53 protein-coding genes (2 of these 53 cut by a window edge) are annotated in these 55,714 nt (G+C 60.9%); 22 read left to right on the forward strand and 31 right to left on the reverse strand.

Annotated elements, in window-relative coordinates; translation table 11 throughout:
• The 4 genes in view from ACSBQQ_RS23130 to rfaD are tightly spaced (at most 22 nt apart) and all read right to left on the reverse strand, a layout consistent with a single transcriptional unit that may run on beyond the window.
• Positions 1-450, reverse strand: partial view of a glycosyltransferase gene (locus ACSBQQ_RS23130; protein ID WP_033654528.1) — the start only. The gene continues 717 nt to the left of window position 1, outside the view; the window shows 450 of its 1,167 coding nt (coding positions 1-450); the start codon lies at positions 448-450; the stop codon falls past the left edge of the window.
• Positions 447-1,412, reverse strand: coding sequence for a lipopolysaccharide heptosyltransferase RfaC (gene rfaC, locus ACSBQQ_RS23135; protein ID WP_060429412.1), 966 nt, complete (start codon positions 1,410-1,412; stop codon positions 447-449). The genes ACSBQQ_RS23130 and rfaC overlap by 4 nt, the downstream gene beginning before the upstream one ends.
• A gap of 2 nt (positions 1,413-1,414) precedes the next feature.
• Positions 1,415-2,461, reverse strand: coding sequence for an ADP-heptose--LPS heptosyltransferase RfaF (gene rfaF / locus ACSBQQ_RS23140; protein ID WP_033649730.1), 1,047 nt, complete (start codon positions 2,459-2,461; stop codon positions 1,415-1,417).
• Between the two features lie 22 nt (positions 2,462-2,483).
• Positions 2,484-3,413: an ADP-glyceromanno-heptose 6-epimerase gene (gene rfaD / locus ACSBQQ_RS23145; protein ID WP_016929696.1), complete on the reverse strand. Its 930-nt coding sequence runs from the start codon at positions 3,411-3,413 to the stop codon at positions 2,484-2,486.
• A 240-nt stretch (positions 3,414-3,653) separates the two neighbouring features.
• Here rfaD and kbl point away from each other — a divergent pair, with 240 nt between their 5' ends.
• Both kbl and tdh read left to right on the forward strand, forming a co-directional pair.
• Positions 3,654-4,850 carry a glycine C-acetyltransferase gene (gene kbl, locus ACSBQQ_RS23150; RefSeq protein WP_033636462.1) on the forward strand — a complete coding sequence of 399 codons (1,197 nt, stop codon included), beginning with the start codon at positions 3,654-3,656 and terminating at the stop codon, positions 4,848-4,850.
• Positions 4,851-4,859: 9 nt separating this feature from the next.
• Positions 4,860-5,885 carry an L-threonine 3-dehydrogenase gene (tdh, locus tag ACSBQQ_RS23155; protein WP_016929697.1) on the forward strand — a complete coding sequence of 342 codons (1,026 nt, stop codon included), beginning with the start codon at positions 4,860-4,862 and terminating at the stop codon, positions 5,883-5,885.
• Between the two features lie 41 nt (positions 5,886-5,926).
• On the opposite strand, the gene ACSBQQ_RS23160 is transcribed toward tdh, so the two are convergent.
• From ACSBQQ_RS23160 to gpmM, 3 genes are read right to left on the reverse strand one after another with little or no spacing between them, the layout of a single operon-like run.
• Positions 5,927-6,877 carry a divergent polysaccharide deacetylase family protein gene (locus ACSBQQ_RS23160; RefSeq protein ID WP_047570032.1) on the reverse strand — a complete coding sequence of 317 codons (951 nt, stop codon included), beginning with the start codon at positions 6,875-6,877 and terminating at the stop codon, positions 5,927-5,929.
• A 2-nt stretch (positions 6,878-6,879) separates the two neighbouring features.
• Positions 6,880-8,214: a murein hydrolase activator EnvC gene (gene envC, locus ACSBQQ_RS23165; protein WP_033649727.1), complete on the reverse strand. Its 1,335-nt coding sequence runs from the start codon at positions 8,212-8,214 to the stop codon at positions 6,880-6,882.
• Between the two features lie 9 nt (positions 8,215-8,223).
• Positions 8,224-9,768, reverse strand: coding sequence for a 2,3-bisphosphoglycerate-independent phosphoglycerate mutase (gpmM, locus tag ACSBQQ_RS23170; RefSeq protein ID WP_060429411.1), 1,545 nt, complete (start codon positions 9,766-9,768; stop codon positions 8,224-8,226).
• A 297-nt stretch (positions 9,769-10,065) separates the two neighbouring features.
• Here gpmM and ACSBQQ_RS23175 point away from each other — a divergent pair, with 297 nt between their 5' ends.
• The 5 genes from ACSBQQ_RS23175 to cysE all read left to right on the forward strand — a co-directional run bounded on the left by ACSBQQ_RS23175 (position 10,066) and on the right by cysE (position 13,249).
• A complete protein-coding gene (locus ACSBQQ_RS23175) occupies positions 10,066-10,500 on the forward strand; it encodes a rhodanese-like domain-containing protein (RefSeq protein WP_033649725.1) in 435 nt (144 codons plus the stop codon).
• 28 nt (positions 10,501-10,528) lie between these two features.
• Positions 10,529-10,777, forward strand: coding sequence for a glutaredoxin 3 (gene grxC, locus ACSBQQ_RS23180; RefSeq protein WP_004931142.1), 249 nt, complete (start codon positions 10,529-10,531; stop codon positions 10,775-10,777).
• Between the two features lie 57 nt (positions 10,778-10,834).
• Positions 10,835-11,305: a protein-export chaperone SecB gene (gene secB / locus ACSBQQ_RS23185; protein WP_004931139.1), complete on the forward strand. Its 471-nt coding sequence runs from the start codon at positions 10,835-10,837 to the stop codon at positions 11,303-11,305.
• Positions 11,305-12,324 (forward strand): NAD(P)H-dependent glycerol-3-phosphate dehydrogenase, encoded by a 1,020-nt coding sequence (gpsA, locus tag ACSBQQ_RS23190; RefSeq protein WP_033636456.1) that lies wholly within the window; start codon positions 11,305-11,307, stop codon positions 12,322-12,324. The genes secB and gpsA overlap by 1 nt, the downstream gene beginning before the upstream one ends.
• Positions 12,325-12,427: 103 nt before the next feature.
• Positions 12,428-13,249, forward strand: coding sequence for a serine O-acetyltransferase (gene cysE, locus ACSBQQ_RS23195; RefSeq protein ID WP_004931135.1), 822 nt, complete (start codon positions 12,428-12,430; stop codon positions 13,247-13,249).
• Between the two features lie 61 nt (positions 13,250-13,310).
• Here cysE and ACSBQQ_RS23200 read toward each other — a convergent pair whose 3' ends face one another.
• The 5 genes from ACSBQQ_RS23200 to cpxR all read right to left on the reverse strand — a co-directional run bounded on the left by ACSBQQ_RS23200 (position 13,311) and on the right by cpxR (position 17,518).
• On the reverse strand, positions 13,311-13,982 hold the full coding sequence (locus tag ACSBQQ_RS23200; RefSeq protein WP_033649724.1) for a DUF3313 domain-containing protein: 672 nt from the start codon (positions 13,980-13,982) through the stop codon (positions 13,311-13,313).
• A 104-nt stretch (positions 13,983-14,086) separates the two neighbouring features.
• A complete protein-coding gene (locus ACSBQQ_RS23205; protein WP_049212135.1) occupies positions 14,087-14,860 on the reverse strand; it encodes a CHAD domain-containing protein in 774 nt (257 codons plus the stop codon).
• Between the two features lie 51 nt (positions 14,861-14,911).
• Complete coding sequence (trmL, locus tag ACSBQQ_RS23210) at positions 14,912-15,385, reverse strand: tRNA (uridine(34)/cytosine(34)/5-carboxymethylaminomethyluridine(34)-2'-O)-methyltransferase TrmL (protein ID WP_033636451.1); 474 nt, start codon at positions 15,383-15,385, stop codon at positions 14,912-14,914.
• Between the two features lie 43 nt (positions 15,386-15,428).
• On the reverse strand, positions 15,429-16,823 hold the full coding sequence (cpxA, locus tag ACSBQQ_RS23215; protein ID WP_033636450.1) for an envelope stress sensor histidine kinase CpxA: 1,395 nt from the start codon (positions 16,821-16,823) through the stop codon (positions 15,429-15,431).
• Positions 16,820-17,518 (reverse strand): envelope stress response regulator transcription factor CpxR, encoded by a 699-nt coding sequence (gene cpxR, locus ACSBQQ_RS23220; RefSeq protein WP_004931124.1) that lies wholly within the window; start codon positions 17,516-17,518, stop codon positions 16,820-16,822. Before cpxR ends, cpxA begins: the two co-directional genes overlap by 4 nt.
• A 148-nt stretch (positions 17,519-17,666) precedes the next feature.
• Here cpxR and cpxP point away from each other — a divergent pair, with 148 nt between their 5' ends.
• From cpxP to ACSBQQ_RS23240, 4 genes are all read left to right on the forward strand, one after another.
• Positions 17,667-18,146 (forward strand): cell-envelope stress modulator CpxP, encoded by a 480-nt coding sequence (gene cpxP, locus ACSBQQ_RS23225; RefSeq protein ID WP_004931122.1) that lies wholly within the window; start codon positions 17,667-17,669, stop codon positions 18,144-18,146.
• 132 nt (positions 18,147-18,278) lie between these two features.
• Complete coding sequence (gene fieF, locus ACSBQQ_RS23230; RefSeq protein ID WP_033649885.1) at positions 18,279-19,181, forward strand: CDF family cation-efflux transporter FieF; 903 nt, start codon at positions 18,279-18,281, stop codon at positions 19,179-19,181.
• Between the two features lie 231 nt (positions 19,182-19,412).
• Positions 19,413-20,375 carry a 6-phosphofructokinase gene (pfkA, locus tag ACSBQQ_RS23235; RefSeq protein ID WP_004931116.1) on the forward strand — a complete coding sequence of 321 codons (963 nt, stop codon included), beginning with the start codon at positions 19,413-19,415 and terminating at the stop codon, positions 20,373-20,375.
• A 186-nt stretch (positions 20,376-20,561) separates the two neighbouring features.
• Positions 20,562-21,551, forward strand: a complete 990-nt coding sequence (locus ACSBQQ_RS23240) for a sulfate ABC transporter substrate-binding protein (protein WP_033636447.1) — start codon at positions 20,562-20,564, stop codon at positions 21,549-21,551.
• A 65-nt stretch (positions 21,552-21,616) separates the two neighbouring features.
• On the opposite strand, the gene tpiA is transcribed toward ACSBQQ_RS23240, so the two are convergent.
• Complete coding sequence (gene tpiA / locus ACSBQQ_RS23245; RefSeq protein WP_033649886.1) at positions 21,617-22,384, reverse strand: triose-phosphate isomerase; 768 nt, start codon at positions 22,382-22,384, stop codon at positions 21,617-21,619.
• A gap of 127 nt (positions 22,385-22,511) precedes the next feature.
• Positions 22,512-23,096, reverse strand: a complete 585-nt coding sequence (locus ACSBQQ_RS23250) for a DUF1454 family protein (RefSeq protein ID WP_033636444.1) — start codon at positions 23,094-23,096, stop codon at positions 22,512-22,514.
• A gap of 199 nt (positions 23,097-23,295) precedes the next feature.
• Here ACSBQQ_RS23250 and ACSBQQ_RS23255 point away from each other — a divergent pair, with 199 nt between their 5' ends.
• Complete coding sequence (locus ACSBQQ_RS23255) at positions 23,296-23,715, forward strand: DUF805 domain-containing protein (protein WP_033639143.1); 420 nt, start codon at positions 23,296-23,298, stop codon at positions 23,713-23,715.
• Positions 23,716-23,726: 11 nt separating this feature from the next.
• Here the strand turns inward: ACSBQQ_RS23255 and fpr are convergent, their stop codons facing one another.
• On the reverse strand, positions 23,727-24,473 hold the full coding sequence (gene fpr, locus ACSBQQ_RS23260) for a ferredoxin--NADP(+) reductase (RefSeq protein WP_033636442.1): 747 nt from the start codon (positions 24,471-24,473) through the stop codon (positions 23,727-23,729).
• A 3-nt stretch (positions 24,474-24,476) separates the two neighbouring features.
• A complete protein-coding gene (locus tag ACSBQQ_RS23265) occupies positions 24,477-25,088 on the reverse strand; it encodes a helix-turn-helix transcriptional regulator (RefSeq protein WP_039569507.1) in 612 nt (203 codons plus the stop codon).
• 297 nt (positions 25,089-25,385) lie between these two features.
• On the opposite strand from ACSBQQ_RS23265, the gene emrD reads away from it, so the two are divergent.
• The gene (gene emrD / locus ACSBQQ_RS23270) at positions 25,386-26,570 is read left to right on the forward strand and encodes a multidrug efflux MFS transporter EmrD (protein ID WP_033649888.1); all 1,185 of its coding nucleotides are present in this window, start codon (positions 25,386-25,388) and stop codon (positions 26,568-26,570) included.
• 192 nt (positions 26,571-26,762) lie between these two features.
• On the opposite strand, the gene glpX is transcribed toward emrD, so the two are convergent.
• The 3 genes from glpX to ACSBQQ_RS23285 form a co-directional block, all read right to left on the reverse strand.
• Positions 26,763-27,773 (reverse strand): class II fructose-bisphosphatase, encoded by a 1,011-nt coding sequence (gene glpX / locus ACSBQQ_RS23275; protein WP_033649889.1) that lies wholly within the window; start codon positions 27,771-27,773, stop codon positions 26,763-26,765.
• Positions 27,774-27,903: 130 nt separating this feature from the next.
• Positions 27,904-29,412 carry a glycerol kinase GlpK gene (gene glpK, locus ACSBQQ_RS23280; RefSeq protein WP_033654537.1) on the reverse strand — a complete coding sequence of 503 codons (1,509 nt, stop codon included), beginning with the start codon at positions 29,410-29,412 and terminating at the stop codon, positions 27,904-27,906.
• 42 nt (positions 29,413-29,454) lie between these two features.
• Positions 29,455-30,300 carry an MIP/aquaporin family protein gene (locus ACSBQQ_RS23285; RefSeq protein WP_004931095.1) on the reverse strand — a complete coding sequence of 282 codons (846 nt, stop codon included), beginning with the start codon at positions 30,298-30,300 and terminating at the stop codon, positions 29,455-29,457.
• Between the two features lie 524 nt (positions 30,301-30,824).
• On the opposite strand from ACSBQQ_RS23285, the gene zapB reads away from it, so the two are divergent.
• A complete protein-coding gene (gene zapB, locus ACSBQQ_RS23290) occupies positions 30,825-31,064 on the forward strand; it encodes a septal ring assembly protein ZapB (RefSeq protein WP_004931092.1) in 240 nt (79 codons plus the stop codon).
• 60 nt (positions 31,065-31,124) lie between these two features.
• On the opposite strand, the gene rraA is transcribed toward zapB, so the two are convergent.
• The 7 genes from rraA to priA form a co-directional block, all read right to left on the reverse strand.
• Positions 31,125-31,610 (reverse strand): ribonuclease E activity regulator RraA, encoded by a 486-nt coding sequence (gene rraA, locus ACSBQQ_RS23295; RefSeq protein ID WP_004931090.1) that lies wholly within the window; start codon positions 31,608-31,610, stop codon positions 31,125-31,127.
• A 75-nt stretch (positions 31,611-31,685) separates the two neighbouring features.
• Complete coding sequence (locus ACSBQQ_RS23300) at positions 31,686-32,603, reverse strand: 1,4-dihydroxy-2-naphthoate polyprenyltransferase (RefSeq protein ID WP_033636436.1); 918 nt, start codon at positions 32,601-32,603, stop codon at positions 31,686-31,688.
• Between the two features lie 96 nt (positions 32,604-32,699).
• Positions 32,700-34,034 carry an HslU--HslV peptidase ATPase subunit gene (hslU, locus tag ACSBQQ_RS23305; protein WP_033636435.1) on the reverse strand — a complete coding sequence of 445 codons (1,335 nt, stop codon included), beginning with the start codon at positions 34,032-34,034 and terminating at the stop codon, positions 32,700-32,702.
• 12 nt (positions 34,035-34,046) lie between these two features.
• Positions 34,047-34,577 (reverse strand): ATP-dependent protease subunit HslV, encoded by a 531-nt coding sequence (gene hslV, locus ACSBQQ_RS23310; RefSeq protein WP_033649891.1) that lies wholly within the window; start codon positions 34,575-34,577, stop codon positions 34,047-34,049.
• A gap of 102 nt (positions 34,578-34,679) precedes the next feature.
• Positions 34,680-35,594, reverse strand: coding sequence for a cell division protein FtsN (gene ftsN / locus ACSBQQ_RS23315; protein ID WP_060429409.1), 915 nt, complete (start codon positions 35,592-35,594; stop codon positions 34,680-34,682).
• Between the two features lie 65 nt (positions 35,595-35,659).
• A complete protein-coding gene (gene cytR, locus ACSBQQ_RS23320) occupies positions 35,660-36,688 on the reverse strand; it encodes a DNA-binding transcriptional regulator CytR (RefSeq protein WP_060429408.1) in 1,029 nt (342 codons plus the stop codon).
• 291 nt (positions 36,689-36,979) lie between these two features.
• Positions 36,980-39,175, reverse strand: coding sequence for a primosomal protein N' (priA, locus tag ACSBQQ_RS23325; protein ID WP_043148438.1), 2,196 nt, complete (start codon positions 39,173-39,175; stop codon positions 36,980-36,982).
• A gap of 199 nt (positions 39,176-39,374) precedes the next feature.
• Between priA and rpmE the strand changes: the two genes are divergently transcribed.
• A complete protein-coding gene (gene rpmE / locus ACSBQQ_RS23330) occupies positions 39,375-39,590 on the forward strand; it encodes a 50S ribosomal protein L31 (RefSeq protein ID WP_004931078.1) in 216 nt (71 codons plus the stop codon).
• 77 nt (positions 39,591-39,667) lie between these two features.
• On the opposite strand, the gene metJ is transcribed toward rpmE, so the two are convergent.
• Positions 39,668-39,985: a met regulon transcriptional regulator MetJ gene (metJ, locus tag ACSBQQ_RS23335; RefSeq protein ID WP_006317756.1), complete on the reverse strand. Its 318-nt coding sequence runs from the start codon at positions 39,983-39,985 to the stop codon at positions 39,668-39,670.
• Between the two features lie 304 nt (positions 39,986-40,289).
• Here metJ and metB point away from each other — a divergent pair, with 304 nt between their 5' ends.
• The 3 genes from metB to metF all read left to right on the forward strand — a co-directional run bounded on the left by metB (position 40,290) and on the right by metF (position 45,011).
• The gene (metB, locus tag ACSBQQ_RS23340; RefSeq protein ID WP_033649893.1) at positions 40,290-41,450 is read left to right on the forward strand and encodes a cystathionine gamma-synthase; all 1,161 of its coding nucleotides are present in this window, start codon (positions 40,290-40,292) and stop codon (positions 41,448-41,450) included.
• Between the two features lie 2 nt (positions 41,451-41,452).
• Positions 41,453-43,888 (forward strand): bifunctional aspartate kinase/homoserine dehydrogenase II, encoded by a 2,436-nt coding sequence (locus ACSBQQ_RS23345; protein WP_033649894.1) that lies wholly within the window; start codon positions 41,453-41,455, stop codon positions 43,886-43,888.
• 226 nt (positions 43,889-44,114) lie between these two features.
• Positions 44,115-45,011, forward strand: coding sequence for a methylenetetrahydrofolate reductase (gene metF, locus ACSBQQ_RS23350; RefSeq protein ID WP_060429407.1), 897 nt, complete (start codon positions 44,115-44,117; stop codon positions 45,009-45,011).
• A gap of 105 nt (positions 45,012-45,116) precedes the next feature.
• Here metF and ppc read toward each other — a convergent pair whose 3' ends face one another.
• Entirely contained in the window at positions 45,117-47,753 is a 2,637-nt protein-coding gene (gene ppc, locus ACSBQQ_RS23355) for a phosphoenolpyruvate carboxylase (RefSeq protein ID WP_033638623.1), read from the reverse strand.
• 257 nt (positions 47,754-48,010) lie between these two features.
• Complete coding sequence (argE, locus tag ACSBQQ_RS23360) at positions 48,011-49,156, reverse strand: acetylornithine deacetylase (protein WP_033649896.1); 1,146 nt, start codon at positions 49,154-49,156, stop codon at positions 48,011-48,013.
• A gap of 216 nt (positions 49,157-49,372) precedes the next feature.
• Between argE and argC the strand changes: the two genes are divergently transcribed.
• The 4 genes from argC (at position 49,373) to argH (ending at position 53,859) form a co-directional block, all read left to right on the forward strand.
• On the forward strand, positions 49,373-50,377 hold the full coding sequence (gene argC, locus ACSBQQ_RS23365) for an N-acetyl-gamma-glutamyl-phosphate reductase (RefSeq protein WP_049195674.1): 1,005 nt from the start codon (positions 49,373-49,375) through the stop codon (positions 50,375-50,377).
• 20 nt (positions 50,378-50,397) lie between these two features.
• Positions 50,398-51,171: an acetylglutamate kinase gene (gene argB, locus ACSBQQ_RS23370; protein WP_033636427.1), complete on the forward strand. Its 774-nt coding sequence runs from the start codon at positions 50,398-50,400 to the stop codon at positions 51,169-51,171.
• A 25-nt stretch (positions 51,172-51,196) separates the two neighbouring features.
• Positions 51,197-52,417, forward strand: coding sequence for an argininosuccinate synthase (locus ACSBQQ_RS23375; protein ID WP_033649897.1), 1,221 nt, complete (start codon positions 51,197-51,199; stop codon positions 52,415-52,417).
• Positions 52,418-52,485: 68 nt separating this feature from the next.
• Positions 52,486-53,859, forward strand: coding sequence for an argininosuccinate lyase (argH, locus tag ACSBQQ_RS23380; protein ID WP_060429406.1), 1,374 nt, complete (start codon positions 52,486-52,488; stop codon positions 53,857-53,859).
• A 36-nt stretch (positions 53,860-53,895) separates the two neighbouring features.
• Here argH and ACSBQQ_RS23385 read toward each other — a convergent pair whose 3' ends face one another.
• Both ACSBQQ_RS23385 and ACSBQQ_RS23390 read right to left on the reverse strand, forming a co-directional pair.
• Entirely contained in the window at positions 53,896-54,222 is a 327-nt protein-coding gene (locus ACSBQQ_RS23385) for a type II toxin-antitoxin system HicB family antitoxin (protein ID WP_033649898.1), read from the reverse strand.
• Positions 54,223-54,404: 182 nt separating this feature from the next.
• Positions 54,405-55,714: the 3' portion of a dihydrolipoyl dehydrogenase gene (locus tag ACSBQQ_RS23390; protein ID WP_060429405.1), read on the reverse strand. Its footprint extends 139 nt past the window's final position; 1,310 of the gene's 1,449 nt are visible here — the last part of the coding sequence; the start codon falls outside the window, past its right edge; it ends in the stop codon at positions 54,405-54,407.

Raw genomic sequence — 55,714 nt, forward strand, 5'->3', positions numbered from 1 at the left:
ATTAAAGCGCAGCTCCATCACCCGCTTCGACGCGTGTGAGGCGGAAATGACGCCGTCCAGCATGGCGAAGAAACGCAGCGTCTTTTTATTCTTGGGGTAACGCCAGGAGCAGCCGTGATCGTAGTAAACCAGCTTGCCGCGCTTGGGTTTGGCCGCCAGCCCCGGCACCAGGTCCCAGACGATCACCACGTCGGCGTTCGCCCGCTCGATTTTCCACTTCAGCAAAAATTTGCGCAGGAACTGCGGGCAGCGCAACGGCAGCGCATTGATCAGGCGGTTGGCGAAGGTGACGGGCTGATGCGCAGGCAACTGGCGGCGGATTTCTTCGCCAATGTCGCCGCTGATGCACAAGACCTGGTTGCTGCCGTCGGTGGTATCGTTGATGTACTGCAGGAACAGGCGTTCGACGCCGCCCATTTTACCCAGGTTGATAATGTGCAGTTTTTTCATGCTATAACCTTTTGCAACGCCTGCCATGCCGTATCGGCGTCGATTGTCGCCATGCTTTTTTCCGGCGAAATCAACGAGTGCTGATTTTGCCCGTAGCCGCCGATCAGGCCGGGATCGGTCGGCCCGAACAGCGTGATGTTCGGTTTGTCGAGCGCGGCGGTCAAATGGCTGAGCCCGGTGTCGACCGAGACCACGCCCTTGGCGCCGGCCAGCACCTCGGCCACCTGCTGCAGGCTGAGCTTCGGCAGCACTTCGACATGTGAAAAACCTTCCGCCAAGCGCAGCGCGCGCTGATGTTCATGCTCTGCACCCCACGGCAGTTTGATCTTCAACCCGCTGTCCGCCGTCAGCGCGATCAGCTCGCGCCAGTTTTGCTCCGGCCAGTGCTTGTCGTCACGCGTCGTCGCGTGCAAAAACACCAAATACCGCCCGGCATCGGCCGGCGGGCTGCTGAGAAAGCGCGCGGCGATGGCGTAATCGCCGTAGCTGCCCGGTTTATCGTAGCCAAGGCTTTTGGCGAACAGTTCGCGCGTGCGTTCCACCGCGTGCTGCTGCTTGTCTATCTCATGGCGCACGTTGTAGAACCAGCTGGCGAACGGCTCGCGCGCGCTCTTGCAGTCCAGGCCATGTTTGTCGCCTTTGGCGATGCGCGTGATCAGCGCGGCGCTTTTGATCAGGCCCTGCGCGTCGATCACTACGTCATAACGGCGTTCTTGCAGCGCGCGCTTGAAGTCGCAGCGCTGTTGCCGGGTGTCGTTGCCGAACCAGTTCTTGCGCCAGCGGCGAATGGCCACCGGGATCACGCGATCCACCGCCGGGTGCCAGGTCGGGATTTGGCTGAAACCTTCTTCCACCACCCAGTCGAAGCGGATATCGGGAATGGCCTGCAGCGCGTCGGTCAGGGCGGGCAGCGTATGCAGTACGTCCCCCATTGAGGAGGTTTTTACGATTAACACCTGCATGACTATTCCTCGCTGGCGACAAGTAGCGGCGTCAGCGCATCCAATACTTGCTGCGGCTGAATATCGATCAAACTTTGGTGGTATCCCTGCTCGGCATCGCCCTTGCGCACCTTGTGGTAGCCGCTGATCAGGCGAATTACCCGCGCCTTGTCCGAGAGCGGCGGCGTGAAGTCGGGGCTGCTTGGGCCGTACAAGGCTATCAGCGGTTTATTCAACGCTGCGGCAACGTGCATTAAACCGGAGTCGTTGCTGACCACCGCCCGGCAGGCCGCGATCAGGATCACCGCCTGCTCCAGCTGGGTTTTTCCGGCCAGGTTAAGGCAGAAATCGCGGGCGTCTTCCTGCAGCGCGGCGCGGATCTGTTCGCCGGCCTCGTGATCTTTCGCCGAGCCGAACAGCGCGATCTGATAGCCGTTCTCGATCAGCCGCTGAGCCAGCGTCGCGTAGTGATAGTGCGGCCAGCGTTTGGCGGGGCCGAACTCCGCGCCCGGGCAGAAGCCGACGATCGGCCGGCTGTCGGTCAGGTTGAAGGCCGCGGTGGTGTCGGCGATCTCTTCGTCGCTCACCTGCAGCTGTGGCCACAGCAGCGGCTGCGGCAGATCGTCGGCGCGCTGAATGCGGCCTTTGTCATAGGCCAGCGCCACGTAGCGTTGCACCATCAGCGGGAAGGCCGCCTTGTCGAGCACGCGGACGTCGTTCAGCAGGCCGTAACGCATTTCGCCCCGCCAGCCGGTGCGCTGCGGGATATCGGCGAAGAAGGGCACCAGCGCGGATTTGAACGAGTTGGGTAGAACGTAAGCGCGATCGTAACGGTTGGCGCGCAGGGCGCGCCCCAGGCGGCGGCGCTCGCCGAGCCCCAGCGCGCCGTGGCCCAGCGGCATCGCCAGCGCCTGATTGACTTCCGGCATGCGCGCCAGCAGCGGGCGGCACCAGGCCGGCGCCATCACATCGATCTCCGCCGACGGGTATTCGGCCTTCAGGGTGCGATAGAGACTTTGCGACATCATCATGTCGCCAACCCAAGAAGGGCCGATAACCAGTATTTTCATACCCAGCGTTAATTCCTTCAGCTTATGCGGTGCGGTTCAACCAGGCCATATACTCTTTCACCCCTTCGGCGACCGTTTTGAACGGTGCGTCGTAGCCGGCGGCGCGCAGCTTGGTCAGATCGGCCTGGGTGTACGCCTGATAGCGGCCCTTCAGCTTCTCCGGGAACTCGATGTATTCCACCGCGCCCTTCTGGTGGAAGTCCACCACCGCGTCGGCCACCGCCTGGAAGGTTTCCGCCCGGCCGGTGCCGCAGTTGAAGATGCCGGATTTGCCGGTTTCCCAGAACCACAGGTTAACCGCCGCCACGTCGCCGACGTAGATGAAGTCACGCTTGAAGTTTTCGCTGCCGGCGAACAGTTTCGGGTTTTCGCCGCGGTTGATCTGGGTATTCAGGTGGAAGGCGACGCTGGCCATGCTGCCTTTGTGGCCTTCGCGCGGGCCGTAAACGTTGAAGTAGCGGAAGCCGCAGATCTGCGAGTCCGCTTCCGGCAGGATCTCGCGCACGTACTGATCGAACAGGAATTTGGAGTAGCCGTACACGTTGAGCGGCGCTTCATACTCACGCTCTTCGATGAACTCTTCGCGGCCGCCGTAAGTGGCGGCGGAGGAGGCGTACAGGAACGGGATTTCGCGATCCAGGCAGTAGTGCAGCAGGTCTTTGGAGTACTGATAGTTATTGTCCATCATGTACTTGCCGTCCCACTCGGTGGTCGCGGAGCAGGCGCCTTCGTGGAAGACCGCTTCGATATCGCCCAGATCGTCACCGGCCACGATGCTGGCGATAAAGTCTTCTTTATCGATATAGTCGGCGATGTCCAGATCGACCAGGTTGACGAACTTGGTGCCGTCTTTCAGGTTATCCACCACCAGGATATCGCGATATCCCTTGTCGTTCAGTGCCTTAATGATGTTGCTGCCGATCATGCCGGCGCCGCCTGTGACGATAATCATTGGGTTACCCCTGCTAAGCTGCCTGGCGGGGCACAATGCCCCACGCTCAATGGCGGTTATAATAGCATTTCATGCCGCGGCAAACAGCGGAAGGGCTCCGAATATCCCGCATTGCCATTGAAGTCCGCTTTTTGCCGTGATATCTGCTGCAATTTTAATATTCTCTCCCGCGCATTCTCGTCAGTTTGGTTACAAATCAGTAAAATATGCCGCAAATAGCCCAATCCTGGAGATAACCGAATGTCAGCGTCTTTTTATCAGCAGTTGGAACAACAGCTTGCCGCCACTCGCAGTGAAGGGCTGTTCAAGGAAGAACGCATCATCACCTCCGCGCAACAGGCGGATATCGCCGTCGCCGACGGCAGCCATGTGATCAACTTCTGCGCCAATAACTACCTGGGCCTGGCCAACCATCCGGCGCTGATCGCCGCCGCCAAGTCGGGCATGGACAGCCACGGTTTCGGCATGGCGTCGGTGCGCTTCATCTGCGGCACCCAGGACAGCCACAAGCAGTTGGAACAGAAACTGGCGGCCTTCTTGGGCATGGAAGACGCGATCCTCTACTCCTCCTGCTTCGACGCCAACGGCGGGCTGTTCGAAACCCTGCTCGGCCCGGAAGACGCCATTATCTCCGATGCGCTGAACCACGCGTCGATCATCGACGGCGTGCGCCTGTGCAAGGCCAAGCGCTATCGCTACGCCAATAACGACATGGCCGAGCTGGCCGCGCAGCTGAAGCAGGCCAAAGCCGACGGCGCGCGCCACATCCTGATCGCCACCGACGGCGTCTTCTCGATGGACGGCGTGATCGCCAACCTGAAAGGGGTGTGCGATCTGGCGGACGAATACCAGGCGCTGGTGATGGTGGATGACTCCCACGCGGTGGGCTTTGTCGGCGCCAACGGGCGCGGCACCCATGAATACTGCGAAGTGATGGGCCGCGTCGATATCATCACCGGTACGTTAGGCAAAGCGCTGGGCGGCGCGTCCGGCGGCTACACCGCCGCCAGGAAAGAAGTGGTGGAGTGGCTGCGCCAGCGTTCGCGCCCGTACCTGTTCTCCAACTCGCTGGCGCCGGCGATCGTCGCCGCGTCGATCAAAGTGCTGGAACTGCTGGAAGAGGGCGATGCCCTGCGCGATCGCCTGTGGGCCAACGCGCGTCTGTTCCGCGAAAAAATGACCGCCGCCGGCTTCACGTTGGCCGGCGCCGATCATGCCATCATCCCGGTGATGCTGGGTGAGGCGAAGCTGGCGCAGGAATTCGCCAATGCGTTGCTCAAGGAAGGCATCTATGTGACCGGTTTCTTCTATCCGGTGGTGCCGAAAGGCCAGGCGCGCATCCGTACCCAGATGTCCGCCGACCACACCCCGGAGCAAATCGAACGCGCAGTGGCGGCGTTTACACGTATCGGTAAGGATCTTGGCGTTATTGCATAAGGTAAAACCATGAAAGCACTGTCAAAACTGAAAGCGGAAGAAGGGATTTGGATGACCGACGTGCCTCAGCCGGAGCTGGGTCACAACGACATCATGATCAAAATCCGCAAAACCGCGATCTGCGGCACCGATGTGCATATCTACAACTGGGACGAGTGGTCGCAAAAAACCATTCCGGTTCCGATGGTGGTCGGCCATGAATACGTCGGCGAAGTGGTGGCGATCGGTCAGGAAGTCAAAGGCTTCAGCATCGGCGATCGCGTGTCCGGCGAAGGCCACATCACCTGCGGCCATTGCCGCAACTGCCGCGGCGGCCGCACGCACCTGTGCCGCAACACCGTCGGCGTGGGCGTGAACCGTCCGGGCAGCTTTGCGGAATACCTGGTGATCCCGGCGTTCAATGCCTTCAAGATCCCGGATAACATCTCCGACGAACTGGCTTCGATCTTCGATCCGTTCGGCAACGCGGTGCACACCGCGCTGTCGTTCGATCTGGTTGGGGAAGACGTGCTGGTGTCCGGCGCCGGCCCGATCGGCATCATGGCGGCGGCGGTGTGCAAACACGTCGGCGCTCGCCATGTGGTGATCACCGACGTTAACGAATACCGCCTGGAACTGGCGCGCAAGATGGGTGTGACCCGCGCGGTGAACGTCAGCAAGGAAAACCTCAGCGACGTGATGGCCGAGCTGGGCATGACCGAAGGGTTCGACGTCGGTCTGGAAATGTCCGGCGCGCCGCCGGCGTTCCGCACGCTGCTCAATGCGATGAACCACGGCGGACGCATCGCCATGCTGGGCATTCCGCCTTCGGATATGTCGATCGACTGGAACCAGGTCATCTTCAAAGGGCTGTTTATCAAAGGGATTTACGGCCGCGAAATGTTCGAAACCTGGTACAAGATGGCGGCGCTGATCCAGTCCGGTCTGGATTTGACCCCGATCATCACCCACCGTTTCTCGATCGACGAGTTCCAGCAGGGCTTCGACGCCATGCGCTCCGGCAAGTCGGGTAAAGTGGTGCTGAGCTGGGATTAATCTCGGCTGATGTGAAAAGGGCCGGAATTCCGGCCCTTTTTTTACGCTTGCGGTTTGGCTTGCGTCCAGTGCTGCCAATGACGCTTGATGAAGGTCACCGGCGGCGAGGTGGCGATGCTGTCGGCGATGACGCCCAGCGCGGTGCCGGCGTTGGTTTTTTCCTTCGGCGGTTTGACCTTGCACTGCTTGATGCCGCCGCTGAACGGGTTCTTCGGCTGCGGTTTTTGCGGTTTGACCGGCGGTGGGACGTAGCCGCCGCCGTTGCCCTGCGGTTCGTTCAGCAGCGCGCTCGGCTTGACCAGCACGATATCGGCGGGCAGCGACGGCAGCATCTGCTGCAGCACCTTCACCGTCGCCGGGCGCGGGTGGCCGATGGCAATGGCGGAGCCGTTGCGCCGCGCCAATTCGACCGCGCGGTTGAACTGGCGGCGGATGTCGGCTTCGTTCGCGGTATCGTCGAGGAACACCTTGCGTTTGATCACCTTCACGCCGGTGCCGGCCGCGGCGCGGGTCGCCTGGCTGCTGCCGATGGTCATGCTGTCGAGGAAATACAGTCGGTAGCTTTCGAGCGCCTGCATCACTTTCTGCATGCCCGGCAGGCTGGAGGTCATGGCGCTGCCCATGTGGTTGTTCATGCCGACCGCGTAGGGCACGTTATTCACCGCGTTGCGGATGATGCGCTGGATCTCGTCGCTGCTCATGGAAGGCTGCAGGGTATCGCGCTCCAGCGGCTGCTTGCTGAGCGGCGCCATCGGCATGTGGATCAAGACTTCGCGGCCCTGGCTGTGGGCGCGGGTGGCCATCAGGCGGGCATGCGGCGCGTTGGGCAACACCGCGACCGAGATCGCCGTCGGCATTTGCAGCACCGCGTTTTCTTCGTGAGGGCGGTAGCCCACGTCATCGATGACGATGGAGAGTTTTCCTGCCTGCGCAGCGTAAACCTGCAGCAGACAGCCTATTAACAGAGCTGTACGGGTTTTGACATAGCGCAAATCTATCTTCCCAACCACGGCAGTGGGTTAACCGCCTGTCCCTGACGACGGATTTCGAAATAGAGCGACGGCGTTCCCTGGCCGCCGCTGGTGCCGACCAGAGCGATCGGCTGGCCGGCGCGCACCTGCGCCCCGACGTTGACCAACGCGCTCTGGTTGTAGCCGTACACGCTCATGTCGCCTTTACCGTGTTCGACCACCACCATCAGGCCATAGCCTTGCAGCCAGTCGGCCAGCAGCACGCGGCCATCGGCGACGGCTTTCACTTCGCTGCCTTCGCGGGCTTCGATCACCATGCCTTTCCAGCGTAGCTCGCCCTGCTGCTGTTCGCCAAAGCCGTGCAGCGTGCGCCCGCGCACCGGCCACATCAGCTGGCCGGCCGGACGACCGAGGCCGCCGGTTCGCGCCATCAGCGAGCGATCGGCTTCGCTAGGTTTGTAGGTGGTGCCGGTTTTCTTCGCCTGCTGCTCCTTGATGCGCACCTGTTCGCGCACCTTGGCCGCTTCACGCGCTTCGCGTTCGGCGCGCGCACGGGCTTCGCGCTCCGCCCGGGCGATCTTGTCGCGCATGCGGGCTTCGTTCTGGCGCAGTTCCACCAGGCGTTGTTGGTCTTTTTCCAGCGAGGCTTCCAGCGCGGTCAGCGTTTTCTTGCGGGCACCGCGCGCCTGCTCCAGCTTCTGCTGCTGCGTCTGTTGCTCGCCCAGTAAGGATTTTTGCTGGCCCTGTTTGGCCACCAGCGTGGTTTTTTGCTTCGCCAGCTCGGCGCGGGTCTGCTTCAGCTCTTCGATGGTTTTCTGACGCGCTTCGTTCAGATAGCCGAAATAGGCCAGAATACGTTCGCTGCGCTGGCTTTCTTCACCGCTGAGGATCAGCTGCACGGCGCTGTGCTGCCCTTGCCGGAAGGCGGCGTCGAGCTGTTTGGCGAGGAGGTTTTGTTGGGTTGATTGCTGCTTTTGCAGTTTGGCTATCGAGGCGTTCAGGCCGGCAATGTCTTTGCCCAACTGGGTGAGCGTGCTCTGGGTGTCGCGCAGCTGGCGGCTGGCCTGGGCGATGGTTTTTTCCTGCTGACGCAGCTGATCCTGCAGCGAGCTGCGCTGCTGTTGCTGCTGCTTCACCGCCTTTTCTTTCTCGGCGATGCTCTGCTGGATGTCTTTCAGCTGGGATTTATTGTCCTCCGCCGCCTGGCCGGCGAGCGGCAACAGCAAGACGCCAGCGCAAAATACGCTGGCGCACATGGCGGTGAACGTCCTTGGCGCGGTGCGTTCAGGCAGCGGCCGGCTGCCTGCGTTTGCGCTTCGGGTTACCCTTGATAGTGCAAAAAACGCCTTCTCCCTCATGGAGAAGGATTATTCCACGATGAACAGCGGCTTACCAGTCATCTCTTGCGGGATTTCCATTCCCATCAGCGTTAACAGGGTTGGCGCGATGTCCGAAAGCTTGCCGCCTTCGACCGCCCGCGCCGGTTTACCGACGTAAATCAGCGGCACCGGCAGGCTGGTGTGGGCGGTGTGCGCCTGGCCGGTGGCCGGATCGCGCATCTGCTCGGCGTTGCCGTGATCGGCGGTGATCAGCAGCTGACCGTCGACGTCGCGCACCGCATCAACCACCTGGGCGATGCAGGCGTCCAGCGTTTCCACCGCTTTGACCGCCGCTTCATACACGCCGGTATGCCCCACCATGTCGCCGTTCGGGTAGTTGCAGATAATGGCGTCGTATTTGCCGCTGCGGATGGCGCTCAGCAGCTTGTCGGTCAGCTCGGCGGCGCTCATCTCCGGCTGCAGATCGTAGGTGGCGACCTTCGGCGAGTTGACCAGCACGCGGTCTTCGCCCTTGAACGGCGCTTCCACGCCGCCGTTATAGAAGAAGGTGACGTGGGCGTATTTTTCGGTTTCCGAGATGCGCAGTTGGGTTTTGTCGTGCTTCATCAGCCATTCGCCGAAGGTGTTGGCCAGCGACGCCGGCGGATAGGCGCAGGCGGTCGCGATATCGGCGGCGTATTCGGTCAGCATCACGAAATCGCCGAACTGCACCTGTTTGGCGCGCGGGAAACCGTCGAAATCCGCGTTCACGAAGGCGCGGGTGATCTGGCGCGCGCGGTCGGCGCGGAAGTTCATGAAGATCAACGCGTCGCCGTCCTGCATCGCGGCATCGGCCTCACCGGTGGCGCGGATCACGGTCGGTCTGACGAACTCGTCGTTTTCACCGCGCTGATAAGCGGCCTGCAGCCCGGCGATCGCATCCTCGGCCACGGCGTCGCCTTTGGCCGCGGTCAGCAGGTCATAGGCCAGCTGCACGCGATCCCAGCGGTTGTCGCGGTCCATCGCGTAGTAGCGGCCGATCAGCGAGGCGATGCGCCCGACGCCCAATGCGGCGAAGGCGTCGCGGCAGCGTTGCAGCGGGGCTTCGGCGCTGCGCGGCGGCGTGTCGCGCCCATCGAGGAAGGCGTGCAGATAAACCGCTTTGGCGCCGCGTTGGGCGGCCAGCTTGATCATGGCCAGAATGTGCTCGTCGTGGCTGTGCACGCCGCCCGGCGACAGCAGGCCCATGATGTGCACCGCCTTGCCGGCCGCTACGGCCTTATCGACCGCGGCGGTCAGCACCGGGTTGGCGAAGAAGTCGCCGTCGGCGATCGCTTTGTCCAGCCGGGTCAGATCCTGGTACACGATGCGCCCGGCGCCCAGGTTGACGTGGCCGACTTCGGAGTTGCCCATTTGCCCATCGGGCAGGCCGACATCCAGCCCGGAGGCGGCGATCAGCGTATGCGGCTGCTCCCGCCACAGGCGATCCATCACCGGAGTGCCGGCGTTCAGGATCGCGTTGTCCTGCCGCTCTTCACGGTGGCCGTAACCGTCCAGGATCACCAGAACCATCGGTTTTTTGTTGCTCGACATTGCATTGACCTCTTATGAACTTTTTAAGCTGCGAATAGCCATGCGCCCGCCGCAAGCATGGCTATTCACCCTCGAAAAACCGGCTGATTTTACATCGCCGCCGGCGATAAATAGCCCAAAGAGATCAAGGTTGCGGCGAATCGCGCGGGCTTTTATGCTCTGACGTCGGGAATTTCTCAGCGCAGCCCGCAGTTTCTGCAATCGCGCTTGCTTATTGGCTGTATTTGCCGCACTCGGCAGGTATACTCTGGAACCTTGACTTATTTATCCCTTAACTGACGGGAGTTGTTACACCCCATGCTGCAAGAAATTATGCCATTCGTAAGCAGACACCCTATTCTGAGCCTGGCTTGGATCGCTCTGCTGGTCGCCGTGATCGTCATGACCTTCAAAAGCCGTTTCTCCAAGGTCAAAGAGATCGCCCGCGGTGAAGCTATTCGTCTGATCAACAAAGAAGAAGCCGTGGTGGTCGACACCCGCAGCCGCGACGATTTTCGCCGTGGTCACCTGGCCAACGCCATCAACCTGACCGCCAGCGAAATCAAAAGCGGCAGCCTGGGCGAGCTGGAAAAACACAAAGCGCAGCCGATCATCGTCGTGTGCGCCAACGGCACCGCCTCCCGCGAGCCGGCGGAGAACCTGAGCAAGGCCGGTTTTGAAAAGGTGACTATGCTGAAAGACGGCATTTCCGGCTGGAGCGGAGAAAACCTGCCGCTGGTGCGCGGCAAGTAACCGTTTAACCTATTTGAGGTGGCAATCCATGGCTAACATTGATATCTACACCAAAGCGACCTGTCCGTTCTGCCATCGCGCCAAGGCGCTGTTGAACAGCAAGGGCGCGGCGTTTAACGAGATCGCCATCGACGGCGATAACGCCAAGCGCGAAGTGATGATCGAGCGCAGCGGGCGCACCACCGTGCCGCAGATTTTCATCGATGGCCGGCATATCGGCGGCTGCGATGATTTATATGAACTCGATGCTCGCGGCGGCCTGGATCCACTGCTTTAAGCAGCTTGCCGGTTCACCGAGTGTCAATAAGGACGTTTAACCAAGGGTATTACTCACATGTCAGAACAAAACAGCACCGAAATGGCTTTCCAGATCCAACGTATTTATACCAAGGACATCTCTTTCGAAGCGCCGAATGCGCCGCAGGTTTTCCAGCAGGAATGGCAGCCGGAAGTTAAACTTGATCTGGATACCGCGTCCAGCCAGCTGGCTGACGAAGTGTATGAAGTGGTACTGCGCGTAACCGTGACGGCGACCCTGGGCGAAGAGACCGCGTTCCTGTGCGAAGTGCAACAGGCGGGCATCTTCTCGGTAGCAGGCATCGAAGGCACGCAGCTGGCGCATTGCCTGGGCGCATACTGCCCGAACATCCTGTTCCCGTATGCGCGCGAGTGCATCACCAGCCTGGTTTCCCGCGGTACGTTCCCGCAGCTGAACCTGGCACCGGTCAACTTTGACGCGCTGTTCATGAACTATCTGCAGCAGCAGGCGGAAGGCGAAGGTGCCGCACCACATCAGGATGCCTGATGAACACCGTCAATGCTTCAATGACTGTCATCGGTGCCGGCTCGTACGGCACCGCATTGGCCATTACGCTGGCGCGTAACGGCCACACCGTGGTGCTGTGGGGGCATAACCCCGCGCAAGTTCAAACGTTGCAGCAAGATCGCTGCAATCAGGCGTTTCTGCCCGACGTTCCCTTCCCCGATACCCTGCTGCTTGAAGCCGATTTGGCGCGGGCGCTGGCGGCCAGCCGCGACGTGCTGGTGGTGGTGCCGAGCCACGTGTTCGGCGACGTGCTGCGCCAGCTGAAGCCGCATCTGCGCCCGGACGCCCGCATCGTGTGGGCTACCAAGGGGCTGGAAGCGGAAACCGGCCGGTTGCTGCAGGACGTGGCGCGTGAGGCGTTGGGCGAGGCGATCCCGCTGGCGGTGCTCTCCGGGCCGACGTTCGCCAAAGAGCTGGCTGCCGGCCTGCCGACGGCGATCGCGCTGGCGGCGACCGATGCGCAGTTCGCCGACGATCTGCAACAGCTGTTGCACTGCGGCAAGAGCTTCCGCGTCTACAGCAATCCCGATTTCATCGGCGTGCAGCTTGGCGGCGCGGTGAAGAACGTGATCGCTATCGGCGCCGGCATGTCCGACGGTATCGGTTTTGGCGCCAACGCCCGCACCGCGTTGATTACACGCGGGCTGGCGGAAATGAGCCGTCTGGGTTCTGCGCTGGGCGCCGATCCTTCGACGTTCATGGGCATGGCGGGGCTGGGGGATCTGGTGCTAACCTGCACGGACAACCAATCGCGCAACCGCCGCTTCGGCATTATGCTGGGGCAGGGCAAAGGCGTGCAGGAAGCGCAGGACAGCATCGGTCAGGTGGTCGAGGGCTATCGCAATACCAAAGAGGTGTTGGCGCTGGCGCAGCGGCACGGTGTGGAAATGCCGATCACCGAACAGATTTATCAGGTGCTTTACTGCCATAAAGACGCCCGCGAAGCGGCGCTGAGCCTGCTGGGGCGAGCCCGAAAGGACGAAAAACCCAGCGCGTGACATAAAACGATATGTCGGGGCAGCATGCTGACCCCGCTAATGACCTGGGCCGCTTCGCGCTACCGTGTGAAGCGGCCCGTTTGGCAAGGCAGAGAGGAATGTGATGTCGTCAGAAGAGTTGGAACAGGTCTGGAACAGCATTAAATCAGAAGCGCGAGCACTGGCTGATTGTGAACCGATGCTGGCCAGCTTTTTCCATGCGACGTTGCTCAAGCACGAGAACCTGGGCAGCGCGCTCAGCTATATGCTGGCCAACAAGCTGGCGACGCCGATCATGCCCGCCATCGCGGTGCGCGAGGTGGTGGAAGAGGCCTACAAGTCCGACAACCAGATGATCGTGTCGGCGGCGCGCGATATCCTCGCGGTACGGCTGCGCGACCCGGCGGTCGATAAATACTCCACGCCGCTGCTTTACCTGAAAGGGTTCCATGCGCTGCAGGCTTACCGCATCGGTCACTGGCTGTGGCAGCAAGGGCGGCAAGCGCTGGCTATCTACCTGCAAAATCAAATTTCCGTCGCCTTCGGCGTGGACATCCACCCGGCGGCGACCATCGGCTGCGGCATCATGCTCGACCACGCCACCGGCATCGTGATCGGTGAAACGGCGGTGGTGGAGAACAATGTCTCTATCCTGCAGTCGGTCACCCTGGGCGGTACCGGTAAAACCAGCGGCGACCGTCACCCGAAAATCCGCGAAGGGGTGATGATTGGCGCCGGCGCCAAAATTCTCGGCAATATCGAAGTGGGCAAGGGCGCGAAGATCGGCGCGGGCTCGGTGGTCTTGCAGGCGATACCGCCGCACACCACCGCCGCCGGCGTGCCGGCGCGCATCGTCGGGCGGCCGGAGAGCGATACGCCGTCGATGGATATGGACCAATACTTTAACGGCACCAATCACGGCTTCGAGTACGGCGACGGCATTTGAGCGCCGTCTTTGCAGCCATTCAGGGGGAGCTTCGGCTCCCCCTGTGTTTTCCAGGCGGCGGTCAGCCCTGTTTCGGGAAGTTGGTGATATCGGTGACGATGTCGTCGATCGCCGCCTTGACGTCATCCGCCGTGACCGGCGTGCTGTCGTTGTTGACGGTTTTACCGTAGGCCTTACGTACCACTTCCATCACCGTTTTACCGGTATCCTGGTCGATCAGCTCGCCTTCGATATACAGCGCGGTATTTTGCGTCCGGTGCCCGGTAGCAGCCATGGTGCTGGCGACCACGGCGGCGACCGGCACCACCTCATAGAATTTCATGTCTTCATTTTCGGCGGAAACGGCGGTGATGGCGAGCTTGGCCACCAGCACGCGCGAGCCCGTCGGGCTTGGCAGAATGGTGAAGCGGTTCTGCAGCGCGGTTTTGATCCGCTGGGTCGCGTAGGTCTTAATCTTGTTCAGCGTGTCCTGGCTGACGCGCGCCGTGGGTTTCTCCGCCGGGAAATAGACCACCGGTTGGAAATAGAGGCCGCGATAGTTGGATTCCTTGTAGCTTGGATCTATCCAGCGCAGCGTTTTATGGCCGCTTGGCGAGGTGGTTTCCTGCAGTTTGCTGTAATCGGACAAGAAGCCCGAATACTGCGACGTTTGGGTGACTTTGGACGAACAACCCGCCAGCAACAGGCCCGCTGCCAGAATCGCCATGGCAACGCTCAAGCGTTGTTTCTTCATATGGTTTCCTATGATGAGTGGTGATTACCCTTACAAAACATAGCGCATTATCTGCGCCTCATCGGGCATTTTCGGGGCCGGGCGTGCCCTGCCGCGGCCTTTTTTCAGGATCGTGATGCGCCGCCGGTTTTCGCCGCCAGCGCCGATGATAAGGCGGCGAGCAAGTCGTCCGCCTTGGCCAGCGTCTGGCGTTGCTCAGCTTGCCACCGGGGCAACAAGGGCCAGAGATCCGCCTGATGTTCTGCCTGCAGGCACCAGACCTCACGATCGTGCCAGTCGCCGAGAGCGCTTTGCGCCGCCTTGAGGCCCGCCATCGCGGCGGGAGAGAGGGGAAGGCGTTGCGGATAGGCTTCGGCCGCGTAGCGCAGGCGCTTTATCAGCAGCCGCAGGCGGTGGCGATCGTAGCCGGTATCGGCCAATGCCCGGCGCAATTGCTGTTGCTGGCGCTGCAGGCGTCGGTTCAGGCGGTGTTTGGCGGTGCGTCGCGCCGTGCGGCGGAAGCGGCGCGGCCAGGCGTGCAACAGCGAGGGAAAGTCGATGATCTGCGGATGGGCGAGCAGTTGACGGTAGCGGGCCTGAAGATCGCTCTGGCGCACGTTGGCCTGCCAATCCAGGCGATGGCGCGCCAGTTCGGCGATCAGCACCTCGAGATCGCGCAACGGCGTCGTGAGCCTGCCCAACTCGGCGGCGGCCCGATCGAGCCGCGTTGCGCCGGGGCAGCCGCGCAACGGGCGCAGCAGGCTGCGAATGCGGCGCAGACAGACGCGCAAGTCGTGCAGCGCTTCGGTGTCTTGCGCCTGTTGCAGCCGCAACAGCGCCTCGTTCAGCGCCGGCTCAAGCCGGCGAAGCTGGGTGACAATATCTGCGACGAAAACCATGTGCCGTGCTCTGGAGAGGATGACCCTTTCAGTATGGCGCGTCGTCGCGGATTACGCCTTGATCAGCGCGCCGGCATAGTCCAGCTGCCGCCAGGCCTCATACACGACCACCGAGACGGCATTCGACAGGTTCATGCTGCGGCTTTGCGCCTGCATCGGGATGCGGATTTTTTGCTGCGCAGGCAGCGCATCGAGGATATCGGCGGGTAACCCGCGCGTTTCCGGGCCGAACAGCAGGTAGTCGCCGGCCTGATAGCTGACGGCGCTGTGCGCCGGCGTGCCTTTGGTGGTGAGGGCAAACAGCCGTTGCGGCTTTTCGGCGGCGAGAAAGGCGGCGTAATCGGCATGACGGCTGACGCGGGTGAACTCATGGTAGTCCAGCCCGGCGCGGCGCAGGCGCTTGTCGTCCCACGGGAAACCCAGCGGTTCGATCAGGTGCAGGTTAAAGCCGGTATTGGCGCACAGGCGGATGATATTGCCGGTGTTGGGTGGAATTTCGGGTTCAAATAAAACGATGTTCAGCATGTTGCAGGCCCCTCGTGAACGAGGGGCGCAGGATAGCAAACTCTTACTGTTCTGTCTTAGTCGACAGACGTTGATGATGCAGCGGTAGCCACAGCACCAACCGCAGGCCGCCAAGCGGGCTGTCTTCGGCCTTCACCCAGCCGCGATGCTGGTTGATAGCCGCCTCGACTATTGCCAGGCCGAGGCCGGTGCCGCCGGATTCGCGGTCGCGCGCCTCGTCGGTGCGATAGAACGGACGGAAGATCTGCTCGCGGTCTTCGGCGCTGACGCCGGGGCCGTCGTCGTCAACCTGGATGGTCACGCCCTGATTGTCGGCGCTGAACGCCACGGCGATGCGGGTGTGCGAATAACGCAGGGCGTTGCGCACGATGTTTTCCAACGCGCTGTCCAGCGCGCTCGCGTTGCCAAACAGCGTCCATGGGCCGGGCGGCGCGGTGATCTCCAACTGCTTGCCCATCTGTTCCGCTTCGAAACGGGCGTTGTCCAGCACGTCGGCCCACAGTTCGTTGGCCTTCAGCTGCTCGCGCGCCAGCTCGCTCTTCTGCTGACCGCGCGACAGCGCCAGCAGATCGTTGATCATCGAATCCAGCCGCTGCGCTTCGGTTTCGATGCGCGCCAGTTCGTGGCCTTCGCCGTGGCGGCGGCGCATCAGCGCGGTGGCCAGCTGCAGGCGCGTCAGCGGCGTGCGCAGCTCGTGCGAGATGTCCGATATCAGGCGTTGCTGAGCATTCATCATGCGTTCCAGCGCGCTGACCATCTGGTTGAAGCTGGCGCCGGTGGCCAGGAATTCCTGCGGGCCGGCCTCCAGTTCCGGATGCTGCTTCAGGTTGCCGCGCGCTACTTCATCGGCGGCGTTTTTCAGTTTGCGCGCCGGTTTCGCCAGGCTCCAGGCCAGCCACAGCAGCAGCGGGGCGCTGATCAGCATGGTGACGATCAGCAGCAGCAGCGGCCGGTCGAACATCAGGTTGATGAAATCGGATTGCGGGCTGTTGGCGGGACGGATCAGGTACAGCTGGTAGTTGTCTTCGCCGTCGCGCACCGCGAACGGCCCTACCAGCTCGACGCGGCCGTACTTTTTCTTCTTCGGATGATCCGAGTTGTCGGATTGGCCGATGAAGTTGCGGACGATCTGCATTTCATTGCGCTGCGCGCCGATCACCCGGCCTTCGCTGGTGACCAGCAGCAGGCGTTGGCCCGGCGGCGCCCATTTGTCGATGGCGCGGAACAGGCGGCGCCACCACATCAAATCGTTGGCCGGATCGTTTTGCAACTCGGCCTCGACGTGCTGTTCCAGCATCAACCCCTGCCGCTGTTCGCTGTCGAGCAGCGAGGTCATTTGGCGGGAGTCAAGCTTGGGCACCATCAACACCAACATTAGCACCAGGGCTAACGTGAACCAGAAAATGGCGAAGATGCGTGCCGTCAAACTGTTGATCATGTTGCAGATACCATCAAATAACCACGCCCGCGCAGGGTTTTGAACCACGGATGCCCGTCTTTGCGATCCGGCAGCTTACGCCGCAGGTTGGAGATGTGCATGTCGATGGCGCGATCGAACGGGGTCAGGCGTTTGCCCAGCACTTCCTGGCTCAGCAGTTCGCGCGACACCACCTGGCCGAGATGCTGCGCCAGCAGGTAAAGCAGGGTGAATTCGGTGCCGGTCAGATCCAGCACCTGGCCGTCGAAGCTGGCCTCCTGGCGACCGGGGTTCAGCTGCAGGCCATCGACATCCAGCGTCGGGGCGCCGCTGTCGACCTGCTGCTGCTGTTCGCTCCAGTTGGAACGGCGCAGAATGGCGCGAATGCGCGCGACCAGTTCGCGATCGTTAAAGGGTTTCGGCAGGTAATCATCGGCACCCAGCTCCAGGCCCAGCACGCGGTCCAGTTCGCTGCCGCGCGCGGTCAGCATGATGACCGGCGTCTGGTGATGTTGGCGCAGTTCTTTCAGCGTATCGATGCCGTTTTTCTTCGGCATCATGATGTCGAGCAGCAGCAGATCGACGGAGCTGTCCAGCAGCGACAACGCCTGCTCGCCATCGTGCGCGACGACGATATTAAAACCTTCCATTTCAAGCAGTTCTTTTAACAGCGAGGTCAACTCGCGGTCGTCGTCAACTAACAGAATCTTGTTCATTATGATTTACCTCCAGACGCAAAATACGTCATCAACTGTTGCCATTCCATGACTTTACGTAGTTTTACATGCACTGACGCAGGTTTTCAGGTGTAGCGGTACACTGCTCCTCGTTGATTCGCAAAGTGAGAAAGCTTGAGGAGTTGAAATGCGTAAGGTGACCGCATTAGTTATGGCATCACTGCTGGCAATTGGTTCGACCGCTGCCTTCGCTGCCGACACTATACCGGACACAGCCCAACCTCCCGGCAACGACGCGATGACCCGAATACCCGGCCAACACCATATGTTCGACGGTGTCAGCCTCAGCGAACAGCAGCGCCAGCAAATGCGCGATTTGATGCGCCAGGCCCGGCACGATCTGCCTGGTGTCAATGTAGCTGAAATGGAAGCCATGCATAAACTGGTGACCGCAGAGAAATTTGACGAAGCCGCCGTGTATGCCCAGGCTGAAAAGATGGCCCAACAGCAGGTCAAGCGCCAGGTCGAAATGGCCCGGGTGCGCAACCAAATGTATAACCTGCTGACGCCAGAGCAAAAAAGTGTTTTAGACCAGAAACATCAGCAGCGTATGCAGCAGATGGAGCAACAAATTTCTGGTTTGCAGCAAGCTTCTGCCCAGAAGTGAAGTACGACTGAGTAGTCCCCTGTTTTTCCTTGCCATAGACACCATCCCTGTCTTCCCCGCCATGATGGCGGGGTTTTTTTTATCCGACATTTCGCTATATTGAGCGCCACACCTTTTGACCGGGATCCCTTGATGGAACAGCGCTATGCACGCCTGGTAAAGTCCGCTGCGTTGGCCGCTACCGCGCTGGCGTCGTCACTGCTGTTGATCAAAATCGTCGCCTGGTACCACACCGGTTCGGTCAGCCTGCTGGCGGCGCTGGTAGATTCGCTGGTCGATATCGCCGCCTCGCTGACCAACCTTCTGGTGGTGCGTTATTCGCTGCAGCCGGCCGATGCCGAGCACACCTTTGGCCACGGCAAAGCGGAATCGCTGGCGGCGCTGGCGCAAAGCATGTTTATTTCCGGCTCCGCCCTGTTTCTGTTCCTCACCGGCTTCCAGCATTTGTATGCGCCGCAAACGCTGCGCGATCCCGGCGTCGGGATCGTCGTGACGGTGATCGCGTTGATCAGCACCCTGATTCTGGTCACCTATCAACGTTGGGTGGTCAGAAAAACGCGCAGCCAGGCGGTGCGCGCAGATATGCTGCATTATCAGTCAGATGTCATGATGAATGGTGCTATTCTTATCGCTCTTGGGCTAAGCTGGTACGGCTTCCAGCGGGCGGACGCGCTGTTCGCGCTGGGCATCGGCGTTTACATCCTGTATAGCGCGCTGCGCATGGGCTACGAAGCGGTGCAGTCGCTGCTGGATCGGGCGTTGCCGGATGACGAACGCCAGGCGATTATCGAGGTGGTTTCCTCCTGGCCCGGGGTGAAAGGCGCGCACGATCTGCGCACGCGGCAGTCGGGGCCGACGCGTTTCATCCAGCTGCATCTGGAGATGGAAGACACGCTGCCGCTGCGTGAGGCGCACCGGTTGGCCGATCAGGTGGAACAGGCGTTGCGGCACCGTTTTGCGGGGGCGGACGTCATCATTCACCTGGATCCGTGCTCCGTGGTGCCACCGGGTAGGCAGGGGCATTGGGAGCTATAATCAGATAGAGGCACAGATCGAAGTATTATCATGAATATCTGAGTTAGCTCAGCGTGCCATGCGGTGTTTTTACCGTTATATTGCGTGACTTGAATCAATTCAGCTGGGTGTTTTTGATATAATATCCAGCAATAAGCCGTAAAGCTGGTTTTCTGCAGCCGGAGAGGTTTCAAGACGATCGGCGGAGACAGAATTCTTAAGAAATTGCATCTACACAGTTCAGAGGTAGTCATGATCAAGAAAATCGGTGTACTGACGAGCGGCGGTGATTCGCCGGGTATGAACGCTGCAATCCGCGGCGTTGTGCGTTCTGCGCTTTCAGAAGGTCTGGAAGTTTTTGGTATTTACGATGGCTACCTTGGCTTGTACGAAGATCGCATGGAGCAGCTGGACCGCTATAGCGTGTCCGACATGATCAACCGCGGCGGCACCTTCCTTGGCTCGGCCCGCTTCCCGGAGTTCAGGGATGAAAACGTGCGCGCCAAGGCGATTGAAAACCTGAAGAATCGCGGCATCGACGCGCTGGTGGTGATCGGCGGCGACGGTTCCTACATGGGCGCCAAACGCCTGACGGAAGAAGGCTTCCCGTGCATCGGTCTGCCGGGCACCATCGATAACGACGTTGCCGGCACCGACTACACCATCGGTTACTTCACCGCGCTAGAAACCGTGGTGGAAGCAATTGACCGCCTGCGCGATACCTCCTCTTCGCACCAGCGTATCTCCATCGTGGAAGTGATGGGCCGTTACTGCGGCGATCTGACGCTGGCGGCGGCGATTGCCGGCGGCTGCGAATTCATCGTGCTGCCTGAAATCGAATTCAACCGCGAAGACCTGGTGTGCGAAATCAAGGCCGGTATCGCCAAGGGTAAAAAACACGCCATCGTGGCGATCACCGAGCACATCTGCGACATCGATGAGCTGGCGCGCCACATCGAGCAGGAAACCAAGCGTGAAACCCGCGCCACCGTGCTGGGCCACATTCAACGCGGCGGTTCACCGGTTGCCTACGACCGCATCCTGGCCTCGCGCATGGGCGCCTACGCCATCGAGCTGCTGCTGCAGGGCTACGGCGGCCGCTGCGTCGGTATCCAGAACGAAAAAATGGTGCACCACGACATCATCGACGCGATCGAAAACATGAAGCGTCCGTTCAAGGGCGACTGGCTGGAAACGGCGAAAAAACTGTACTGATACGCCGCTCACCGCACGACAAAAGAGCCTCCGCTTGCGGGGGCTTTTTGATGCCCGCCGGCGATATATTCCGTAATCATCTATCCCAAAATTTTTTATTCTTTAATTGCCGGGAAAGTTTCTGGCAGGCTCTGATGCTAAACCAACCGATTGAGGTTGCGCTTAATTTTCTGGGAGAGCCTGTCGATGCGTAAATGGGGTGTAGGTCTGACATTGGTGCTGTTGGCGTCCGGCGCCATGGCGAAGGATATTCAGTTGCTGAACGTGTCATACGATCCGACGCGTGAATTCTATCAGGCTTACAACACGGCATTCAGCAAGCACTATCAGGCGGAAACCGGCGACAAGGTGACGGTGCGCCAGTCGCATGGCGGATCCGGCAAACAGGCGACCTCGGTGATCAACGGCATCGAGGCCGACGTGGTGACGCTGGCGTTGGCTTATGACGTCGACGCCATCGCCGAACGCGGGCGCATCGAGAAAGACTGGATCAAGCGCCTGCCGGACAACTCGGCGCCTTACACCTCGACCATCGTCTTCCTGGTGCGCAAAGGCAACCCGAAACAAATTCACGACTGGCCCGATTTGATCAAGCCGGGCGTGTCGGTGATCACCCCGAACCCGAAAACCTCCGGCGGCGCCCGCTGGAACTACCTGGCCGCCTGGGGCTACGCGTTGCACCACAACAACAACGATAAGGCCAAGGCGCAGGACTTCGTCAAAAACTTGTACAAGAACGTCGAAGTGCTGGATTCCGGCGCGCGCGGCGCGACCAACACCTTCGTTGAGCGCGGCATCGGCGATGTGCTGATCGCCTGGGAAAACGAAGCGCTGCTGGCGGAGAAAGAGCTCGGCAAAGACAAGTTCGAGATTATTACGCCGAGCGAATCGATCCTGGCCGAACCGACGGTGTCAGTGGTGGATAAGGTGGTCGATAAACGCGGTACCCGCGACGTGGCGACCGCCTACCTGAAGTATCTGTATTCGCCGGAAGGGCAGACCATCGCGGCGCAGCACTATTACCGTCCGCGCGATGCGGCGGTGGCGGCCAAGTTTGCCGGGCAGTTCCCGCAGCTGAAGCTGTTCACCGTGGATGACACCTTCGGCGGCTGGACCGAAGCGCAGAAGGTGCACTTCGCCACCGGCGGCGTGTTCGACGAGATAAGCAAACGCTGATGCCGGTTGAGCGGCAATAAAAAACCCCGGCAAGCCGGGGTTTTTTTATGGCAGGCCTAAGGGAATCAGGCTTTTTTCGCTGCGGCAGCGGCTTTGACGATCACGGCGAAAGCGTCGGCTTTCAGCGAGGCGCCGCCAACCAGCGCGCCGTCGATGTCCGGCTGAGAGAACAGCTCCGCGGCGTTCTTGTCGTTCACCGAACCGCCGTACTGGATGATGATTTCAGCGGCAACCGCGGCATCGTGCTTGGCGATGTGGCCACGGATAAATTTGTGCACGGCCTGCGCCTGCGCAGGGGTAGCGGATTTGCCGGTGCCGATGGCCCAGACCGGCTCATAGGCGATCACGGTGCCTTTCATCGCCGGTGCGCCCAGCGTTTTCAGCACGGCGTCGATCTGGCGCGCGCACACTTCTTCGGTTTTGCCCGCGGCGTTTTCCGCTTCGGTTTCACCGATGCACAGCACCGGGATCAGGCCGGCTTCTTTCAGCACGGCGAATTTCTCGGCGATGACTTCGTCGCTTTCTTTGTGGTAGGTGCGGCGCTCGGAGTGGCCGATGATGATGTACTGGGCACCGACGTCTTTCAGCATGTTGGCGGAAACTTCACCGGTGAAGGCGCCGGACAGGTTAACGTCCACGTTCTGCGCGCCCAGCGCGATGCGGCTGCCGGCCAGCGCATGCTTGGCCTGATCCAGATACATCACCGGCGGGGCGATGGCGACGCCACAGCCGTCAACGCTGCTCAGCTCATTGCGCAGGCCGGCGATCAGTTCGTTGACCATGTGGGTGCTGCCGTTAAGCTTCCAGTTACCCATAACTAATGGATGACGCATGTTTTTTCCTCCAACTAGGGAACGCGAGAGTCGAAATGACAACTGCCGGACCGGCAGTTTACCTGCCCAACAGTATAGAGATCATTAAGCGCGAAGGCTTTGCTTTTCGTCATTAAATGCCGCGCCGTTACGGCTCGGAAAGCGCCAGCTTAATCGGTTCAACCGCGAAGGTTACGCCTTTATCGCCGTTGTCCGAAACGACATAGCGAATGGCGCCGACCTGCTGTTGGTAAAAGCGCGATCCTTTGCCTTTTTCCAGCAGGCTGTTCACCTTGTTCTGGCTCTGTTCCACCGTCAACGCCGGTTCGAACTGGCGCATCAGCGCCGCCATGTAGCTGATGGCGATGGCGCGCGCGGCTTTTTCTTCATTGGCCTGCTGCAGCGGCAGGTGAGTGATCTGCAACGTTTTGATTTTACCGGTGCCTTTCTCCAGCGCGGTGGAGGCGTACAGGTTTTCGTTGAGTTTGCTGGCGGCGCGCGTCAGCAGCGGCGAATCGTCTTCGGCGGCGGGAATGGCGCGGAATTCGCCAATCGGCAGCTTCGGGTTGTCGCGGTTGTATTTTTCGCGGAATTTGACCACCGTCAGATCGAACGTCGGCGCCCCGGCCAGCAGGTAAGGTGCGGCGGGCGTCGCTTCGGTGGGCGGCGGATCGGCCCAGGCGCTGGCGGCCGCCTGCAGCAGGCAGGCGATGACGAGGGTTTTTCTCAGCATGGCGTATGGCATCAAGGACAAAGATGGCTCCGATTAAAGCGATAACCCGCGGGGCTTGTCAAAGATCCCACGCCATTATCGGTTCGCTGACGAGAAAGCTGTGCGGCGCACCGCGTTATGCGAGGCGGAAAACTCGGCCCGGCAGCGCCTATGTTACACTGCGGCGCAGAATATGGGCAGGCTTAGAGCGCAGGAATCGATGACGTTACAACAGTGGTGTTTTTCTTTTAAGGGCCGCATCGGGCGGCGCGACTTCTGGATTTGGATGGGGCTGTGGTTGGCGCTGATGGCGGCGGCGTTTACGCTGGCCAATTATCAGCTGATCGCCATCCAATCCATCGCCTTCTTTATCGTGGCGTTGCTGTGGCCGACGGCGGCGGTGCTGGTCAAGCGCCTGCACGATCGCAACAAGGCCGGCTGGTGGGCGCTGCTGCTGATCCTGGCGTGGATGCTGGCGGCGGGGAACTGGCAGATGCTGGCGCCGATCTGGCAATGGGGCGTCGGGCGTTTCATTCCGACGCTGATTATCGTGATGATGATGATCGATCTGGGCGCCTTCGTCGGCACGCCGGGAGATAACCGGTTCGGCCCGGAAGCCGAACCGGTGAAGTTCCGCTGACCCTCGCCGGGTTACCAGTAGTGTTCGCTGGTGATGTGGCCCGGCTTGCGGCGCAGGTGCTTGCGCATCTGGCGGTGGTCTTTCAGCGTTTGCTGGGTGTCCCGCACCATTTGTGGGTTGCCGCACAGCATCACGTGGCTGGTTTCGGCGTCGATGGTCAAGCCGATCGCCGCTTCCAGCCGGCCGTCCTCGATCAGCGCCGGTACGCGGCCGGTCAATGAACCGGGCGCCTCTTCGCGGCTGACGACGGTCTGGATGCGCAGCTTGCCGTTGTAGCGCTGCTGCAGTTGCTGCATCAGCGGCAGGTAGCTCAGGTCACGCGCAAAGCGCGCGGCGTGCACCAGCACCAGGTTGTTGAAGCGCTCCAGCCCGATGCCCTGCTGCAGAATCGATAAATAGGGGCCGATGGCGGTGCCGGTCGCCAGCATCCACAGCGTGTCGCAGTCGGGCACCTCGTCCAGCACGAAGAAGCCGGCGGCTTCTTTGGTTACCATCACGTCCGAGCCCGGCTGCAGCTGATTGAGGCGCGGGCTCAGTTTGCCTTCTGGCACGGTGACCAGATAGAACTCCAGATTGGCGTCGTCGGGGGCATTGACGTAGGAGTAGGCGCGCTGCACCCGTTCGCCGTCGATCTCCAGCGCCAGCTTGGCGAATTGCCCGGCGGTGAAAGGATCGATGGGGGCATTGACCACCAGGCTGAACAGCCCGTCGGTCCATTGTTTTACCTGCGTAACCTTGCCGTTTACCCATTCAGCCATACTCTAAAGCTCCCGTGGTCGAATCAAATAAGCACAATGTCGTGAGCCGGAAATGGCGTGCGCGGTGCGCTCTACCCGGTAGTCGTTGCCGAACAGGCGGTGAAACAGCTGCAGCTCGGAATTGCACAGGCTACTGCAGCTGGAGCCGGCCACGCCGATCGGGCAGTGGTTTTCCACCAGCAGCGCGCCGTGCGGGTGGTCGAGCAATTCAGCCATGTAACCGTCATGTTGCCGCAGGCGCACCAGTCGGGCTAACCGATCATGGTGGCTACGCTCGGCGGACAGCTCTTCGGCATAACGCAGATAAAGCTGCTCTTCGCGCGCGCTGAGCAACGGTTCCACCCCGGCGCCGCCAAACAGCTGCAGCGCGGATGCCCGCAACCGCTCCTGGTCGGCGGCCGTAAAGGCATGCCCTCGCTCGGTCAGCGACCAGTAGCGCGTCGGGCGGCCGACCTTGCTGCGCGCTTCTTCGTAACAAACCAACTCACGTTTTTCCAGGGATTGCAGATGTTGTCGGATGCCCATCGGCGTGATGTCCAGACGCTCCGCCAGCATTTTGGCCGAGTGCGGGCCGAGAGCCTTTAACTGCAATAAAATCAGCTCAGGTGTTTTCATGAACCAAATCCCTATGGTGTTATTTTATTTCAAGTTGATGAAAAGGATTATCGATTAAATGCTAAAGCGCGGCTACTGCAAGGGCGCTGTTTTTAACTCCAAAGCGTTAGACGTACAGTTTAATTTACGAGCCTGGTCGGGTTTGCTGCCAGTGTGACCTGGATCAATATCTGCCTGAAACTCGCTAAAAAAATCAGATTTGATTAGTTTATGCCGCCATAGAGGGCTGCTCGCCGTTCTGGCTGCTGCAACGGCCATTCCGGGACGCTGTGACGAGTTGAAACGTTAACGAAGATAATGAGAAAACTAGAGAATTTTCACCTGCTGGTGATGCTTATCCTGTTGGTCGCCGTCGGCCAGATGGCGCAAACCATTTATGTTCCCGTTATTGCTGATATCGCCCACGATCTGTCGGTTCGCACCGGCGCCGTGCAACGGGTGATGGCGGCGTATCTGCTGACCTACGGTTTCTCCCAGCTGATTTACGGGCCGATATCGGATCGTATCGGGCGTCGTCCGGTGATCCTGACCGGCATGATGATCTTCCTGATCGGCGCGCTGGGCGCGCTGCTGTCCACTAACCTGACGATGCTGGTCGCCGCCAGCGCCATTCAGGGGATGGGCACCGGCGTGGCGGGCGTGATGGCGCGCACCATGCCGCGCGATCTGTATGCCGGCACCGCGCTGCGCTATGCCAACAGCCTGCTGAATATGGGGATTTTGGTCAGCCCGCTGCTGGCGCCGGTGATCGGCGGCGCATTGGCGATGGTGTTCGGCTGGCGTGCCAGCTACGCCTTCCTGCTGGCGCTGTGCGCCTGCGTCGCTTTCGCCATGTTCCGCTGGCTGCCGGAAACCCGCCCGGTGCAAACGGAAAAACGCCGCATGCTGGCCAGTTTCCGCCAGCTGCTGGCTGACAGCACCTTCAGCTGCTATCTGGTGATGCTGATCGGCGCGCTGGCGGGCATTGCGGTATTCGAGGCCAGCTGCGGCGTGTTGATGGGCGGCGTGTTGGGGCTGAGTGGCCTGACCGTCAGCATCCTGTTCATTCTGCCGATCCCGGCGGCGTTTTTCGGTGCCTGGTACGCCGGGCGCGACGGCAAGACCTTCCACACGCTGATGTGGCATTCGGTGATTAGCTGCCTGTTGGCGGGGGCGATGATGTGGATCCCGGGCTGGTTCGGCGTGATGAACATCTGGACGCTGATCGTGCCGGCCGCACTGTTCTTCTTCGGCGCCGGCATGCTGTTCCCGCTGGCGACCACCGGGGCGATGGAGCCGTTCCCTTACCTGGCCGGCGCGGCGGGCGCATTGGTTGGCGGCATGCAGAATATGGGATCGGGGCTTGCGACCTGGCTTTCCGCCATGCTGCCGCAAACCGGGCAGTTCAGCCTCGGATTGCTGATGTTCGCGATGGCGCTGCTGATCCTGCTGTGTTGGTGGCCGCTGTCCAACCGGATGCAACATCAGGGGCATACCGCATAACGACAGGGCGCCATTCGGCGCCCTCATGCAGTTGACAAAGGGGGAAAAAGCGTGATTTTTCCCCCTTTGTGGTTATCAGCCGAAAATCAATAAATTGATTTTCCTGGTTTTCTAGTCGTTGCTCTCTGCCAACCCGGCAAGGTCATGAGGTTTGTCATCAATCATCAGGGCGCCATTCGGCGCCCTGTTTCGTTACAGCAAAAACTCGTGCAGCGCCGGGTCTTTACGATCCAGATAGTGGGTTGAACGGATGCGGCGGATGGTGCGCGACTTGCCGCGGATCAGCAACGTTTCGGTCGTGGCCATATTGCCCTGGCGGCTGATGCCTTCCAGCAGATCGCCCTTGGTGATGCCGGTGGCGGAGAAGATCACGTTGTCGTTGCGCGCCATCTGATCCAGACGCAGCGCCTGACCGGCTTCGATACCCATCTCCCGGCAGCGCGCCAGCTCCTGTTCGCCGATGCGGCGGTTCTCGGCGCTGTCGCCTTTCACCTCATGGCGCGGCAGCAAACGCGCCTGCATGTCGCCGTCCAGCGCGCGGATCACCGCGGCTGAGATCACCCCTTCCGGCGCGCCGCCGATGCCGTACATCACATCGACCTCGCTTTCCGGCATGCAGGTGAGAATGGAGGCCGCCACGTCGCCGTCAGGAATGGCGAACACCCGCACGCCGAGCTGCTGCATCTGCGCGATGACGCCGTCGTGGCGCGGTTTGGCCAAAACGATCACCGTCAGCTGCGACAGCGGTTTGCCCAGCCGGGCGGCGACGTTCTGCAGGTTCTCCGCCAGCGGCAGGTTGAGATCGATGGCGCCGCGTGCCGCCGGGCCGACCACCAGCTTCTCCATGTACATGTCCGGCGCGTGCAGGAAGGCGCCGCGATCGCCCACCGCCAATACCGCCAGCGCATTGGACTGGCCCATGGCGGTCATGCGGGTGCCTTCGATCGGATCGACCGCGATGTCGACCGCGTCGCCCTGGCCGGTACCGACCTGTTCGCCGATATACAGCATCGGCGCTTCGTCGATCTCGCCTTCGCCGATCACGATGCGCCCATCGATATCCACGTTGTTAAGCATGATGCGCATGGCGTGGACCGCCGCGCCGTCGGCGGCGTTCTTGTCGCCGCGTCCCAGCCATTTGTAGCCCGCCAGCGCGGCGGCTTCGGTAACGCGGGAAAATTCGATGGCTAATTCACGTTTCATGGCAAACCTGTCTGTGAGAAAGGGAAGAAAATATCGGCAAAGTCTATCACAGCGCGGCGGCGGCGGGGCGGGGCAAAAAAAAGCGCCGCCCGCGGGCAGCGCAATTTGGGGGGTAACGACAAGGCTGGGTTTAGTCGTGCTCTTCCCACGCCTGAGCGCGCGCCACCGCTTTTTTCCAGCCGCCGTAGCGGTAGTTGCGTTCGGTGGTTTCGATGCTTGGGCGGAATTCGCGCTCAATCACCGCTTTGCTCTTCACTTCATCCAGATCGTTCCAGTAGCCGATGGCCAGGCCCGCCAGGAACGCGGCGCCCAGCGCCGTCGATTCACGCACTTCGGGGCGTTCTACGCGAGTGCCGAGAATATCGGACTGGAACTGCATCAGGAAGTTGTTGGCGACCGCGCCGCCGTCCACGCGCAGCGATTGCAGGCGGGTGTTGGCGTCGGCCTGCATGGCGTCCAGCACGTCACGGGTCTGGAAGGCGATGGATTCCAGCGTGGCGCGGATGATGTGGTTGCTGTTGGCGCCACGGGTCAGCCCGAAGATGGCACCGCGGGCGTACGGATCCCAGTAAGGGGCGCCCAGGCCGGTGAAGGCCGGCACCACATAGACGCCGTTGCTGTCTTTCACCTTGGTGGCGAAGTATTCGGAGTCGGCGGCGTCGCTGATCAGTTTCAGCTCGTCGCGCAGCCACTGGATAGACGCACCGCCGATGAACACCGCGCCTTCCAGCGCATAGTTCACTTCGCCGCGCGGGCCGCAGGCGATGGTGGTCAGCAGGCCGTTTTTCGAACGCACCGCTTCTTTGCCGGTGTTCATCAGCAGGAAGCAGCCGGTGCCGTAGGTGTTCTTCGCCATGCCCGGTTGAACGCACAGCTGGCCGTACAGCGCCGCCTGCTGGTCACCGGCGATACCGGCGATAGGAATACGCGTACCGCCCTTACCGCCGATGTTGGTCTGGCCGTACACCTCGGAGGAAGGACGGACTTTCGGCAGCATGGCGCGCGGGATATCCAGCACTTCCAGCATGCGTTCATCCCAGTCCAGCTCGTGGATGTTGAACATCATGGTGCGTGAGGCGTTGGTGTAATCGGTAACGTGTACGCGCCCCTGGGTCATTTTCCACACCAGCCAGGTGTCGACGGTGCCGAACAGCAGTTCGCCGCGCTTGGCGCGCTCGCGGGCGCCTTCGACGTTGTCCAGGATCCACTTCACCTTGGTGCCGGAGAAGTACGGGTCAACCACCAGGCCGGTATTGTGACGGATGTACTCTTCCAGGCCGTCGCGCTTGAGCTTCTCGCAGATGTCGGCGGTGCGGCGGCACTGCCAGACGATGGCGTTGTAAATCGGCTTGCCGGTCTCTTTTTCCCAGACGATGGTGGTTTCGCGCTGGTTGGTGATGCCGATGCCGGCGATCTGATCGGAACTGATGTCGGCTTTCGCCAGCACTTCTACCAGCGTCGAACTTTGCGACGCCCAGATTTCCATCGGGTCGTGCTCAACCCAGCCGGCCTTGGGATAGATCTGCGGGAATTCGCGCTGCGATACCGCAACGATGTTGGCGTCGTGATCGAGCACGACGGCGCGTGAGCTGGTGGTCCCTTGGTCGAGTGCGACAATGTATTTTTTTTCTACAGTCATGGTAATTATCCTGCTGTTGTTAACCGTGTAAAACTGCACCCATCATGCTTTGCGCTGCTGGGTCTTGGCGTCGGGCTCTTCTTCCGTCACGCAGACGTCGCACGGCAGGTGGCGGCCAATCAGCGCGCGGTAACCGAAAGCGCCCAGGCCACAGCCGACGATAGGGGCGAAGATCGGCACCAGGAAGTACGGGATGTCGCGTGCGCCGGTGAAGGCGACTTTGCCCCAGCCGGCCAGGTAGGCGAACAGTTTCGGCCCGAAGTCACGCGCCGGGTTCAACGCAAAGCCGGTCAATGGTCCCATGGAGGCGCCGATCACGGCAATCAGAATACCGATCAGCAGCGGCGCCAGCGGGCCGCGCGGGATGCCGTTGCCGTCGTCGGTCAGCGCCAGGATCAGGCACATCAGAATGGCGGCGATCACCATTTCTACCAGGAAGGCCTGGCCGACGGAGATATGCGCGTTAGGGTAAGTCGAGAAGATGCCGGCCAGCTCGAGGCTTTCGTTGCTGCCGCGCACCATGTGGTGAGCCGCTTCGAAGTCGAAGAACAGGTTGTAGTACAGCCCATAGACCAGGGCGGCGGCGCAGAAGGCACCGGCGATCTGCGCAATGATGTAAGGCACCACTTTGCGCCCGTCGAAGCAGGCGAACAGCCACAGAGCGAGGGTGACCGCGGGGTTGAGATGCGCGCCGGAAATGGCGGCGGTCAGATAGATGGCCATGGCGACGCCCAGGCCCCAAATGATGCTGATTTCCCACTGGCCGAAGCTGGCGCCCGCCAGTTTCAGCGCGGCAACGCAGCCTACGCCAAAGAAGATCAGCAGCGCCGTGCCGAGGAACTCGGCGATGCACTGGCCTTTTAATGTCGGACTGGTGGTTTGGCTCATAATGTTGTTGTCCTGCAAAACGGCGGTTGTTGGTTTATAGGCTCAGTTAGGTATACATCTGACCTATGGGCACAGTTTTTTTCATCTCGTCCAATTATTGAATGAGGACGTGATGTAAATTTATCGTTAACGAACATAAACGAGAAATAGCGAAATCAAAATGTGTGTAGCTCGTCATAAAATTGAGCGATTTCGCGTCGTTTAGTGTTCTTTCTGAGCCATAAAAGTGTGATCTGACCAGTGGTTTGGCGAGGGGCGTTAACAACTCGCGGCGGCGGCGGCGGGGATTTTCAGTTTTTGCTGATGGCGGAGGCAGGAAAATTGCAACAGACTGCGCGATGATCCGGTATGTTGCTAGACAGGCGGAGACTGGCTACTTACAATCGTTTTTAACGAATCGAGACTGGCGCGCCTTCCATAACGGCGCGCGTCACTGAGCGCGATGCAATATTCGCAGTAGCTGCAGCCGACGTTGCGGCCGCTACTTATAGATGTACGCCTTGCTATCATGAGGGGACTGAAGCATGTCATTTGAAGTATTTGAGAAACTGGAAGCAAAAGTACAGCAGGCGATTGATACCATCACCTTGTTGCAGATGGAAATTGAAGAGCTGAAAGACAAAAACAACTCTCTGTCGCAGGAAGTTCAGGCTGCCTCCGGCAACCACGAAGCGCTGGTGCGCGAAAACCAACAGCTGAAAGAAGAACAGCACGTATGGCAAGATCGCCTGCGCGCTCTGCTGGGCAAAATGGAAGAGGTCTGATTCCTCACGCCAGGCAGCAACGAAAAGGGCGCCTGCGGCGCCCTTTTTCATGACCGAAAATCACTCGATGTCGAGCGGGTCTTCGGAGAGGATGATGCCGGTGTTGTCGGCATACAGGTGATCGCCGGAGAAGAAGGTGACGCCACCGAAGTTGACGCGGATATCGCTTTCCCCCACGCCTTCGCTTACCGCGCCCGCCGGGATCGCCGCCATCGCCTGAATGCCGATGTCGAGCTCTTCCAGATCGTCCACCTGACGCACCGCGCCGTACACCACGATGCCTTCCCATTCGTTCTGGGCGGCCAGGCGCGCCAGTTCGGCGTTGATCAGCGCCCGGCGTACCGAACCGCCGCCGTCGACCAACAGCACACGGCCGCGGCCGTTTTCTTCAAGCAGATCGAACAACAGGCCGTTATCCTCAAAGCATTTCACCGTGGTGATCTGCCCGCCAAATGAAGTACGCCCGCCAAAATTGGAGAACAGAGGTTCAACAACGTTCACCTCTTCATGATAGATGTCGCAAAGTTCGGAAGTATCGTATTTCATAGGATTTTACGTCTGTTTGCCGCTGGAATGTTCAGTATATCCCTTTATTCGCCCTGTTGGCAAAATCATCAGTTTTTAACTGAGCGCCACGCCGATGGCGAACAGCAGGTTGGCCAGCAACGCCGCCTTGACCATGTGCTCCAGCATCGGCCGCATGCCGACCGGCGTCGGATCGCGCAGTACGCGCAGGCCGTGGCGCACCAGCAGCGGGATCGCCAGCACGAACAGCCAGCCCCACGGGCTGTGGAGATTGAACAGCGTAAACAGCGCGAAACACAGCACCGCGCCGCCGAGCAGCAGGGCATGGTAAATGCGCGCCTTGTGCGGGCCGAGACGCACCGCCAGCGTGTTCTTGCCGTTTTCGCGATCGCTCTCGATATCGCGCAGATTGTTGATGTTGAGCACCGCCGTCGCCAGCAGGCCGCAGGCGGTGGCCGGCAGCATCACGACGCTGTCGAAGGTGTGCGTTTGCAGATAGTAGGTGCCGGCTACGCTCAGCCAGCCGAAGAATACCAGCACCGAGATGTCGCCCAGCCCCAAATACCCGTAGGGCTTGTTGCCGACGGTATAGGTGATGGCCGCCACGATAGACAGCCCGCCCAGCACCAGGAAGCCGACCACGTCGCTGGGTTGCTCGCAGGCGACGGCGATCAGCGAACAGCCGGCGAGCGCGATCAGTACCACCGTCACCACCAGCGCCCGTTTCATCTGCGCCTGGGTGATCATGCCTTTTTGCATGCCGCGCAATGGCCCGATGCGATCTTCTTTGTCGCTGCCTTTGACGGCATCGCCGTAGTCGTTCGCCAGATTGGAGAGGATCTGCAGCAGGCCGGCAGTCAACAGCGCCAGCAGCGCCACTTCGGGTTTCAGGCTGCCGTGCCAGGCGGCAATTGCCGAACCGACCACGATGGAGGCAAAGGCCAACGGCAGGGTGCGGGGGCGTAGACTTTCCAGCCAGGCGGAGATCGGGGTGGTGGGGGTCGATGAGCTCATGTTTCGCTTCTGTCAGTAAGTTGCGGTGTCCGTTAGAAATAATTGTGGGAGGCAATGCCTCCCACACAGATGACTGACAAGACAAAGATTGAGCGATTATAGGATAAAACGACTCAAATCTTCATCCGCCACCAGTTCATCCAGATGACTGCGCACGTAATCCGCATCAATTGTAATGGATTGGCCATTAATTTCACTCGCCTCGTAGGAAATATCTTCCATCAGACGCTCAAGCACGGTGTGCAGACGACGCGCGCCGATGTTCTCGGTGCTTTCGTTGACCTGCCACGCGGCTTCGGCGATGCGGCGGATGCCGTCGGCGGTGAACTCGATGTTGACGCCTTCGGTGCCCATCAGCGCTTTGTACTGCTCGGTCAGCGACGCGCTCGGCTCGGTCAGGATGCGCTCGAAGTCTTCGGTGGTCAGCGCCTGCAGCTCAACGCGGATCGGCAGACGGCCCTGCAGCTCCGGGATCAGATCTGACGGATTGGCGGTCTGGAACGCGCCGGAAGCGATGAACAGGATGTGGTCGGTCTTCACCATACCGTGCTTGGTGGACACGGTGCAGCCTTCCACCAGCGGCAGCAGATCGCGCTGTACGCCTTCGCGCGAGACGTCCGGGCCGGAGCTTTGGCCGCCGCGCTTACAGATTTTGTCGATCTCGTCGATAAACACGATGCCGTGCTGTTCAACCGCTTCGATCGCCTGCTCTTTCAGCTCTTCCGGGTTCACCAGCTTGGCGGCTTCTTCTTCCACCAGCAGCTTGAAGGCTTCTTTGATCTTCAGCTTGCGCGGTTTTTGCTTCTGGCCGCCGAGGTTCTGGAACATCGACTGCAGCTGGTTGGTCATCTCTTCCATGCCCGGAGGCGCCATGATTTCCACGCCCATCGGCGCGGCGGCCAGATCGATTTCGATCTCTTTGTCATCCAGCTGGCCTTCGCGCAGTTTCTTGCGGAATGCCTGGCGGGCGGCGGACGGTTCCTGGCCTTCTTCCGGCTGGCCCCAGTTGTTTTTGGCCGGCGGGATCAGCACGTCGAGAATGCGCTCTTCGGCCAACTCTTCGGCACGGGTGCGGTTTTTCTCGATCGACTGCATGCGCACCATTTTGATGGCGGCATCGGTCAGATCGCGGATGATGGAGTCCACTTCTTTGCCCACATAGCCCACTTCGGTGAACTTGGTGGCTTCAACCTTGATGAACGGCGCGTTGGCCAGCTTCGCCAGACGGCGGGCGATTTCGGTTTTACCGACGCCGGTCGGGCCGATCATCAGAATGTTTTTCGGGGTCACTTCGTGACGCAGCATCTCGTTGAGCTGCATCCGGCGCCAGCGGTTGCGCAGGGCAATGGCGACAGCGCGTTTGGCCTTGTTTTGGCCAATGATATAGCTGTCCAGTTCGCTGACGATCTCGCGCGGGGTCATTTCAGACATGGTATTCGATCCTTACGCTTTGGAAGGCAATTCTTCAATGGTGTGGAAATGGTTGGTGTAAATACAGATGTCGCCGGCGATGTTGAGGGATTTCTCAACGATGTCGCGGGCGCTCAGCTCGGTATTTTCCAACATGGCGCGGGCTGCGGCCTGAGCGTAAGGGCCGCCGGAGCCGATGGCGATCAGATCGTTTTCCGGCTGCACCACATCGCCGTTGCCGGTGATGATCAGCGAAGCGTTTTCATCGGCGACCGCCAGCAGCGCTTCGAGCTTGCGCAGCATACGGTCGGTGCGCCAGTCTTTCGCCAGCTCGACGGCGGCTTTCACCAGGTGGCCCTGATGCATTTCCAGTTTGCGTTCAAACAGTTCAAACAGCGTGAAGGCGTCAGCGGTGCCACCGGCGAAACCGGCGATCACTTTGTCGTTGTACAGGCGACGCACTTTCTTGACGTTACCCTTCATCACCGTATTACCCAGGGTTGCCTGGCCATCACCACCGATGACGACCTGGCCGTTGCGGCGTACGCTTACAATTGTTGTCACGAGCAGACCCTCGTTAAAGACGGAAAGAAGCCCCCGCAGCGCCTGCTTTCGCAGACGCTACGAGGCATATTGAGAGTATAGATGGGGGGGGATTGACGCTTTTCAACCCCCAACGGAGAGGGGAATGCAACTCGACATGCCGACGCCCTTCAGGCGCGAAAGGGTTTTGTCCGCGGCGGCGCGGCTGCTGTACGGGCCGAGCACCACGCGATTCCAACCGCCGCCGGCGGTGATGCGGCTCTCGATGCCTTCGAACGCCAGGCGCGCACGCACGGATTCAGCCTGATCGGTGGCGCGGAACGAACCGCATTGCACCATCCACTTCTGTTTTGATTCCGGTTTGGTTTCCTGCTTGGCCGTTTCCTGCTTCACTTCCGGTTTGGGCTCCGGTTTCGGTTGTGGCTTCGGCTCAGGCTGTTTCACCTGCACCGGTTGCTGGGTAGTCGGTTTTGGCTGCGGCTGCACCGGCGCGGTGGTGGCCCCGTTGTTGAACGGGTTGCGCGGCGGCTGGCTGACCTGCTGCTGCTGCTGCATTTGCTGTTGTTGCATCTGCTGCTGCTGGCGAGTGCTGCGCGCGTTGGCCTGGCCCGGATCGTTATACGGCACTTCGTTCAGCTGCGTCGGGCGCTGCTGCATGTCGGCCTGCATCTGTTCCAGCAGTTGGCGCTGTTCGGCGGTCAGCTGAGTTTTGGAATTGAGCTCGCCGCCGGCCGTCGGTTCGGTCGGGGTTTGCACGCCGATCTGCCGGTTTTCCAGCTCTTTGATGTAGCGCCAGCGCTCTTCCGGCTTCGGCGGCAGGCCGTTGCCGGGGCGCGTGGTGTGCGCAGGCAACAACGGCGCGTCTTCCGGCTTGTTGTGCGTAATGAAATAGAGGCCACCGACAAAGACAACCAGCAACGCGGCGGCTAACGCCAGCACGGTTTTGGAAACCTTCGGAGAACTGCGTTTTTTACGGCTGGGGGTTTTACGCTTAGCTCCTGCTGCGCGCCCACGGCTTACATAGTCTTTTTGTGCCACTATTATTCCGCTGTGTCCTGATGAAAGGATAAGTCCGTCATGTTACTGAACCCTAAAATATTTGACTAGCGTTTCGGGGCAGCGGTGCTGCCTCTGATAATCAATTCACTGTCCAACAGCCGGGAGCCGCTGGCCACTGTCTGGCCGTTCAACTGCTCCAACAGCAACAACATCGCCTGCTGGCCGATCTGGAAGCGCGGCTGCGCCACCGTGGTCAGCGGCGGATCGCAATACTGCGCCAGCTTGAGGTCGTCAAAGCCGACGATCGACAGATCCTGCGGCACCCGCAGCCCCATTTTCTTCGCCTGGGACAGCACGCCGATCGCCATGACGTCGCTGTGGCAGAATACCGCCGTTGGCGGTTTCGGCTGTGCCATCAGCGCCGTCAGCGCTTGCGCGCCGGCTTCGTAGGTAAAATCACCCCGGGTAATATAGCTGCTTTCGACGGTAATGCCATTACGACGTAGCGCTTGAACGTAACCCTGCAGCCGATAATGGCTCAGCGGCATCTGTTCCGGCCCGGCGACGCAGGCGATCTGCCGGTGGCCCAATTGATGCAAATAATGCACGGCTTCAAAGGCGGCGGTCAGGTTGTCGATGTGCACCGTCGGCAGTTCCAGCTCGGGAGCGAACTCGTTGGCCATCACCATCGGCGGCAGGTTGCGCTGCTCTTCCTTGCTGGCGTCGAACGGCAGGTTGGAGCCCAGCAGCAGCATGCCGTCGATCTGTTTGGTGATGATCAGATTGACGAAGGTGCGCTCCAGCTGGTTTTGCTGCGCGCAGTCGCCGATCAGCACCAGATAGCCTTGTTGGGCGGCGGTCTGTTCGATCCCCTGGATCACATCGGCGAAAAACGGATCGCAGATGTCGGGCACGATCACCAGGATGGTGCGGGATTCGTTGCGCTTGATATTGCGTGACAGAGCATGAGGAGAATAACCCACGGCCAGGACGGCCTGTTCCACTTTCTGGCGCGTCGGCGTTGACACCTTTTCCGGGTTCATCAGCGCACGCGATACGGTAGCCGTTGAAACGCCCGCCATTTCGGCGACGTCTTTCATGGTCGCCATGGATAACTCTTTCTTGTGTTCCAACGCCTTTCTCCTTGCGTCAGCCCCATGCCGACGCCACTACTGCTGTTTGCTCACAATGTCCGGCATGCGGTGGCGAAATTGTTGTCATTGAGCGCCACTCGCGTTCGGGCACTCCGTCGCGCTGCGATGTGGCGACAAAATTTGCCCTCGCAGACATTCTAAACAGAATACGCCCCGCCTTTGTTACCTAATTTGCATAAAAAATGTGACCTGAGAAGGTTTTTTAGCGTTCGCTCGCAATTTCAAGGGTAAACGTTTGCACTGCGGCAGCTGAATCGGACTTTTCCGGGATCAGCTGTCGATCGGATCGACATCCAGCGTCCATTTCACCTTGCGCGTTTGCGGCAGGGTGCCGATCAGCGGCAGCGAGCTTTTCATCAGCTGTTGCAGGACGCGCCGCGTCGGGTGCTGCAGCAGCAGCTGCCAGCGGAAACGGCCGCCGCGTTTGGACTGCAGCGCCGGCACCGGGCCCATCACCCACAGCGAATCGTCCTTCAGCGGGCTGGCTTCCAGCAGGTTGCGCAGCTGCTGCAGGAACAGCGGGGCCTGCTGGTTGTCGTGATCTTCGGCGCGCACGATGATGTGGCTGGTGTAAGGCGGCAGAAACACGCTGTTGCGCTCCGCCAGCGTCTGTTTGGCGAAGGCGTCGTAACCCTGTTGCAGCAGTACCTGCAGCAGCGGGTGCTCCGGATGGTGGGTTTGCAGCAGCACTTCACCCTGTTTGCCCGCGCGGCCGGCCCGCCCGGAGACCTGGGTATACAGCTGAGCGAAACGCTCGGCGGAGCGGAAGTCGGCGGAGAACAGCGCGCCGTCCACGTCCAGCAACGCCACTAGCGTGACGTCGGGAAAATGGTGGCCCTTGGCCAGCATCTGCGTGCCGATCAGAATGCGCGCTTCGCCGCGATGGATATCCGCCAGGTGCTGCTCAAGCGCCCCTTTGCGGCTGGTGGTGTCGCGATCGATGCGGGTGATCGGCGTGTCGGGGAACAGCGGCGCCAGCTCCTGCTCCAGCTGTTCGGTGCCGACGCCGACCGACACCAGGTGAGTGGAGCCGCACTGTGGGCACTGGTGCGGCACCGGCCGCTGGCTGTCGCAGTGGTGGCAGCGCAGCTGGCGCTGATGCTGGTGGAAGGTGTAGTAGTGATCGCAGCGCTGGCATTCGGCGATCCAGCCGCACTCGTGGCACAGCAGCGCCGGAGCGTAACCGCGGCGGTTGAGGAACAGCATCACCTGATTGCCGGCTTTTAAATGGTGCTGCATGCTTTTCAAAAGCGGTTGCGACAGGCCGACCTTCAGCGGCAGCCCCTTTAGATCGATCAGGTGCTGCGTTGCCGGTTTGGCGTTGCCCGCGCGCTGGGTGAGCTTCAGCTGGCGATATTTACCCAGCTGCACGTTGTGCAGCGTTTCCAATGCCGGGGTCGCGGAGCCCATCACCATCGGGATGTCCTCTTCCCGGGCGCGGAACACCGCCAGATCGCGGGCGTGGTAGCGCCAGCCTTCCTGCTGTTTATAAGAGCTGTCATGCTCTTCGTCGATGATGATTACGCCCAGCTGACGGAACGGCGTGAACAGCGCCGAACGGGTGCCGATGACGATGGCGGCTTCGCCGCTGCGCGCGCGCAGCCAAACCGCCAGCCGTTCGCTGTCGTTCAGCCCGGAGTGCAGCACGTCTACCGGCGCGTTGAAGCGCTCGCGAAAGCGGGCGATGGTTTGCGGCGTCAGGCCGATTTCCGGCACCAGCACCAGCGCCTGTCGGCCTTTGGCCAGCACGTTTTCCAGCACGCTGAGGTAGACTTCGGTCTTGCCGGAGCCGGTTACCCCGGCCAACAGCCAGGCGGCGAACTGCTCATCCTCGCTTCTGATCGCCCCGACGGCGGTAGCCTGCTCGGTGTTCAGCCGCAGCCGCTCGCCGAGCACTGCGAAGTTGGGGCGCCAGTCGTGCGTATCCGCGACCTGAGCGCGCAGATCGATCAGCCCTTTGGCGCGCAGCGCCTGCAGGGCGCTTTCCGTCAGCTCAAGCTGGCTGACCTGATGGCGATAGACCGGGCGTTGCAGCAGCGCCGCGAGCGCCTGCTGCTGTTTCGGCGCGCGTTTCAGGCTTTCGGGCGGGGTGGCGCGTCCCTCTTCGGTGGCGAACCATTGCCACAGCGGCGCGGCCTCGGCCGGTTTGCCTTGCCGCAGCAGGATCGGCAGCGCATGGAACAGCACTTCGCCGATGGGGTAGTGATAGTAATCGCTGGCCCAGCGCAGGATGCGCCACAGGCTGGGGGAGAACAGCGATTCGGCGTCGATCACGCTGTCGATCGGTTTGAGCTTGTCCAGCGGCAGTTCACTGGTGTCGCTGCAGCCGGTGACGATGCCGATCGCATGCTGCCTGCCCCAGGGCACGCCCACGCGCGCGCCGGCCACCGGCTGCATGCCGGGCGGCAGCAGATAGTCGAAGGTGCGGGCGAGGGGGACCGGCAAGGCAACGTGTACGACGGGCATGATCTCATCCAAATTGAAAAAAGTGGGCATCAGTTTACACGGCGCATCGGCAAATGTACGGTTCCGATTGCGCGCCCCGGCTAATGCTGTATAATTTGCCGCCTTTGGTATAATTCGATACCAAAATTCTATTATCAACCACGTGTGGTGTCTGGCGAAACAGGGCTGGATAGCGACACGGCCTTAACTGAGGTTTCCCATGAAACAAGGTATCCACCCAAAATACGAAGAAGTTACTGCTAACTGCTCTTGCGGTAACGTGATGAAGATCCGCTCCACCGTGGGCCACGATCTGAACCTGGACGTTTGTGGCGCATGCCACCCGTTCTACACTGGCAAGCAGCGTGACGTTGCTACCGGTGGCCGCGTTGACCGCTTCAACAAGCGTTTCAGCGTACCAGGCGCTAAGAAATAAGATTTCTTATCGTCCGATGAAAAAGGCGCCTTTGGCGCCTTTTTTCGTTTCTGCCGCCAGCGTTCGCCGGGCGGTTCTCAATATTCCCAGGTATCGGGGTCGACACCCAGTTCGCGCATCAACACTTTCGCGGCTTCCGGAATTTCATCGCTGCGCTCTTTGCGCAGGTCTTCATCGTTCGGCAGCGGCTGGCCGGTAAAGGCATGCAGAAACGCTTCGCACAGCAGTTCGCTGTTGGTGGCGTGGCGCAGGTTGTTCACCTGGCGACGGGTCCGTTCGTCGGTGAGGATTTTCAGGACCTTCAGCGGAATGGATACCGTGATCTTTTTGACTTGCTCGCTTTTTTTACCGTGTTCAGCGTAAGGGCTGACATACTCGCCGTTCCACTCAGCCATGGGACACCTTAACTTTGTCAGAAAAATTACAAAATTCTAAAAACCGGCCAATTATGCCCGATCTTCACTGTTCTCACTAAATAAAAGTCAATTTTACGCGACCAGGGTCACTGAATGCCCCGCCTCGGCCGGGCATTGCGGCTTAACATCTTATCGTCATGTCATATCGGCATAATTTTAGCGGGTATTGTGCCATTGCTCAATCTATACGCAGAGAAGTTTAGATGTCCAGATGTATTGACGTCTATCAATCCTGCGATTACTCTTTAGGCCTCATTCACCGAACCGAGAGCCGAGCGAGCCCATGACGCGTAAACCAGCCACGATTGCCGTACGCAGCGGCCTGAACGACGACGAACAGTACGGCTGCGTTGTCCCGCCGATTCATCTGTCCAGCACCTATAACTTTACCGACTTCAACCAACCCCGAGCCCATGATTATTCGCGCCGCGGCAACCCGACGCGCGACGTGGTGCAACGCGCGTTGGCGGAGCTGGAAGGCGGCGCCGGCGCGGTGATGACCGGCAGCGGGATGTCGGCGATCCATCTGGTGACCACCGTGCTGCTGAAGCCCGGCGATCTGCTGGTGGCGCCGCACGACTGCTACGGCGGCAGCTATCGGTTGTTCGACAGCCTGAGCAAACGCGGTGCCTATCGCGTGCTGTTCGTCGATCAGGGTAATGAAGCCGCCCTGCAACAGGCGCTGGCGCAAAAGCCGAAGCTGGTGTTGATCGAAAGCCCCAGCAACCCGCTGCTGCGGGTGGTGGACATCGCGGCGATCTGCGCCGCCGCGCACGCGGCGGGCGCGTTGACGGTGGTGGACAACACCTTCCTCAGCCCGGCCCTGCAACAGCCGATCGAACTCGGTGCCGATCTGGTGGTCCATTCATGCACCAAATACCTGAACGGGCATTCGGACGTGGTGGCCGGGGCGGTGATCGCCAAAGATCCCGAGCTGGCGGTCGAGCTGGCCTGGTGGGCGAACAACATCGGCGTGACCGGCGGCGCGTTCGACAGCTATCTGCTGCTGCGTGGCATGCGCACGCTGTCGCCGCGCATCAAGGCGGCGCAGCTAAACGCTGAAGCGATTGTTGACTATTTACAGCAGCAACCGTTGGTGAAAAAGCTGTATCATCCCTCCCTGCCGGAGAATCCGGGGCATGAGATCGCCCGCCGGCAGCAGCGCGGTTTCGGCGCGATGCTGAGTTTTGAACTGGACGGCGATGAAGCGGTGCTGCGCCGTTTTCTCTCTGCCCTTGAGCTGTTTACTCTGGCAGAATCGTTGGGCGGCGTAGAAAGCCTGATCTCGCATGCAGCGACCATGACCCACGCCGGCATGGCGGCGGAGGCGCGGGCAGCGGCCGGCATCTCCGAGAGCCTGCTGCGCATTTCCGTGGGTATTGAAGACAGTGAAGATTTGATTGCCGATCTGGAACGCGCTTTCCAGGCGGCGGCAACGAGGTAAGCATGAATGCAATTGCTGTAGCAGGGCCGGTGAGTGGGCGTCAACTGCACAAGTTTGGCGGCAGCAGTCTGGCGGATGTGAAGTGTTATCTGCGTGTGGCCGGGATTATGGCGGAATACAGCCAGCCGGGCGACATGATGGTGGTATCGGCCGCCGGCAGTACCACCAACCAGTTGATCAACTGGCTGAAGCTCAGCCAGAGCGATCGCCTGTCTGCGCACCAGGTGCAGCAGACGTTGCGTCGTTATCACAGCGATCTTATCAGCGGCCTGCTGCCGCCGGAAAGCGCCGAGCCGCTGATCGCCGAGTTCATTCAGGATCTGGAACGTCTGGCGGTGCTGCTGGACGGCAAAGTCGACGAGGTGTGCTATGCCGAAGTGGTCGGGCACGGCGAGATCTGGTCGGCGCGCCTGATGGCGGCGGTGCTCAACCACCTGGATATGCAGGCGGCCTGGCTGGATGCGCGTGATTTCCTGCGCGCCGAGCGCGCCGCGCAGCCGCAGGTGGATGAAGGCCGTTCTTATCCGCTGCTGCAGCAATTGTTGGCTCAACATCCGGGCAAGCGCCTGGTGGTGACCGGCTTCATTTCGCGCAACGACGCCGGGGAAACCGTGCTGTTGGGGCGTAACGGCAGCGACTACTCCGCCACTCAGGTCGGCGCGTTGGCCGGCGCGGCGCGCGTCACCATCTGGAGCGACGTGGCCGGGGTTTACAGCGCCGACCCGCGCAAGGTGAAAGACGCCTGCCTGCTGCCGCTGCTGCGCCTGGACGAAGCCAGCGAGCTGGCGCGCCTGGCGGCACCGGTGTTGCATACCCGCACCCTGCAGCCGGTCTCCGGCAGCGATATCGATCTTCAGCTGCGCTGCAGCTACCAGCCGGAGCAGGGCTCGACGCGCATCGAGCGCGTATTGGCGTCCGGCACCGGCGCCAAGATTGTCACCAGCCACGATGACGTGTGCCTGATTGAGCTGCACGTCGCCGCTCAGCATGACTTCAAACTGGCGCAGAAAGAATTGGATCTGGTGCTCAAGCGCGCGCAGATCAAACCGTTGGCGGTGGGCATCCATCCTGACCGCAATCGAGTGCAGCTGTGCTACACCTCCGAGGTGGTCAACAGCGCGCTGGCGATCCTGCAGGCCTCGGCGCTGCCGGGTGAACTGCACCTGCGCGAAGGGTTGGCGCTGGTGGCGATGGTCGGCGCCGGGGTGTGCAAGAACCCGCTGCACAGCCATCGCTTCTATCAGCAGCTGAAAGATCAGCCGGTCGAATTTATCTGGCAGGCGGAAGATGGCATCAGCCTGGTGGCGGTATTACGCCAGGGGCCGACCGCGCTGCTGATTCAGGGGCTGCACCAAAGCCTGTTCCGCGCCGAGAAGCGCATCGGTCTGGTGCTGTTCGGCAAGGGCAACATTGGGTCGCGCTGGCTGGAGCTGTTTGCCCGCGAGCAGACCAATATTTCCGCGCGCAGCGGCTTCGAATTTATCCTGGCGGGGGTGGTGGACAGCCGCCGCAGCCTGCTGAACTACGAAGGGCTGGACGCCAGCCGCGCATTGGCGTTCTTTGAGGACGAGGCGCAGGCGCTCGACGAAGAGTCGCTGTTCCTGTGGATGCGTGCGCACCCGTTCGACGATCTGGTGGTGCTCGACGTGACCGCCAGCGAAGAGCTGGCCGGGCAGTATCTGGATTTCGCCAGCTACGGTTTCCACGTGATCAGCGCCAACAAGCTGGCGGGAGCCTCGTGCAGCGATACCTATCGCCAAATTCGCGACGCCTTCGCCAAAACCGGCCGCCACTGGCTGTACAACGCCACCGTCGGCGCCGGTCTGCCGGTCAACCACACGGTGCGCGATCTGCGCGACAGCGGCGACAGCATTTTGGCGATCAGCGGCATCTTCTCCGGCACGCTTTCCTGGCTGTTCCTGCAGTATGACGGCACGGTGCCGTTCACCGAGCTGGTGGATCAGGCCTGGCAGCAGGGGCTGACCGAACCGGATCCGCGGGTCGATCTCTCCGGCCAGGACGTGATGCGCAAGTTGGTGATCCTGGCGCGCGAAGCGGGCTACGACATCGAACCTAACCAGGTGCGGGTCGAGTCGCTGGTGCCGGCGGGCTGCGAGCAGGGCTCCGTCGATCAGTTCTTCGAGAACGGTGAGGCGTTGAACCAGCAGATGCAGCAGCGCTTTGAGGCCGCCAGCGAAATGGGCCTGGTGCTGCGTCACGTGGCGCGTTTCGACGCCAACGGCAAGGCGCGGGTCGGCGTGGAGGCGGTGCGTCCTGAGCATCCGCTGGCCTCGCTGCTGCCGTGCGACAACGTTTTCGCCATCGAAAGCCGCTGGTATCGCGATAATCCGCTGGTGATCCGCGGGCCGGGCGCCGGCCGCGACGTGACCGCCGGAGCGATCCAGTCAGACCTTAACCGGTTGGCGCAGCTGCTTTAATCCTCTGCGGGCGCGGGTTCACCGCGCCCCTTTGCTTTTCCTGCCATACTTATCCCTACCGCCGTCATGAAATTCCCTCGTTGAGCGGGTGAAGATTAATCATCTTATTCCCCTCATTTTCCTGTTGACTCTTTAGCCAACATGCGGCATTTTCTATCTAGACGTCTAAACGTATGGACGCTCATCAAGATGAAAAAAACAGTGATCGATAAGAGGTGAGCAGGGTATGAGCTTTTTCCACGCAAACCAGCGGGAAGCGCTGAATCAGAGTCTGGCGGAGTTGAACGGCCAGATTAACGTATCATTCGAGTTCTTCCCGCCGCGCACCAGCGAGATGGAAGAGACCCTGTGGCAGTCGATCGATCGTCTGAGCATCCTCAAACCCAAATTCGTTTCCGTCACCTACGGCGCCAACTCCGGCGAGCGCGATCGCACCCACAGCATCATCAAGGGGATCAAGGAGCGCACCGGCCTGGAGGCGGCGCCGCACCTGACCTGCATCGACGCCAGCCCGGTGCAGCTGCGCGACATCGCGGCCGATTATTGGAACAGCGGCATTCGCCATATCGTGGCGCTGCGCGGCGATCTGCCGCCGGGCGGCGGCAAGCCGGACATGTACGCGACCGATCTGGTGGCGCTGCTGAAAGACGTGGGCGACTTCGACATTTCCGTCGCCGCCTACCCGGAAGTGCACCCGGAGGCGAAGAGCGCCCAGGCCGATTTAATCAACCTGAAGCGCAAGATCGACGCCGGCGCCAGCCGCGCCATCACCCAGTTCTTCTTTGACGTCGAGAGCTACCTGCGTTTTCGCGACCGCTGCGTCGCCGCTGGTATCGACGTGGAAATCGTGCCGGGCATTCTGCCGGTGTCCAACTTCAAGCAGCTGCAGCGCTTCGCCACCATGACCAACGTGCGGGTGCCAAGCTGGATGACCAGCATGTTCGAAGGGCTGGACGACGATGCGGAGACCCGCAAAATGGTCGGCGCCAACATCGCCATGGACATGGTGAAGATCCTCAGCCGCGAAGGCGTGAAAGATTTCCACTTCTATACGCTGAACCGCGCCGAGATGAGCTACGCCATCTGCCACACGCTGGGCGTGCGCCCGGTGGCAGCCGCCTGACAGGCCTGTTCCATTGAAAAAGGGCGTCGCTTACCGCGGCGCCCTTTTTTGTGGGGGAAAGGCATAAAAAAACGGCCCCGATAAACGGGGCCGCGATGAGGCTCGCTAGCCGGTGTTGCGCATCCCGGCGGCGACGCCGGCGATGGTGACCATCAGCGCCTGCTCGACGCGGGCGTCCGGCTGCTCCTGCTGACGCGAACGGTGCAGCAGCTCGGCCTGCAAGACGTTCAGCGGGTCGGTATAAACGTTGCGCAGCGCGATGGATTCGGCGATCCACGGCAGGTCTTCCATCAGGTGGGCATCGTTGGCGATGGTCAGCACCACCTTGATGTCGCTTTCCAGCTGATCGCGCAGCTGTTGGCCCAGCGGCCACAGCGATTTATCCACCAGGCGCTGATCGTAGTATTCCGCCAGCCACAGGTCGGCCTTGGCGAACACCATTTCCAGCATGGCGATGCGGGTGGAGAAGAACGGCCAGTCGCGACACATCGCCTCCAGTTCCGCCTGTTTGCCGGCTTTCACCGCCTCCTGCAATCCGGCGCCGGCGCCGAGCCAGGCCGGCAGCATCAGGCGGTTCTGCGTCCAGGCGAAGATCCACGGAATGGCGCGCAGGCTCTCTACGCCGCCGTTCGGCTTGCGTTTGGCCGGGCGTGAGCCCAGCGGCAGTTTACCCAGCTCCAGCTCCGGCGTAGCCGCGCGGAAGTAAGGCACGAAGTCCGGGTTTTCACGCACGTAGCCGCGATACATCCGGCAGGAGGTGTCTGACAGATCGTCCATCAGCGCCCGCCATTCTTTCTTCGGTTCCGGCGGCGGCAGCAGGTTGGCCTCGAGGATCGCGCCGGCATACAGCGCCAGGCTGCTGATGGTGACTTCAGGCAGGCCGAATTTGAAGCGGATCATCTCGCCCTGTTCGGTGACGCGCAGGCCGCCCTTCAGGCTGCCCGGCGGCTGCGACAGCAGCGCCGCATGCGCCGGTGCGCCGCCGCGGCCGATGGAACCGCCGCGGCCGTGGAACAGCGTCAGCGCCACGCCGGCCTTTTCACAGGTTTTGATCAGCGCGTCCTGCGCGCGGTACTGCGCCCAGGAAGCGGCCATCACACCGGCGTCTTTCGCCGAGTCGGAGTAGCCGATCATCACCATCTGTTTGCCCTGAATAAAGCCGCGATACCAGTCAATGTTCAGCAACTGAGTCATCACGTCGTCGGCGTTGTTCAGATCGTCGAGGGTTTCGAACAGCGGAGCGACCGGCAGCGCGAACGGGCAACCGGCCTCTTTCAGCAGCAGGTGCACCGCCAGCACGTCGGAAGGCGTGCGCGCCATCGAAATCACGTAGGCGGCGATCGAGCCCTGCGGCGCTTCGGCGATCACCCGGCAGGTTTCCAGCACTTCCTGCGTGTCGGCGCTCGGTTGCCATTTCAGCGGCACCAGCGGGCGTTTGGAGTTCAGTTCGCGGATCAGGAACGCCTGTTTATCGGCTTCCGACCAGCTTTCATAGTCGCCCAGCCCCAGGTAGCGGGTCAGCTCGGCGATGGCCTCGGTATGGCGGGTGCTTTCCTGGCGCACGTCGATGCGCACCAGCGGCACGCCGAAGCAGCGCACGCGGCGCAGGGTATCCAGCAGCTGACCGTTGGCGATGATGCCCATGCCGCAGGCCTGCAGCGATTGGTAGCAGGCATACAGCGGCTCCCACAGCTGCTCGTTGTTCACCAGCAGGTCGTGCGGCTTCAGCACGCGTTCGCCCTTCAGGCGGCCTTCCAGATAGGCCTGGGAGCTCATCAGCTGGCTGCGCAGCTGCTTCATGATTTCGCGGTACGGTTCCTGCACCTCGTCACCGCCGGCGCGGGCGCGCAGCTCCGGGGTGCATTCGGTCATCGATAGCTCGGAGACCAGCACCTGAATATCGCGGGTGAACAGGTCGCAGGCTTTCCAGCGGCTGAGCAGCAGCACATGGCGGGTAATTTCGGCGGTCACGTTCGGGTTGCCATCGCGGTCGCCGCCCATCCAGGAGGTGAAGCGCACCGGCACCGCTTCCGCCGGCAGGCTGTAATCGATGGAGTTTTCCAACTGCTCGTTGAACTCGCGCAGGAACGCCGGCACGCCTTCCCACAGGCTGTTTTCCACCACCGCGAAGCCCCATTTGGCTTCGTCGATCGGGGAAGGGCGATGTTTGCGAATTTCATCGGTGTGCCACGACTGGGCCACCAGCTGGCGCAGGCGGCGCATGATCTTGTTGCGCTCGTAGTCGGCCAGATCGTTGTGATCGAGCTGGCTGAGACAGGTGTTGACCTCCACCAGCTTGTGGATCAGGGTGCGGCGGGTGATCTCCGTCGGGTGCGCCGTCAGTACCAGCTCGATGGAAAGTTGCGACACCGCGTGCTGCAGCTCTTTGTCGCTGAGCTTTTTGTCTTTGAGACGGCTGAACAGCTGCGCCAGCGCTTCCGGGTTGCTGGCGGCTTCGCCGTTGGGCGAAATGCTGTGGTACTGCTCGGCGACGTTGGTCAGGTTGAGGAACTGGCTGAAGGCGCGCGCCACCGGCAGCAGCTCGTCGTTGGACAGGTTCTGCAGGGTGGAGAGCAGCTCCTGGCGATGCGCTTCGTTGCCGGCGCGTGAAGATTTGGAAAGCTTACGGATGGTCTCAACGCGATCGAGAATATGCTCGCCCAGCGCTTCTTTGATGGTATCGCCGAGCAATTTGCCGAGCATACTGACATTACTGCGCATTGCCGAATATTGTTCGTTCATATAACCCCTGACCCAGTTCTGTATGATTTTTATCTTGTAAATAAATTTCACGCGTCAGGCGCAGACCGCCTGCCTGATCACATCGCGTTCCTGTCCAATCGTCAATTGACACTATTTTTAGCAAAAAAACATCAAAATCGGCGCATTTTCTGAAATTTAATTACGCCGCATCGGTTATCAGCGTGGCTTATTTCGCCGTTTTCTACTTATTTTGAGTTAGGGGAAGCATAGCGCGTTTCCCCTGTTAAATGTCGGGTTTACTGCCGGCAAAAGTGATTGACCAGCTGGCCCAGCAGTTTGCGCGTCGGTTCGATAAACGCGGTGTCGATGTATTCGTCCGGCTGGTGGGCCTGATCGATGGAACCGGGCCCGAGCACCAACGTCGGGCAGACCTGCTGCACGAACGGCGCTTCGGTGCAGTAGTTGACCACCTGCGTGCGGGTGCCCAGCAGCTCCTCGATCACCGCCACCATGCGGTGGTCGGTCGGGCATTCGTAACCCGGCACCGACGCGTGCAGCTCTTCGATGGTCAGGCGGCCCGGCCAGCGTTGGCTCACCGGCTCCAATGCCTGATGCATCAGCTCGTTGATGTTGTCGAGCGTCATGCCAGGCAGCGGGCGGATATCCAGGTGCAGCTCGCAGCAGGCGCAGATGCGGTTGGCCGCGTCGCCGCCGCTGATATGGCCGAAGTTCATGGTGGGATAAGGCACGGCGAACGCCGGATTGTTGTAGCGCTCCTGCAGGGTTTTGCGCAGCTCCATCAGGCGGCCGATGGATTCGTGCATCAGATCGATGGCGTTGACGCCGCGCGCCGGATCGCTGGAGTGGCCGGACTGGCCGACGATGCGAATGGCGTTGGCCATGTGGCCCTTGTGTGCGCGCACCGGCTGCAGCGAGGTCGGTTCGCCGATGATGGCGAAATCCGGACGAATGGCGGTGGAGGCGGCGAAATAACGTGCGCCGGCCATCGTCGTTTCTTCATCTGCGGTCGCCAGAATGTACAGCGGCTTGGTCAATTTGCTCGCGTCGATGTCGCGCACCGCATCCAGAATAAAGGCGAAGAAGCCTTTCATGTCGGCGGTGCCCAGGCCGTAGAGCTTGTTGTCGTGCTCGGTCAGGGTGAAGGGATCGCGCGTCCAGCGGCCTTCGTCGTAAGGCACCGTATCGGTATGGCCGGCCAGCAGCAGGCCACCGCTGCCTTCGCCGATGCTGGCCAGCAGGTTGAATTTGTGGCGCGATTCCGGCACCGGCTGTACGTCGACGCGAAAGCCCAGGTCGGCAAACCAGCCGGCCAGCAAGTTGATTAACGCCTCATTGCTCTGATCGAGGCCGGCATCGGTGGCGCTGATCGACTTCGTTGCGATCAACGCCCGGTACAGCTCAATAAATGGAGGTAATTTCATCTTCACTGTTGACAGCCTTTGGTTAGGATAGTATCAATATTCATGCATTTATTTTGAATAAAAATACAGTAAGCCGACGCGTAAGGGAACCCGATACCCGGATGTTTATAAAAGCATCAACGCCAGGCTCCGTGGGTGAACGGCGCAACAACGCTGGCTAGCCCTGTTACCTGGGTCGCAAGCGACCGCACGTCAGTTTAGAAGGTGAAAGGCCACATGTTGAATACGCTGATCGTTGGTGCCAGCGGTTACGCCGGAGCGGAGCTCACGGCTTACCTGAATCGCCACCCACACATGAACATAACCGCTTTAGCGGTTTCAGCGCAAAGTGCAGATGCAGGAAAGTTGCTTTCCGATCTCCATCCCCAGTTGAAAGGCATCGTCGATCTGCCGCTGCAGCCGTTGACCGACGTCGCCAAGGCGGCGCAGGGCATCGACGTGGTGTTCCTCGCCACCGCTCATGAAGTCAGCCACGATATCGCACCGGCCTTCCTGGCGGCGGGCTGCGTGGTGTTCGATCTGTCGGGCGCCTTCCGCGTGCAGGACGCCGATTTTTATAGCCAGTACTACGGTTTCGAGCATCAGCATGGCGCTCTGCTGGAGCAGGCGGTGTACGGCCTGGCGGAATGGCAGAGCGACAAGATTAAACAGGCGCAGCTGATTGCCGTGCCGGGCTGTTACCCGACGGCGGCGCAGCTGGCGCTGAAACCGTTGATCGAAAAACAGCTGCTGAACCTCGACCAGTGGCCGGTGATCAACGCCACCAGCGGCGTCAGCGGCGCCGGGCGCAAGGCCAGCATGACCACCAGCTTCTGCGAAGTGAGCCTGCAGCCGTACGGTATTTTCACCCACCGGCACCAGCCGGAGATCGCCGCGCACCTGGGCGTGCCGGTCATCTTTACGCCGCACCTGGGCAACTTCCCGCGCGGCATCCTTGAAACTATCACCTGCCGCCTGAAGGCCGGCGTGACCGCGCAGGACGTGGCCGCCGCCTATCACGCCGCCTATGACGACAAGCCGCTGGTGCGGCTGTACGACCAGGGCGTGCCGGCGCTGAAAGCGGTGGTGGGGCTGCCGTTCTGCGACATCGGCTTTGCGGTGCAGGGCGAGCATCTGATTGCCGTGGCGGTGGAAGACAACCTGCTGAAAGGCGCGGCGGCGCAGGCGGTGCAATGCCTGAATATCCGTTTCGGCTTCCCGGAAATCCAGTCACTTCTTTAAACCAGCGTGAGTAAACAGCAATGAACCCGTTAATTATCAAGTTAGGTGGCGTGTTATTAGACAGTGAAGAAGCGCTGGAGCGTCTGTTTACCGCGCTGGACAGCTACCGGCAGCAGCATCAGCGCCCGCTGGTGATCGTGCACGGCGGCGGCTGCGTGGTGGACGAACTGATGAAGCAGCTCTCTTTGCCGGTGGTGAAAAAGAACGGCCTGCGGGTCACGCCGGCCGATCAGATCGACATCATCACCGGCGCGCTGGCCGGTACCGCCAACAAAACGCTGCTGGCGTGGGCGATTAAACACCAAATCAACGCCGTCGGCCTGAGCCTGGCGGACGGCGGCAGCGCAGTCGTGACCCCGCTCGATCCGGCATTGGGCCACGTCGGCAACGCGCAGCCCGGTTCCCCCGCGCTGCTCAATACCCTGCTGAGCGCCGGCTACCTGCCGGTTGTCAGCTCCATCGGCATCACCGCCGATGGGCAGTTAATGAACGTGAACGCCGATCAGGCGGCGACGGCGCTGGCGGCGACGCTGGGGGCGGATCTGATCCTGCTGTCGGACGTCAGCGGCATCCTCGACGGCAAGGGGCAACGCATTGCGGAAATGACGGCGCAAAAAGCGGAACAACTGATCGCGCAAGGCATTATCACCGATGGTATGGTGGTGAAGGTGAATGCGGCGCTCGACGCAGCCCGCACCCTCGGCCGCCCGGTGGATATCGCCAGCTGGCGCCATGCCGATCAGCTTCCCGCTTTGTTTAACGGCGTGTCGATTGGCACCCGGATCCTCGCTTAATTTTAGAATTAGAAAGGAATAGATCATGCAAAACCAAGGCATCAAAAAAATCGTTCTGGCGTACTCCGGCGGCCTGGATACCTCGGCCATCATTCCATGGCTGAAAGAGAACTACGGCGGCTGTGAAGTGGTGGCGTTCGTGGCGGACATCGGTCAGGAGCGCAGCGATCTGGAAGGCGTGGAGCAAAAAGCCCTGCAGTCCGGTGCCTCTGAATGTCACGTGGTCGATCTGCGTGAAGAATTTATCCGCGATTACGTTTATCCGGTGCTGCAGACCGGCGCCCTGTACGAGGGCAGCTACCTGCTGGGCACCTCGATGGCGCGGCCGATCATCGCCAAGGCGCAGGTCGAGCTGGCGTTGAAAGTGGGCGCCGACGCGCTGTGCCACGGTGCGACCGGCAAAGGCAACGATCAGGTGCGTTTCGAGACCACCTACACCGCGCTGGCGCCGCAGCTGAAAGTGGTGGCGCCGTGGCGTGAGTGGAATCTGCGTTCCCGTGAAGCGCTGCTGGATTACCTGAAAGAGCGCAACATCCCGACTACCGCGTCGTTGGAGAAGATCTACAGCCGCGATGAAAACGCCTGGCACATCTCCACCGAAGGCGGCGTGCTGGAAAGCCCGTGGAATGCGCCGAACAAAGATTGCTGGGTGTGGACCGTCGATCCGCAGGAAGCGCCGGACCAGCCTGAGCAGGTGACCGTGACCGTTGAGAAAGGCCGCGTTGTGGCGGTTAACGGTAAAGCGCTGTCGCCGTACCAGTGCCTGGAAACCCTGAACGCGCTGGGCGCCAAACACGGCGTCGGCCGTATCGACATCGTGGAAAACCGCCTGGTGGGCATCAAATCCCGCGGCTGCTATGAAACCCCGGGGGGCACCATCATGGTGGCGGCGCTGCGCGCCGTCGAGCAGTTGGTGCTGGACCGCGACAGCTTCAAATGGCGCGAGCAGCTGGGCCTGGAGATGTCTTATGTGGTGTACGACGGCCGCTGGTTCGCGCCGCTGCGCCGCTCGCTGCAGGCCTCTGCCGAAGCATTGGCTGAAGAGGTAAACGGTGAAGTGGTGCTGCAGCTGTACAAAGGCCAGGTGACGGCGATCCAGAAAAAATCCGCCAACAGCCTGTACTCCGAAGAGTTCGCCACCTTCGGCGAAGACGAAGTTTACGATCACAGCCACGCGGGCGGCTTTATCCGCCTGTTCTCTCTGTCTTCACGCATCCGCGCGTTGAACGAGAAAAAGAATAAATAATCGATTGGCGTGACTCTGCAAGGGCGCAGCATGTTGCGCCCTTTCGCATAAAAATTCAGGAGTAAGATATGGCACTTTGGGGCGGACGGTTCACTCAGGCGGCGGATCAGCGGTTCAAGCAACTCAACGATTCGCTGCGGTTCGATTATCGCCTGGCGGAGCAGGATATCGTGGGCTCGGTGGCCTGGTCGAAGGCGCTGGTGACCGTTAACGTGTTGACGGCAACGGAGCAACAGCAGCTGGAGCAGGCGCTGAATGCGCTACTGACGGAGGTCCAGGCCGATCCTTTGGCGATCGTCCAAAGCGATGCCGAAGACATCCACAGCTGGGTGGAGCAGAAGCTGATCGAGAAGGTCGGCGATTTGGGCAAGAAGCTGCACACCGGCCGCAGCCGCAACGATCAGGTCGCGACCGATCTGAAGCTGTGGTGCAAACAGCAGATCGGCGATCTGCATCAGGCGATCGTCCAGCTGCAGCAGGCGCTGGTGGAGACCGCCGAAGCCAACCAGGATGCGGTGATGCCGGGGTATACCCACCTGCAACGCGCGCAGCCGGTGACTTTCGCACACTGGTGCCTGGCCTATGTCGAGATGCTGGCGCGCGATGAGAGCCGTCTGCAGGATACCCTGAAACGGCTGGACGTCAGCCCGCTGGGCAGCGGCGCGCTGGCCGGCACCGCTTATTCTATCGATCGCGAGCAGCTGGCCGGCTGGCTGGGCTTCGCCTCGGCGACCCGCAACAGCCTGGACAGCGTATCCGATCGCGATCACGTGCTGGAACTGCTGTCCAACGCCGCCATCAGCATGGTGCACCTGTCGCGCTTCGCCGAAGATCTGATCTTCTTCAACAGCGGCGAAGCAGCGTTTGTCGAGCTGTCCGACCGTGTGACCTCCGGCTCTTCGCTGATGCCGCAGAAGAAAAACCCGGACGCGCTGGAGCTGATCCGCGGCAAGTGCGGCCGCGTGCAGGGCGCGCTGACTGGCATGATGATGACGCTGAAAGGCCTGCCGCTGGCGTACAACAAAGACATGCAGGAAGATAAAGAAGGGCTGTTCGACGCGCTCGACACCTGGATGGACTGCCTGCAGATGGCGGCGCTGGTGCTGGACGGCATTCAGGTGAAGCGCCCGCGCTGCCAGGAAGCGGCGGAGCAGGGCTATGCCAACGCCACCGAACTGGCGGATTACCTGGTCGCCAAGGGCGTGCCGTTCCGCGAGGCGCACCATATCGTCGGCGAGGCGGTGGTAGAAGCGATTCGCCAGGGCAAACCGCTGGAAGCGCTGCCGCTGGCGGACTTGCAGCAGTTCAGCGCAACGATCGGCGACGACGTTTACCCGATCCTGGCCTTGCAATCCTGCCTGGACAAGCGTGCGGCCAAAGGCGGCGTCGCGCCGCAGCAGGTGGCCGCGGCAATCGCCGCAGCGAAACAGCGTTTGGCTTGACGACGACAAGGGCGGCCCGGTGCCGCCCTTGAACCTCTACCCCGCCAGGCGTGCGCACAGATAACGGTTCAGACTCACGCCTTCCTCCATCGCGCCGATCGCCAGCCGCCGATGCTGTTCCGGCGTCATGCGCAACACCAGTTTTCCGCTGAAGTTCTTTTCCGCCAGCGCCTGCGGCGGCGTTTCACCTTGCGCCAACATATCGTCGATCGTTTCGCTCACCACTTTTTCGATACCCTCCAGCGCGCCGGTACGCGTGGCCGCCAGCCAGGACAACGAGGGGAATTCGGCGCACAGCCCGACATATTCACGATCTTCCGCTGACCAGGTGATGCGATAGGTATAGTGTTCATGCTTTTCCATGTTCTTCCTCCATTCTGGCTCCTTGCTTTATTCTAGTATCGTTATTGGTATCACTTCAATGTCGAAGCATAAAAAATGAACGCAGAAGGGCCGTGAGGCAAGAGGAGGGAGGAAAATGTGGAAAGTGCTGCGCAAAAAAACCGGGCCTGAAGGCCCGGTGGGGATGAACGGAGAATAAGAGGTTATTCGCCCGGGCAGCGCTGGCAGCGCTCGATTTCGGCCGTGCCGAGTTTGAGCTTCGCCTGCAGATCGCGCAGCGCGGTGCGCAAGCCTTCTTCGATCACCGGATGATAGAACGGCATGTCCAGCATCTGATCGACGGTCATCTGCTGCTGGTGCGCCCAGGCCAGCAGGTGTGCGATGTGTTCGGCGTCCGGGCCGATCATTTCCGCGCCGAGGAAACGGCCGGTGCCTTGCTCGCCGTAGACGTGCAGAATGCCTTTGTTGCGCAGCATCACCCGCGAGCGGCCCTGATTCTCAAACGAGACGTTGCCCACTTCAAAGCAGCCGCAGGCGCTGAACTTCTCGCTCAGCTCGCGGAAGGTTGAGCCGACCATGGCGATCTGCGGATCGGAGAACACCACCGAAATCGCGCTGCGGCGCAGGCCCGGATTGATCTCCGGGAAGCTGCCGGCGTTGGCGCCGGCGATGCGTGCCTGATCGCTGGCCTCATGCAGCAGCGGCAGTTGGTTGCTGGCGTCGCCGGCGATGAAAATATGCTGCACGCTGGTTTGCATCGTCAGGCGGTCGGCCAGCGGTACGCCTCGGGCGTCAAGCTGTAAGCCGGTGTTTTCGAGGCCCAGCCGATCGACGTTGGGGCGGCGGCCGGTGGCGGCCAGCACGTAGTCCACCAGGATCTCCTGCGGTTGGCCCTGCAGGTCCCGATAGCGGATAAACACCTTGTCGCCTTCGCGCTGCATCATCTCTACCTTCACGTCGGCGTCGAGATAGAACTCTTCCCCCAGTGCTTTGGCGGCGTAGTCGCGCACGGCGCTGTCGGTGAGCGGCCCGACGGCGCCGCCGATGCCGAAGACCTTGGTGTCGACACCGAGGCGGTGCAGCGCTTGCCCCAGCTCGAGCCCGATGACGCCAGGGCCGAATACCGCTACGGACTGCGGCAAATCATCCCAGTTGAACAGATCGTCGTTGACGATCAGACGATCGCCCAGTTCGTTCCACGGCGCCGGCCAGCTGGGGCGGGAACCGGTGGCGATCACGATGCGCTGCGCCACGATGCGCGTATGCTCGTCGACCTGCAGCGTGTTGTCGTCGATAAAGCGGGCATAGCCCTGAATTTTATCGCCGGCCGGGATCTCGTCCACGCCTTCCAGCACGAAGCCGACGAAGCGATCGCGTTCGCGTTTGACGCGCGCCATCACTTCGCGCCCGTCGATGCGGGTTGTACCGGTTGGGTGCACGCCAAAGCCCGGCGCGCGTTCGATTTGATGTACCGCTTCGGCAGCGGCGATCAGCAACTTGGATGGCATGCAGC

This window comes from Serratia sp. G204Y, from assembly GCF_051172435.1.
Classification (GTDB): Bacteria; Pseudomonadota; Gammaproteobacteria; order Enterobacterales; family Enterobacteriaceae; genus Serratia; species Serratia sarumanii.

Excerpts from the sequence above, each read along its gene's own strand:
- rfaC (WP_060429412.1), bottom strand. The coding sequence starts at position 1,412 with ATGCAGGTGTTAATCGTAAAAACCTCCTCAATGGGGGACGTACTGCAT.
- rfaF (WP_033649730.1), bottom strand. The coding sequence starts at position 2,461 with ATGAAAATACTGGTTATCGGCCCTTCTTGGGTTGGCGACATGATGATG.
- rfaD (WP_016929696.1), bottom strand. The coding sequence starts at position 3,413 with ATGATTATCGTCACAGGCGGCGCCGGCATGATCGGCAGCAACATCATT.
- kbl (WP_033636462.1), top strand. The coding sequence starts at position 3,654 with ATGTCAGCGTCTTTTTATCAGCAGTTGGAACAACAGCTTGCCGCCACT.
- tdh (WP_016929697.1), top strand. The coding sequence starts at position 4,860 with ATGAAAGCACTGTCAAAACTGAAAGCGGAAGAAGGGATTTGGATGACC.
- envC (WP_033649727.1), bottom strand. The coding sequence starts at position 8,214 with ATGAGGGAGAAGGCGTTTTTTGCACTATCAAGGGTAACCCGAAGCGCA.
- gpmM (WP_060429411.1), bottom strand. The coding sequence starts at position 9,768 with ATGTCGAGCAACAAAAAACCGATGGTTCTGGTGATCCTGGACGGTTAC.
- ACSBQQ_RS23175 (WP_033649725.1), top strand. The coding sequence starts at position 10,066 with ATGCTGCAAGAAATTATGCCATTCGTAAGCAGACACCCTATTCTGAGC.
- grxC (WP_004931142.1), top strand. The coding sequence starts at position 10,529 with ATGGCTAACATTGATATCTACACCAAAGCGACCTGTCCGTTCTGCCAT.
- secB (WP_004931139.1), top strand. The coding sequence starts at position 10,835 with ATGTCAGAACAAAACAGCACCGAAATGGCTTTCCAGATCCAACGTATT.
- gpsA (WP_033636456.1), top strand. The coding sequence starts at position 11,305 with ATGAACACCGTCAATGCTTCAATGACTGTCATCGGTGCCGGCTCGTAC.
- cysE (WP_004931135.1), top strand. The coding sequence starts at position 12,428 with ATGTCGTCAGAAGAGTTGGAACAGGTCTGGAACAGCATTAAATCAGAA.
- ACSBQQ_RS23200 (WP_033649724.1), bottom strand. The coding sequence starts at position 13,982 with ATGAAGAAACAACGCTTGAGCGTTGCCATGGCGATTCTGGCAGCGGGC.
- ACSBQQ_RS23205 (WP_049212135.1), bottom strand. The coding sequence starts at position 14,860 with ATGGTTTTCGTCGCAGATATTGTCACCCAGCTTCGCCGGCTTGAGCCG.
- trmL (WP_033636451.1), bottom strand. The coding sequence starts at position 15,385 with ATGCTGAACATCGTTTTATTTGAACCCGAAATTCCACCCAACACCGGC.
- cpxA (WP_033636450.1), bottom strand. The coding sequence starts at position 16,823 with ATGATCAACAGTTTGACGGCACGCATCTTCGCCATTTTCTGGTTCACG.
- cpxR (WP_004931124.1), bottom strand. The coding sequence starts at position 17,518 with ATGAACAAGATTCTGTTAGTTGACGACGACCGCGAGTTGACCTCGCTG.
- cpxP (WP_004931122.1), top strand. The coding sequence starts at position 17,667 with ATGCGTAAGGTGACCGCATTAGTTATGGCATCACTGCTGGCAATTGGT.
- fieF (WP_033649885.1), top strand. The coding sequence starts at position 18,279 with ATGGAACAGCGCTATGCACGCCTGGTAAAGTCCGCTGCGTTGGCCGCT.
- pfkA (WP_004931116.1), top strand. The coding sequence starts at position 19,413 with ATGATCAAGAAAATCGGTGTACTGACGAGCGGCGGTGATTCGCCGGGT.
- ACSBQQ_RS23240 (WP_033636447.1), top strand. The coding sequence starts at position 20,562 with ATGCGTAAATGGGGTGTAGGTCTGACATTGGTGCTGTTGGCGTCCGGC.
- tpiA (WP_033649886.1), bottom strand. The coding sequence starts at position 22,384 with ATGCGTCATCCATTAGTTATGGGTAACTGGAAGCTTAACGGCAGCACC.
- ACSBQQ_RS23250 (WP_033636444.1), bottom strand. The coding sequence starts at position 23,096 with ATGCTGAGAAAAACCCTCGTCATCGCCTGCCTGCTGCAGGCGGCCGCC.
- ACSBQQ_RS23255 (WP_033639143.1), top strand. The coding sequence starts at position 23,296 with ATGACGTTACAACAGTGGTGTTTTTCTTTTAAGGGCCGCATCGGGCGG.
- fpr (WP_033636442.1), bottom strand. The coding sequence starts at position 24,473 with ATGGCTGAATGGGTAAACGGCAAGGTTACGCAGGTAAAACAATGGACC.
- ACSBQQ_RS23265 (WP_039569507.1), bottom strand. The coding sequence starts at position 25,088 with ATGAAAACACCTGAGCTGATTTTATTGCAGTTAAAGGCTCTCGGCCCG.
- emrD (WP_033649888.1), top strand. The coding sequence starts at position 25,386 with ATGAGAAAACTAGAGAATTTTCACCTGCTGGTGATGCTTATCCTGTTG.
- glpX (WP_033649889.1), bottom strand. The coding sequence starts at position 27,773 with ATGAAACGTGAATTAGCCATCGAATTTTCCCGCGTTACCGAAGCCGCC.
- glpK (WP_033654537.1), bottom strand. The coding sequence starts at position 29,412 with ATGACTGTAGAAAAAAAATACATTGTCGCACTCGACCAAGGGACCACC.
- ACSBQQ_RS23285 (WP_004931095.1), bottom strand. The coding sequence starts at position 30,300 with ATGAGCCAAACCACCAGTCCGACATTAAAAGGCCAGTGCATCGCCGAG.
- zapB (WP_004931092.1), top strand. The coding sequence starts at position 30,825 with ATGTCATTTGAAGTATTTGAGAAACTGGAAGCAAAAGTACAGCAGGCG.
- rraA (WP_004931090.1), bottom strand. The coding sequence starts at position 31,610 with ATGAAATACGATACTTCCGAACTTTGCGACATCTATCATGAAGAGGTG.
- ACSBQQ_RS23300 (WP_033636436.1), bottom strand. The coding sequence starts at position 32,603 with ATGAGCTCATCGACCCCCACCACCCCGATCTCCGCCTGGCTGGAAAGT.
- hslU (WP_033636435.1), bottom strand. The coding sequence starts at position 34,034 with ATGTCTGAAATGACCCCGCGCGAGATCGTCAGCGAACTGGACAGCTAT.
- priA (WP_043148438.1), bottom strand. The coding sequence starts at position 39,175 with ATGCCCGTCGTACACGTTGCCTTGCCGGTCCCCCTCGCCCGCACCTTC.
- rpmE (WP_004931078.1), top strand. The coding sequence starts at position 39,375 with ATGAAACAAGGTATCCACCCAAAATACGAAGAAGTTACTGCTAACTGC.
- metJ (WP_006317756.1), bottom strand. The coding sequence starts at position 39,985 with ATGGCTGAGTGGAACGGCGAGTATGTCAGCCCTTACGCTGAACACGGT.
- metB (WP_033649893.1), top strand. The coding sequence starts at position 40,290 with ATGACGCGTAAACCAGCCACGATTGCCGTACGCAGCGGCCTGAACGAC.
- ACSBQQ_RS23345 (WP_033649894.1), top strand. The coding sequence starts at position 41,453 with ATGAATGCAATTGCTGTAGCAGGGCCGGTGAGTGGGCGTCAACTGCAC.
- metF (WP_060429407.1), top strand. The coding sequence starts at position 44,115 with ATGAGCTTTTTCCACGCAAACCAGCGGGAAGCGCTGAATCAGAGTCTG.
- ppc (WP_033638623.1), bottom strand. The coding sequence starts at position 47,753 with ATGAACGAACAATATTCGGCAATGCGCAGTAATGTCAGTATGCTCGGC.
- argE (WP_033649896.1), bottom strand. The coding sequence starts at position 49,156 with ATGAAATTACCTCCATTTATTGAGCTGTACCGGGCGTTGATCGCAACG.
- argC (WP_049195674.1), top strand. The coding sequence starts at position 49,373 with ATGTTGAATACGCTGATCGTTGGTGCCAGCGGTTACGCCGGAGCGGAG.
- argB (WP_033636427.1), top strand. The coding sequence starts at position 50,398 with ATGAACCCGTTAATTATCAAGTTAGGTGGCGTGTTATTAGACAGTGAA.
- ACSBQQ_RS23375 (WP_033649897.1), top strand. The coding sequence starts at position 51,197 with ATGCAAAACCAAGGCATCAAAAAAATCGTTCTGGCGTACTCCGGCGGC.
- argH (WP_060429406.1), top strand. The coding sequence starts at position 52,486 with ATGGCACTTTGGGGCGGACGGTTCACTCAGGCGGCGGATCAGCGGTTC.
- ACSBQQ_RS23385 (WP_033649898.1), bottom strand. The coding sequence starts at position 54,222 with ATGGAAAAGCATGAACACTATACCTATCGCATCACCTGGTCAGCGGAA.